This is a genomic window from Streptomyces sp. NPDC001502, assembly GCF_042894785.1.
In the GTDB taxonomy this organism is placed as follows: domain Bacteria; phylum Actinomycetota; class Actinomycetes; order Streptomycetales; family Streptomycetaceae; genus Streptomyces; species Streptomyces kutzneri.
In genome coordinates, this window is the sequence record NZ_JBIAVW010000012.1 from 54,824 (window position 1) to 111,058 (window position 56,235).

Here is a 56,235-nt window from a genome sequence, read left to right on the forward strand (position 1 = left end):
GACGGCGCCGGCCGCCACCGTGATCGATCCCCACCTGGTCCGCTCGGTCAGCGAGAGCATCCCGGCCGCCGGTACCGCGGCGAACGCCCCCACCAGGTACGCCACGAAGATCACCGTGCCCTCGTCGGGCTTCTCGCCCTGGGCCAGCTTGACCACGCCGATCACCAGCTGCGCCAGGACCAGCACGGTCACGACGGCCATACCGATGAAGTGCCAGTCCTTGGTCGGCTGGTCCCGCCATGCGGCGTGGCCGCACCAGGCGGCGAGGGCGAGTGCGGCCACGCCGATGGCGACCGTCAGGGCGTCGAGCATGCAGCGAGGGTATTACGGGCCGTAAGACCCGATGCGCGCACCCCTGCCTCCCGCAGCCCGGCGCACTGCCCGCGTGTCCGGCGTACCGGCCGTGGTCTTGACCACAGCGGACCGGGTCGCCGCACTCCGGACCGGGCGGTCCGGACAGCCCCGGACGGCCGTGTCGGCGCAGGTCGGAGGCGGGGAACCAGCCTCGGTGCGGAGGGTCGGTGCTGACCGGTGACGTCCGGTATGTGGTCGGAATGCGTCCGCTATCCGGACGTCATTGATCGGTCAGGGGAGACGTCTGCTTTACTTGGGCCCATGACCACGACGAGCAGCCGCACCCTTGCGACCGAGGCGACGATGACGCCCGGTGCTCGTTGTATGTGTCGAATGTGCGCCTTCTGAGGGCCCCTTCCTGAGCCTCGCGCCCCGAAGCGAGACCAGCCGCGCCACCACGTCACCAGCTGATGAACAGCACGGCTCACTCATGCCCCGCGCACGTGTCGACACCATCATTTTCTGACGGTTCGTCCCGTATCGCGTCCCCAGATTGTTTGCCCCGTGCCCGGCAGCCCGTTGCGCCGCGCACTCGACAGCGACGGAAATCCTGTGATCACCACATCGGGCCTCACGAAGGTCTACCAGTCCCGTGGCCGCGAGGTCACCGCCCTGGACGGCGTCGATCTCCACGTCCGCGAGGGCGAGGTCTACGGAGTCATCGGCCAGAGCGGCGCAGGCAAATCCTCCCTGATCCGCTGCGTCAACCTGCTGGAGCGCCCCACCACCGGCACCGTGACCGTCGACGGCGTCGACCTCACCGCCCTCGCCGGCCGCGGCCGGCGTGCGGGCAAGGAGCTCCGCCAGGCCCGCAGCCGCATCGGCATGGTCTTCCAGCACTTCAACCTGCTGTCCTCGCGCACCGTCCAGGCCAACGTCGAGCTGCCCCTGGAGATCCTCGGCATCTCCGGCCGCGAGCGCTCCCGCAAGGCCCTCGAACTCCTCGACCTGGTCGGCCTCGCCGACAAGGCCAAGGCCTACCCGACCCAGCTCTCCGGCGGCCAGAAGCAGCGCGTCGGCATCGCCCGCGCCCTGGCCGGCGACCCCAAGGTGCTCTTGTCCGACGAGGCCACCAGCGCCCTGGACCCCGAGACCACCCGCTCCGTCCTCGGGCTGCTGCGCGACCTCAACCAGCAGCTCGGCCTCACCGTCCTGCTCATCACGCACGAGATGGACGTGGTCAAGACCGTCTGCGACTCGGCCGCCCTGATGAAGAACGGCCGGATCATCGAGTCCGGCACCGTCGCCGAACTCCTCGCCACCCCCGGCTCCGAGCTCGCCGGCGAACTCTTCCCGGTCACCGGTACCGCCACCGGCCCCGACCGCACGGTCGTCGACGTCACCTTCCACGGCGAAGCCGCCGTCCGGCCGGTCATCTCGCAGCTCTCGCGCACGTACAACATCGACATCTCGATCCTCGGCGCCGCGATGGACACCGTCGCGGGCCGGCAGATCGGCCGCATGCGCATCGAACTGCCCGGCGGTTACGAGGACAACGTCGTGCCGGTCGGCTTCCTGCGCGAGCAGGGCCTGCAGGTCGACGTCATCGACGGGATCGACGACGAACTGGCCGAGCTGGTCAAGGATGGTGCCAAGTGACCTGGTCCGAAATGCAGCCCCTGCTCACCCAGGGCACCTACGACACCCTCTACATGGTGCTGTGGTCCACCCTGGTGACCGTGCTGGGCGGCCTGCCCATCGGCATCCTGCTGGTCCTCACCGACAAGGGCGGCCTCCTGCAGAACCAGCCGCTCAACAAGGTCCTCGGCGTGATCGTGAACATAGGCCGCTCGCTGCCGTTCATCATCCTGCTGATCTTCCTGATCCCGGTCACCACCGCGGTCGTCGGCACCTTCATCGGCCCCACCGCCATGATCGTCCCGCTGGCCATCGGCGCCGTCCCCTTCTTCGCCCGGCTCGTCGAGACCGCCGTCCGCGAGGTGGACCACGGCCTGATCGAGGCCGTCGAGTCCATGGGCGGCGGCATCCCCACCCTGGTCGGCAAGGTGCTGCTCCCGCAGGCCCTGCCCTCCCTGGTCGCCGGTGTCACCACCACCGTCATCACCCTCGTCGGCTACTCGGCCATGGCCGGCGCCGTCGGCGGCGAAGGACTGGGATCCAAGGCCATCACCTACGGCTTCCAGCGCTTCGAGACCGGCTTCATGATCGCCACCGTCGTGGTCCTGATCGCCCTCGTCACGGTGATCCAGCTGCTCGGCGACGGCGCGGTCCGCCTCCTCGCCCGCCGCGGCCGGAGCGCCTGAGAAGACTTTCCCCCCCCAACAGAGCCCGCACTTGTCGTGCTTGGGCCACCACCAGCAAGTCATCGGTACTTGTTCAGCAAGAAAGGCACTCTTCGTGCGTAAGAACATCAAGCTCACCGCCCTCGCCGCCACGGCCACCGCGCTCGCCCTCGGCCTCACCGCCTGCGGCAGCTCCTCGGACCCGTCCTCGGCGAAGGCCGACGGCGGCAAGGCCGACGAGAGCAAGCCCCTGGTCATAGCGGCCTCCCCGAGCCCGCACGCCGACGTCCTGAACTTCGTCAAGGACAAGCTCGCGGCCAAGGAAGGCCTCAAGCTGGAGGTCAAGGAGTTCACGGACTACGTCCTGCCGAACACCGCCACCGAGCAGGGCCAGGTCGACGGCAACTACTTCCAGCACAAGCCGTACCTCGACGACTTCAACAAGAAGAACAGCACGCACGTCGTGCCCGTCGTGAACGTGCACCTGGAGCCCCTCGGTCTCTACTCCAAGAAGATCAAGGCCATCGGTGACATCAAGGCCGGCCAGACCATCGCCGTCCCCAACGACACCACCAACGAGGGCCGCGCGCTCCAGCTGCTCGCCGCGAACAACCTGATCACCCTCAAGGAGGGTGTCGGCACCAGCGCCAAGCTGTCCGACATCACCGACAAGAAGGGCCTGGAGTTCAAGGAGCTGGAGGCCGCCACGGTCCCGCGCGCCCTGAACGACGTGGACGCCGCGATCATCAACGGCAACTACGCCCTCGAAGCCAAGCTGTCGCCCGCCAAGGACGCGCTGATCCTGGAGAAGGCCGAGGGCAACCCCTACGCCAACTTCCTCGCGGTCAAGGACGGCAACCAGAACGACCCGCGGATCCAGAAGCTGGCCAAGCTCCTGAACTCCGACGAGGTCAAGAAGTTCATCGAGGAGAAGTACCAGGGCTCGGTCATCCCGGCCTTCGGCGCCCCGGCCGCCTCCTGAACCGGTACCTCGTGATCCGGTTCCTCCCGGACCGGTCATGAATCTCGGCCCCGCACGCACCTGACGGCGCGCGGGGCCGAGCTCTGCCCGCTTCCGGGCAACCCGGCCCTGCACATCGCCCGGTCGATGCTGCATGCTGTGGCCTACGAACCGCACGCACGGTCCCGCACGAACGGTCCCGCACCGCGGTCGCATCGCAACACGGTCGCACCACGGTCTCAGGCATGGAGCTGCGCATGACTACCACCTTCCCGGACGTCACCATCAGCACGGACCGGCTGGTGCTGCGCCCCTTCGAGGAAGAGGACGTCACCGCGCTCGCCGAGATGATGAACGACGAGCACGTGATCGCCTGGACCAGCGCGCCCCACCCCTACACCCACACCGAAGCGCACGCCTGGGCCACCCGGCACTCCCACGCCGAACGCACCGAGGGCCGCGGCATCGTCCTCGCCGTCACCGAGTTCCTCACCCAGCGCCTCGTCGGCATCGTGCACCTGCAGAACACCAACTGGCGCACCCGCGCCACCGAGGTCGGCTACGTCACCGCCCCCTGGGCCCGCGGCGAGGGCTACGCCAGCGAATCCGTCCTGGCCGTCGCCCAATGGCTCTTCCGCTCCCAGGAGTTCGAGCGCCTCGAACTGCGCACCGCCGCCGACAACACCGCCTCGCAGCAGGTGGCCCAGAAGATCGGCTGCATCAGCGAGGGCGTCCTGCGCAACGCGTGGATAGTGCGTACGCAGACGGCGGACGGCGGCTGGGCCGACACCCGCACCGACCTCATCGTCTGGAGCCTGGTCCCCGAAGACCTCGACGAGGGCGACGGCTACGACGGATACGACAGCTACGACAGCTACGACGGATACGCCCGCAGCACCGCGTTCCCGCAGCGGGCCGACGCGAACGGCCACCGCGTCGGCGCCGACTGGAACTGAACCGATGACCGGGTAGTCTCACCGTGCCCGCCCCGACGAAACCCCACCTCCCCCAGCTGCCGCGGGGAGGTGCCCCCTGCCAGACCAGGAGACTGACGACGATGGCCGACCGGGTCACGGTGATCGGCTGGGACGGTTCGCCCCTGACCGCGGGCGCCCGGTCCGCGCTCTCCGCCGCCACCCTCGTGGCCGGCGCCGCGCACCACCTCGCCCTCCCCGAAGTGCCGCCCACCGCGGAGCGCATCCGCCTGGGCAGTGTCGGCCTCGCCGCACGCCGCATCGCCGGCCACCGCGGCACCGCGGTGGTCTTCGCCGACGGGGACCCCGGCTTCTTCGGCGCCGTACGCACCCTGCGCGCCCCGGAGCACGGCCTGGAGGTCGAGGTCGTCCCGGCCGTCTCCTCCGTGGCCGCCGCCTTCGCCCGCGCCGGCATGCCCTGGGACGACGCCCAGGTCGTCGTGGCCCACCCCCGCACCCTGCGCCGCGCGGTCAACGTCTGCCGCGCCCACGCCAAGGTCGCCGTCCTCACCTCACCCGGCGCCGGCCCCGCGGAACTCGCCCTGCTCCTCGAAGGAGTTCACCGCACCTTCGTCGTCTGCGAGGAACTCGGCACGGACCGGGAGCAGGTGAGCGTCCTCACCTCCGACAAGGCCGCCGACCACAGCTGGCGCGACCCGAACGTCGTCATCGTCATCGGGGGCGGGGGACCGGCCCCCGCGGACGCCGGCTGGCTCCTCGGCCAGAGCGCCGCCCGGTCCGCCGACCGGGGCTGGGCCAGGCCGCAGGCCGACGCGGGCGAAGGCGAATCCGCCCAGCTCCGCGCGGCCCAACTCGCCCGGCTCGGCCCGCGTACCGGCGACCTCCTCTGGGACATCGGCGCCGGATCCGGCGCCGTGGCCGTGGACGCGGCCGCCCTCGGCGCCGCCGTCATCGCGGTCGACGCCGACGCGGCCGCCTGCGACCGCATAACCGCCGCCGCCCGTGAGCGGGGAGTGCAGCTCCAGGCCGTCGCCGGGCGCGCGCCGCACGTACTGGAGAACCTGCCCGAGCCCGATGTCGTCCGCGTCGGCGGTGGCGGCGCCGCCGTCGTCGCGGCCGTCGCCGAACGCCGTCCCGAACGGATCGTCAGCCACGCCTCCACCCGCGACGAGGCGGAGGCGATCGGCAGGGCACTGACCGAACACGGTTACGCCGTCGAGTGCGCGCTGCTCCAGTCCGTCGGCCTGGACACCCGGACCTGGGCCGAACAGGACCGTTCCGTGGTGTTCCTCCTGGCAGCCGAACGCCCCGCCACGCGCTGAGCCGAGGGCCGGGGTAGGCTGGCCGATCGTCGTACTGCCTCGGACGATTCGGGCATCGCGGCACCGCCTGGACGCGCGACGTGGCGCAGTCCACAGAGGACCGTGACGGTTATGGCCGCCACGGTGGCCGACGGGCGCGACAATGCTTACTGGTTGTCGTGCAGGCGTATGCGAGACGAGTTCGTCTCACCGCAACCCCGCAGGCAAAACCGCTCGGCGGCCTCGTGGGCGACCGGGCGATCGAAGAGGCAACACCGATGGGCGAGGGGTAAGCATGACTGACACCGGCCAGGTCCCGGGCGAGGGTCTCCCGGACAACGCGGGCTTGGTGGATCAGCAGAGCGTCCCCGCTCCGGTCCAGATCCCGGCACCGATTCCCGCGGGCTACGCCTTCCAGGACCTCATGGACAACCCGGCCGAGCCGGAGGACGAGGAACTGCTGCTGATGCCGAGCGGCCAGGGTGCGTGGAGCGACCCGCAGGTCGTCCCGCAGGCCCCCGTCTTCCCCGCCGCGCCCCAGCTCGGCGAGCCGCCCCTGTACACGGACCAGTCCTACGCCGCCGCGCCCTCCTACCCCGAGGCCCCGGCCGCGTACACCGAGTTCCCCCCGCCCGTGTTCCCCGACGGCGGCTACAGCGCGGGCGCGCACGAGACGGGCGGCCGTGACTCCGGCGCGCTCGACCTCGGCGGGCTCGTCGTCCCGCCCCCGGCGGCCCCCGCCGCCCCGGTGGCCCCCGCGGCCCCCGTCCGGCGCCCCCTGCACATGGGCCCGCCCATGCCCGAGGCCAACGGCGGAGTCGTACGGTCCCTCGCCGACCGCGGCCCGGCCGCGGCGCCCGCCCAGGCCGTCCCGATGGCCGCCGTGAGCACCCCGTCGGCGCCGCTCCCGCTGCGCCAGGCAGGACCCCCGACCACGGGACCCGAGTACCTGGACATCCCGCGCGCCGAGACCGCCCCGGCCCCCGCGGCCCAGCTGGGCGAGATCCCGCCGCAGGCCGGTGCCCCGTGGACGCCGGAGCCGGTGGCGGAGCCCGCCCAGGCCCCCGCCGAGGCCGCAGCCCGGCCCGTGGAGCCGGAGCCCGTCCCGACCCCCGCGGAGCCGGTGGTCCAGCCCGAGCCGGTGGTCCAGGCCGAGCCGCTGCAGCCGGAGCCGGAGCCTGTCGCGGTCGAACCGCAGCCGGAGCCGGTCACGGTCCAGCCGATGTCCGTGGAGCCCGAGCCCCAGCCCGAGCCCCAGCCCGAGCCCCAGCCCGAGCCTCAGCCCGAGCCGGTGGCGGCCGTCGTGGCCGAGCCGGTCCAGCCGGAGCCCGTTGCCGAGGTACGGCCGGAGCCCGAGCCCCAGCCGCAGCCCGCACCCGAGCCGATCGCGGTCGAGCCGGTGGCGGCCGTGGAGCCGCAGCCCGAGCCGGTCGTCCCCGTCGAGCCGGTGGCGGCCGCGGCGCCCGAGCCGGTCGCCGAGGCGCAGCCGGAGCCCGGGCCCGAGCCGATCGCGGTCGAGCCGATCGCGCCCGAGCCGGTGGTGGCCGTGGAGCCGCAGCCCGAGCCCGAGCCGATTGCGGTCGAGCCGATCGTGGTCGAGCCGGTGGCCCAGGCCGAGCCGGTGGCCGTGGAGCCCCAGCCCGAAGAGCCGGCCCCCGCCGAGCCCGCCGCCCAGGGCGAGCCCGCGGTGGACCTTCCGGCCGAGCCCGCCGCAGGCGAGGCGGCCCCCGGCTACGCCGACGCCGAGCGCGAGGCCGTCCTGCGCGTCATGCGCGAGCGCCGCGACATCCGCAACGGCTTCCGCACCGACCCCATCCCGCACGAGGTGCTGCTCCGCGTCCTGGAAGCCGCGCACCACGCGCCCAGCGTGGGCCACTCCCAGCCGTGGGACTTCGTCGTCATCCGGTCGGCCGAGACCCGCCGGGCGATGCACGAGCTCGCCCAGCGCCAGCGCGAGGCCTACGCGAAGTCTCTGCCCAAGGGCCGGGCGAAGCAGTTCAAGGCACTCAAGATCGAGGCCATCCTCGACACCCCGGTGAACATCGTCGTCACCGCCGACCCCACCCGCGGCGGCCGCCACACCCTCGGCCGCCACACCCAGCCGCAGATGGCCCCGTACTCCGCGGCCCTCGCCGTCGAGAACCTCTGGCTCGCCGCGCGCGCCGAGGGCCTCGGTGTCGGCTGGGTCAGCTTCTTCGACGAGCGCGAGATGGTCCGCGAGCTCGGCCTGCCCGAGCACCTCGAAGTCGTCGCCTACCTCTGCGTCGGCTACGTCGACGAGTTCCCCGAGGAGCCCGAGCTGGCCCAGGCCGGCTGGTCGCAGCGCCGCCCGCTCTCCTGGGTCGTCCACGAGGAGACCTACGGCCGCCGCGCGCTGCCCGGCGAGGAGCCGCACGACCTGCTCTCGGAGACGGTCGCCAGCATCCGCCCGCTCGACGCGAAGGCCCTGGGCGAGGCCTGGGAGCGCCAGAAGCGCATGACCAAGCCCGCCGGGGCCCTGGGCATGCTGGAGATCATCTCCGCCCAGCTGTCCGGCCTCTCCCGGGTCTGCCCGCCGCCGATCCCGGAGCCGGCCGCGGTCGCGATCTTCGCCGGTGACCACGGCGTGCACGCCCAGGGCGTCACCCCGTGGCCGCAGGAGGTCACCACCCAGATGGTGGCCAACTTCCTGGGCGGCGGAGCGGTCTGCAACGCCTTCGCCAACCAGGTCGGCGCCGAGGTCTGCGTGATCGACGTCGGCGTCGCGGGCGACCTCCCGGCCACCCCGGGCCTGCTCCCGCGCAAGGTCCGCCCCGGCACCGCCGACCTCTCCACCGGCCCGGCGATGACCCGCGAGGAAGCCGTCGCGGCCATCGAGGTCGGCATCGAGACGGCCCGCGACCTGGTGGCGGCCGGCAACAAGGCCCTCCTCACCGGCGAGATGGGCATCGCGAACACCACAGTGTCCGCGGCCCTGATCTCGGTCTTCACCGGGGTGGACCCGGCCGAGGTCACCGGCCGCGGCACGGGCATCAACGACGAGACGCACGCCCGCAAGGTCGAGGTCGTCCGCCGTGCCCTGGAGCTCCACCAGCCCGACCCGGCGGACCCGATCGGCGTCCTCGCGGCCATCGGCGGCCTGGAGCACGCGGCCATCGTCGGTCTCCTCCTCGGCGGCGCGTCGCTGCGCACCCCCGTGATCCTGGACGGCGTCAGCGCCGGAGCCGCCGCCCTGGTGGCCCGCGCGATCGCCCCCGAGTCCCTGTCGGCCTGCATCGCGGGCCACCGCAGCGCCGAGCCGGGCCACGTCGCGGCGCTCAACAAGCTGGGCCTGCGCCCGCTGGTCGACCTGGACCTCCGCCTCGGCGAGGGCACCGGCGCCCTGCTCGCCCTCCCCCTGGTCCAGAGTGCGGCCCGCGCGATGCACGAGGTCGCCACGTTCGACTCGGCGGGCGTCACGGAGAAGTAACCCGTGCTCGGGTCCGCCGGGGGGCAGGGACACTCCGGGATGTCCCCGCAGGCCGAGCGAACCCACCGCCGGTCGGCAGGCCGGTCCGGCTCGGGGTTCGCGAGCCGAGGAGACGTCCCGGAGGGGCACCGCCCCACCGCGAAGCCCAACCCCAGCCCCGCCAGGGGGCGCCTCCCAGCGGTAGCTGGGGGAGTTTGAGGCGCAGGGCCCGGGGCGGGGCCCCGATCCTTGACCGGCACCCTCACACGGCAGTGGCCGGCCCCGGCACATCCCGCCCGCCGGCGTTCGAGACGCGGGGCCCGGGGCGGGTCGGGGCGGGCCCGGGGCAGAGCCCGCGGCCCGGGGGCGCAGCCCCGTCCGCGCCTCGGGACGGCCCGCGCCGTATGGTGGACCCGCACCAAGAATCCGCACGTCAGCACACCGCCGCTCCAGAGCCGCAGCGGCAAGACAGAACGACTGCCGCACCAGGAGCCGCACCGCCATGGCCGACACCCCCGCCTACCCCGTAGGACTCCGCCTCGCCGGCCGCCGCGTCGTCGTCATCGGCGGCGGACAGGTCGCGCAGCGTCGCCTTCCCGCGCTCATCGCGGCCGGCGCCGATGTCCTGCTCATCTCGCCCTCCGCCACCCCCTCCGTGGACGCCATGGCCGAGACCGGTGAGATCCGCTGGGAGCGCCGCCGCTACCAGGACGGTGACCTCGCCGACGCCTGGTACGCGCTGATCGCCACCCAGAACCGCGAGGACAACGAGCGCGCCTCCGCCGAGGCCGAGCGCGAGCGCGTCTGGTGCGTCCGAGCCGACGACGCCTCCGCCGCCACCGCCTGGACCCCGGCGACCGGCCGCATCGAGGGCGTCACCGTCGCGGTGCTGACCGGCAACGATCCCCGCCGCTCCGCGGCCGTCCGCGACGCCGTCGTGGAGGGCCTGCGCGACGGCACCCTCACCGCTCCCGCCCACCGGCACAAGGCCACCCCCGGCGTGGCCCTCGTCGGCGGCGGCCCGGGCGACCCGGACCTGATCACCGTGCGCGGCCGCCGCCTCCTCGCCGAGGCCGACGTGGTCATCGCCGACCGGCTCGGCCCCCGTGACCTGCTCGACGAGCTTCCGCCGCACGTCGAGGTCATCGACGCCGCGAAGATCCCGTACGGCCGGTTCATGGCCCAGGAGGCCATCAACAACGCCCTGATCGAGCACGCCAAGGCGGGCAAGGCCGTGGTCCGGCTCAAGGGCGGGGACCCGTACGTCTTCGGCCGCGGCATGGAGGAGCTCCAGGCCCTCGCCGAGGCCGGCATCCCGTGCACCGTCGTCCCCGGCATCTCCAGCTCCATCTCGGTGCCCGGCGCCGTCGGCATCCCGGTCACCCACCGCGGTGTGGCGCACGAGTTCACCGTGGTCAGCGGCCACGTCGGCCCCGACGACCCGCGCTCGCTCGTGGACTGGGCGTCCCTCGCCAAGCTCACCGGCACCCTGGTGATCCTGATGGGCGTCGACAAGATCGGCCTGATCGCCGAGGCACTGGTGCGCCACGGCCGCTCCGCGGACACCCCCGTCGCGGTGATCCAGGAGGGCACCACCGCCACCCAGCGCCGGGTGGACGCCACCCTGGCCACGGTCGGCGAGACCGTGCGCGCCGAAGAGGTCCGGCCGCCGGCCGTCATCGTCATCGGCGAGGTCGTCCGCGTGAACGGCCCGGGCGACCGCACCCTCCCCACCACCAGCGCCTGACAGGCCGTTGGCACCGCACCCAGGACAAGGCAGTATCACCCTGTGGCTGATCTCATCACCGTGACCGACCCCGACGACCCGCGCCTGCGCGACTACACGGGCCTGACCGACGTCGAACTCCGGCGCCGGCGCGAGCCCGCGGAGGGCCTTTTCATCGCCGAGGGCGAGAAGGTCATCAGACGCGCCAAGGACGCCGGGTACGAGATGCGCTCGATGCTGCTCTCCGCCAAGTGGGTCGACGTCATGCGCGACGTCATCGACGAACTCCCGGCACCGGTCTACGCCGTGAGCCCCGAGCTCGCCGAGCGCGTCACCGGCTACCACGTGCACCGCGGGGCCCTGGCCTCCATGCAGCGCAAGCCGCTGCCCACGGCCGAGGAGCTGCTCTCCACGACCCGCCGGGTGGTCGTCATGGAAGCAGTCAACGACCACACCAACATCGGGGCCATCTTCCGCAGCGCCGCCGCCCTCGGCATGGACGCGGTGCTGCTGTCGCCCGACTGCGCGGACCCGCTCTACCGCCGCTCGGTGAAGGTCTCCATGGGAGCGGTGTTCTCCGTCCCCTACGCCCGCCTGGAGGCCTGGCCGAAGAGCCTGGACTCGGTGCGCGAGGCGGGCTTCAAGCTGCTCGCCCTCACCCCGCACGAGAAGGCCACGCCGATCGACGTGGCCGCGCCGCAGTCCCTGGAACGGGTCGCGCTGATGCTGGGCGCCGAGGGCGACGGCCTGTCCACGCCCGCGCTGGTCGCCGCCGACGAGTGGGTGCGGATCCCCATGGCGCACGGCGTGGACTCGCTGAACGTGGGCGCCGCGGCCGCGGTCGCCTTCTACGCGGTGGCCCAGGGCCGCGCCGCCCAGTAGGCCGTCCGACCGGGAGCTACAGCTTCTGGGCCGCCGCGATGCCCAGCGCGACGATCAGCGTCACCACGACGAACACGATCAGCCGCTGCCGCATCAGCTTCGGATCCGGCCGTGAGGGTCGCCGTCCCGTCCCCGTCGTCCTGGGGGCCGGACGGCCGCCCGTACGCCCCGAGGTCGGCCGGGAGGACGGGCCGCCGGGGTGCTGCGGGTGACGGGAGGACGAGGGCCGCGCATGCGGACCGCTCGGGGAGCCGCCCTGGGCCCGGGGCGTGGTGCCGCCGTCCGTACGACGCTCCGTACGCCGGCCGGGGTACTCCTCGGCCCCGCCGATCCGCTCCGCCTCGGGCAGCCGCCCGGTGGGCCGCTCGACCCGGGCCCGCTGGGCCGGCGGGCGCCCGTCCGAGAGCCCCTGCGCCTCGCGGGCCGCGATCTCCTTGAGCCGCATCGACAGCTGGAGCGTGCTGGGCCGCTCCTCGGGATCCTTGGCGAGGCAAGCCCGCACCAGGGGCGCCAGCGCGTCCGGCACGCCCTGCAGGTGCGGCTCCTCGTGCACCACCCGGTACAGCATGACCTCGGAACTGCCGTGCCCGAAGGGCGAGTCGGCGGTGGCCGCGTAAGCCAGGGTGGCGCCGAGGGCGAAAACGTCCGTGGCCGGGGTGACGGCGGCGCCGCGCACCTGCTCGGGTGCGAGGAACCCGGGGGAGCCGACGGCCGTACCCACATGGGTGAGGGTGCTCGCCCCGGTGGCCCAGGCGATGCCGAAGTCGATGATCCGGGGGCCCTTGGGCGACAGCAGGATGTTCGAGGGCTTGAGGTCGCGGTGCACGACCCCCGCCTCGTGGACGGCGACCAGGCCCTCGGAGAGCGCGGCGCCCACGGCGGCGATCTGCGCGGCCGTCAGGGGACCTTCCTCGGCCACCTTGTCGTGCAGCGAGGGGCCGGGCACGTACTGGGTCGCGAACCAGGGGCGCTCGGCCTCCAGGTCCGCCGCCACCAGGCGCGCCGTGCACCCGCCCCGGATCCGCCGGGCGGCGGACACCTCACGGGCGAACCGCGAGCGGAACTCCTGGTCCTCGGCCAGATCCGGCCGGATGACCTTGAGCGCGACACGCTGCCCGCGCCGGTCCGATCCCAGGTAGACCACGCCCATGCCGCCGGCGCCGAGCCGCCGGTGCAGTCTGAACGAGCCGACGACACGCGGGTCCTCGCGCCGGAGCCGCATCATCGCCATGTCCACCCCGCTGACCGGTCGTCCTGTTGACGTGCCACAGCTTACGGACCATCCGGCATGCGTGCTCAGAGGCCGCGCCCTCGCCGGGGGATTCGATTGTCAGTGCGCCACAGCACACTTGAGGGGGCGTCGGCACTGTGGTCCGCGAGCGCCCCCGAGGTGGTCCGCCCGGCCAAGCGCCCCTTGCACCAAGGGGATTGGAGCCCAGGGGCAGCTCCGGACCCGCTCCGGTGCGCCCGTACGCGGCTCGCGGCCGAGTCGATCTTGCCGACGGCCGGCGGGCGGACACGCGGCAACAGGGAGTGACGCAAGTGAGCGAAGTCACTACCCTCCGGTCATCCCCTCCGGGAAGTCCCCCATAACGGGGGAGCCGTCTCCACCCAGGGGAGTACACGGGGGAGGCACCGTCATCCTCCTGGAGGCCCGGCAATGGGTACGAGGGCATGAGGCCAGGAGCCGCCCGCCCGCCTAGTGTTGAAGACAAGCGGCGGGTGGCGCACTCGTCCCCCGAGGTCACGAGCCCGCCGCTGCCAGACGACAGGGAGAGGACCATGGCGGACATCGCACGGCAGGGACGCAAGGCATTCGCGTTCAACGGCCACGAGTCCGGTACCCGCCACCCCCTGGTGGCCGCGGCCATGGTGCTCCCCCTGGCCGCCCTGCTGCTCTTCCTCTTCGGAGGCTTCGATCAGCTGGCGGCACAGGCGTCGTCCGTGGGCGTGATGCTGGGGCGCTGAGCGGCGCCCCAGGTCCGGGAGAGCGGCCCGGACCGGGACATCGGCCTGCCGAACCCCGTGGGGACGGGGGAGCGGCGGACGGACGGCAGGTGAAGGGTGCTGCCCGTACGACTGGGGAGTCGGACGGGCAGCACCCTTTTTCATGCACCGCTTCCCGCTTCCCGCTTCCCGCTTCCCGCTTCCCGCACCCCGGCACCCCGGGCCCGGCACCCCGGCCTTTCGCGCGCCCGGCCCACTCGTGCGGGGGAACGCAAAAGCCCCGACCGTGGAAACGGCCGGGGCTTTCAGGTGGTGCGCGATACTGGGATTGAACCAGTGACCTCTTCCGTGTCAGGGAAGCGCTCTCCCGCTGAGCTAATCGCGCGGGCTCCGCGGCTCGAAGGCCGCAGGTGGAACAAGATGGTGCAGGTGCTGCGTGCGCGATACTGGGATTGAACCAGTGACCTCTTCCGTGTCAGGGAAGCGCTCTCCCGCTGAGCTAATCGCGCGGGGATCCTTGCGGATCAGTGGACGATACTGGGATTGAACCAGTGACCTCTTCCGTGTCAGGGAAGCGCTCTCCCGCTGAGCTAATCGTCCTTGGAGGTGGAGACGGGATTTGAACCCGTGTAGACGGCTTTGCAGGCCGTTGCCTCGCCTCTCGGCCACTCCACCATGGAGCTGCAGGGGTTCTCGGGAAGATCCCCCACTTCGAGCGGACGACGAGACTCGAACTCGCGACATCCACCTTGGCAAGGTGGTGCTCTACCAACTGAGCTACGTCCGCAGGTCACCGTGTTCGCTCCGGGGTTTTCCCCTTCGCTCCCTGGCGACGTGTTGAACTCTAGCGGATTACCGGGCCAGCTCAAAAACGCGTTTCCGCAGCGTGCTGCCGCTCGATCACCACAGGTCACCCTGCCGTCACCGCACCGGCGCCGTGCCGTCACCGGTCATAGACTCGCAGCCGTGCACGACCTGCCTCCCATGGCCCGCTTCGGCGGCCTTCTCGCGACCGACCTCCGTGACGTCACCAGCGATCCCGCCGCCCTCGACTCCACCGGCTTCTGGGCGGTGTCCGCCGACTTCGAAGGGCGGCTCGTCTGCGCGCGCTTCGGCGACGTACGCCGCGAGCCGGTTCCTGCGCCCGTTCCGGGTGCCTGGCGCGGCCCCGACGCCGACCGGTGGACCTCCTCCCTCGACCGCGCCGCCTACGTGGCCGGCGTACGGCGCGTCCGTGAGTACATCGCCGCCGGTGAGGTCTACCAGGCCAACCTCTGCCGGGTGATGTCCGCGCCGCTGCCCCACCCCGACCGCGCCGATGTCGACGCGCTCACCGCGCTCCTCGCGCGCGGCAACCCCGCACCCTTCGCAGGAACGATTCGCCTGGCCGCCCACGGCGTCGAGATCGCCACCGCCTCCCCCGAGCTGTTCCTGCGCCGCTCCGGCCGGCACATCGAGTCCGGCCCCATCAAGGGGACCGGCCGCACCGTCCACGACCTGCTCCCCAAGGACCACGCCGAGAACGTGATGATCGTCGACCTCGTACGCAACGACCTCGGCCGGGTCTGCGCGACGGGCTCCGTCGCCGTCCCCGAGCTGTGCGCCGTCGAGGAGCATCCCGGCCTGGTCCACCTCGTCTCCGTCGTGAGCGGCGAACTCGCCGACGGCGCAGGCTGGCCCGAGCTGCTCGCCGCCACCTTCCCGCCCGGTTCCGTCACGGGCGCCCCCAAGTCCTCCGCCCTGCGGATCATCGAAGCCCTGGAAACCGCCCCGCGCGGCCCCTACTGCGGAGGCATCGGCTGGGTCGACGCGGACCGGGGCACCGCCGAGCTCGCCGTCGGTATCCGTACCTTTTGGATCGACCGCGAAGCCGCCGGCGGCCCCCGTCTGCTCTTCGGCACCGGAGCGGGCATCACCTGGGGCTCCGATCCCGACCGCGAGTGGGCGGAGACCGAACTCAAGGCCGCCCGGCTCCTGCGGGTGGCCATGGGCCACGAGGTGAGCGGTGGCACGCAGGGGACGAACGACACGATCGGAAGGACCGCACCATGAAAATCTGGCTCGACGGAGCCCTGACCGAGGTGGACAGCGCGAAGGTGTCCGTCCTCGACCACGGTCTGACCGTGGGCGACGGCGTCTTCGAGACGCTGAAGGCGGAGCGCGGCCGCGCCTTCGCGCTCACCCGGCACCTGGAACGGCTCACCCGCTCGGCCCGGGGCCTGGGCCTGCCGGACCCCGACCTCGACGAGGTCCGCCGCGCCTGCGCCGCCGTACTGGAGGCCAATCCGCTCAAGCACGCGCGGCTGCGCATCACCTACACCGGCGGAGTCTCCCCGCTCGGCTCCGACCGCGGGGACGCCGGCACCACCCTGATCGCCGCCGTCGCGGACTCCCCCCGCCGCCCGGACACCACCGCCGTCGTCACGGTGCCCTGGGTGCGCAACGAGCGGTCCGCCGTGGCCGGGCTCAAGACCACCTCGTACGCCGAGAACGTCGTCGCCCTCGCCGCCGCACACCGCGCCGGCGCCTCCGAGGCGCTCCTCGCCAACACCCTCGGCCGGCTCTGCGAGGGCACCGGCTCCAACGTCTTCGTCGTACTCGACGGAGAACTGCACACCCCGCCGCTCGCCTCCGGCTGCCTGGCCGGTATCACCCGGGCCCTGATCGTCGACTGGGCCGGCGCCAAGGAGACCGACCTGCCCTTCGAGGTGCTGGAGCGGGCCGAGGAGGTCTTCGTGACCTCCTCGCTGCGCGATGCCCAGGCGGTGCTGCGGATCGACGACCGCGAGCTGGGGACCGCCCCCGGACCGGTCACGGCCGAGGTGATGCGGATCTTCGAGGTGAAGGCGGGCGCGGACCTCGACCCGTAGAGCGGCAGGGCCCGGGCGGCTTCCACCGGAGGAGGGCTGTCGCGGCGGCCGCGGGACGGGTAGAACTCAAGGGATGACCACCACCCTGCGGCCGTCCGGGCCGCTCCAGCACACGGCGGACGGCGCGCGTTCGCGCCCGTACGAGATCCGGGTCAACAGCAGGCGGGTCGGCGCGCTGCTGATCGCCTCCGACACCCCGTTCGGGCCGACGGTCGGCGAGATCCGCGACCTGGACGTCGAGCAGGGCGACCGGCGGCGGGGCAGGGCCACCGTGGCCGCGCTCGCCGCCGAGGAAGTGCTGCGCGGCTGGGGCTGCCGCCGGGTCCGCGTCTCGGTCCCGGCGGACTCGGAGGCAGGCCTGTGCATGGCGGAGGCCCTCGGGTACACCGAATACAGCCGGAACATGGCCAAGGACCTGCCGGCCGAGCCGCCCGCCCTCCCCGAGGAGGTGCTCGGCCGCCCCATGACGCAGGCCGAGTACGAGGGCTGGTACGCCGGAGCCGTCGAGGCCTACGCGGCGAACTGGAGCAGCCGCGGCATGTCCGCCGAGGCCGCCCGCGCCAAATCGGTGGCCGACCACGAGAGCCAGCTGCCCCGGGGCCTGGCCACCCCGGGAGCCGTCTTCCTCGTCCTGGAGGCGGCCGGGGTGCCCGTAGGCCACGTATGGCTCGCACCGCGCGGGGCGGGCTCGTACATCTACGACATCGAGGTCCGGGCCGAGCACCGGGGACACGGGCACGGCCGCCACCTGATGGCGCTCGCCGAGCGCGCCGCCCTCGCCGCCGGTCACCGCCTGCTGGCGCTCCAGGTCTTCACCGACAACACCCCGGCCCTGAGGCTGTACGTCTCCCTCGGCTACCGGCCCACCGACTTCAACTACGCCAAGGACCTGATCTAGGCCGAGTCTCCGGCGTCCGCCAGAAGGCGGTCGGCGATCTCCTCGATACGGGCGCGCAGGCCGTCCTGGCTCTTGCCGCCGTCGAGGCGCTGCCCGTCGATCACGTACGTCGGGGTGCCGGTCACGCCGATCGCCTTGCCCTCGGCCTGGTCGGCGTCGACGATCAGGATGTGCCGCCCGTCGATCAGGGCGGTGTCGAACTCCTCGACGTCGAGCCCCAGTTCACGTGCCACGTCCAGCAGGACCGGCTCGCCGCGCTCGGCCAGTTCCGCGGTGCGCGCCAGCACGGCCTCCGCGTAGGGCCAGCCCTGGCCCTGCTCGACGGCCTCCTCGGCGGCCTGCGCCGCGGCGAAGGCGTGCTTGTGCTTCTCCAGGGGGAAGTGGCGCAGCCGGATGTCCAGCCGGTCGCCGTAGCGGGCCCGCAGGGCGCGTACGTCGTCCAGGGCGCGGTGGCAGTCCGGGCACTGCAGTTCGCACCAGACGTCGAGGATCACGGAATCGGTCATACGGAGAGTCTCCCAGTCCCCGCCCGCCCCACCGACCGGGACCTGCACCCGGCGACCTGGACCCAGGGAGGAGGCGCGACCCGGAGATGTCCCGGAGATCCGTCCGCGCAGGGCCCGGAACCTGGCCGCCGCGGCGGAGGCCGGTGCAGGATGGATAGGGACAGATCGCCGAGCCGCCGAGAGTCCGGAGGACCGCATGCTTGCCGAGACCATTTGCTCCGCGGTGTCAGTGGCGGGCCTGGGCATCGCCGCGGTCACCGCCTACCGCAAGCGCTTCCTGGCCGCCACGCGGATCACCGCGTACGCGCTCGTGCCGGTCGCCCTGGTGATGACGGGGTTCGTGGAGTGGGTGTCCGGGATGGTCTTCAACCCGACCGTCTGGGCCGGCTTCGGACTGCTGGGGCTGTCCTGGCTGCTCTTCATGACCACCCGCGCGATCGAGCGCCGCGGCCTGGCCGCGTCCGGGGAGCCAGGGGAGCCCGGGAAGTCCGGGAAGTCCGGGAAGAAGGTCAAGGGGAGCCCGGCCGCCGGGGCCGTCGCCCCGGCCGCCTCCGCGCCGTCCCTGGGCGCCGCCCGGGCCGGTTCGCAGGCACAGCCCGCCGCTCCCGCGGAGGACTTCTCCGACATCGAGGCCATCCTCAAGAAGCACGGGATCTGAGCACGGGATCCGGCCCGGACCGGGCCTCGTCCACAAGATCGAGCGAACTCCCGCGCGGACGCTGGCGTGTTGAGGGCCGGTCGATGGTGCGCTGCGCCATCATCGGCCCGACATGTTCGACACATCGCACAGTGATCCGCCGGTACCCGCCCCTGTGGTGGAGGAGCCGCGAGGCTGTCTCTTCGCGCTCTCCCAACCACCCCTGATGATCTTCCTAGCGGTGATCGGCATCCTGCTGCTGCTCGCCGCCGTGCACGATCTGTTCCTGCTCTGACGCCTCCGCGTCGGCCTCCTTGCGCCGGGCCCGGTACGCCGCCACGTGCAGCCGGTTCCCGCAGGTCCGGCTGTCGCAGTAGCGCCGGGACCGGTTGCGGGAGAGGTCGACGAAGGCACGTCGGCAGTCCGGGGCCTCGCAGCGGCGCAGCCGCTCCTGTTCGCCGGAGACGACGATGAAGGCCAGCGCCATGCCGCCGTCGGCCGCCAGGTGGTCGCCCACCGACGCGCCCGGCGCGAAGTAGTGCACGTGCCAGTCGTAGCCGTCGTGGTCGGTCAGCTGCGGAGTGGTGCCGGCCGTGGCCACGAGCTCGTTGATCAGTATGGAAGCCGCACGCGGGTTCGGGGAGGCGAAGACCTGGGCGAACTTTCCGCGCACGGTCCGGACGCCGGCCAGGTCGCGGGCGCTGAGCTCGCCGACGTCGCTGATCGAGTACTCCTGGACGAATCCGCGCAGCGCGCCGATGTCCGAGAGCCCGTCGGGCTGGTCGGCCTCGGCCGCTGTGTTCACCAGCGCGACGACGACGTCGAGCGCGCGACGGGTGTCGTGGGGGATCTGCACGGGGTCTCCCTCAGGGGCCGGGCCTGCGACGACGGGGGCCGTCGCCGCTGCCGCCCGACAATAGCGGGTCCCGCAGAGCGCACCGGCGCCGTCCTCGCGGGTGGCTTCCGCGGGAACAGCGCCGGCATTGCCGTATGTGGTTGTCCGCCACGCACCGTCGCCCCGAGTCGGACGGTGTCGAGCGGCTGTAGGCCTGGCTCAGCTTTCGGCCAGGATGTGGGAGAGCTCCTTGTCGAGGTCGAAGTGCCGGTGCTCGGTCCCGGGTGGAACCGCGGCGTCCGTCCGCTTGAGGAACGACTCGAGTGCTCGGGCGGGTGCTTCGAGCAGTGCTTCTCCCTCCGGTGAGCTCAGGGCGATGCAGACGACGCCCTGACCGTGGCTGCGGGACGGCCAGACGCGGACGTCGCCGGTACCGGTGGGCCGGTGGAGGCCCTCCGCGAGGAGGTCGCGGGCGAATACCCATTCGACCGTTTCCTCGGCGCCGGTGTGGAAGGTGGCGTGCACGGCGTAGGGGTCGGCCGTGTCATACCGCAGGCCCGCGGGAACAGGCAGTGAGGACTCGCTCGACACAACGAGGCGCAGGTGCAGCTCGCAGCTGACCGTGGTGTTCATAAGCGCCAGGGCCTTTCGCTCAGTGTGCGCTCGGGGATTCGCACGTCGGCGAAATCGACATGCCACCTACGGTGCCGTTGTAAACCCCTCTGACCGTTTTGCGGACCTCTGGGTCCCTCGGACGGCGGATCCAAACCCGCATTCCTGTGTGCATCGACCTCCGGTAGATTCGGCTCCATGAATACGGGGAGTGACCGCGGAACCCAAGGGTCCGCCGCTGACGAAGCCACCACGGAAGCCGCCACCGAACCGGCCGCGGACGCCACCGCGGAAGCCGCCGCGGCGGCGCCGCACGTATCGAAGGCCCCGGCCTTCATCAAGTCGAACAAGAGCCTGCACCTGAGCTGGCAGGTCGGCGTCTTCATCGTCGGCCTCGCGGTGATCGCAGCCGGCGTCGCGATGCTCGTGCTGCCCGGCCCCGGCTGGGTCGCGATCTTCGCGGGTCTGGCGATCTGGGCCACCGAGTTCGCCTGGGCCCACCTCGTGCTGCGCTGGACCAAGCGGAAGGTCACCGAGGCCGCGCAGAAGGCGCTCGACCCCAAGGTCCGCCGCCGCAACATCATCCTGACCAGCGTCGGCCTCGTCATCGCGGGCGCGCTGATCGGTTTCTACCTGTGGAAGTACGGGCTCGTCCTGCCCTGGAACCTCAAGGACCAGTGATGGTCAAGGAGCACCGCTGACATGCGGTAATGTTTGCGGTGCGTCCGGGCGATTAGCTCAGTGGGAGAGCACTTCGTTCACACCGAAGGGGTCACTGGTTCGAACCCAGTATCGCCCACCCGGACCTGAGGCCCGGAGACTTTCACAGTCTCCGGGCCTCAGGCGTTTCACCGGAGCCGGCCGATCGCGGCCCGCAGCCGGCGGGCGTCACGCAGCCGCCGCTCGTACGTCGCCCCCACCGCCAGCAGCAGCAGGCCCGCCAGGGCCGGCGGCACCCAGCGCGGGAGCGCACCCGCCACCTGCACCACGTACGGGGCCAGCTCGTGCACCGCCACCGCCGCCAGCACGGCCCCGCCGAGCAGGAGCGGAGCCTGGAGCCGCCCCCGGGCGCCCAGCAGGGTCACCACCAGCGCGGCCGCCCCCAGCAGCAGCGGGCGCAACCAGCCCGGGTCCCCCCAGGCCGCCAGCAGGCTCGGCAGCAGCGTCGCGGCCAGGCCCGGGCCGTACGCCGTCCAGGACGAGGCCTGCGGGTCCCGGCGCCGCCGCAGCAGACCCACCACGAGGGCGGGCACCGTCACCGGCAGCGTGTAGGCCTCCGGCGCGCTCACCCCGGCCTCCGCCAGCCGCACCCAGGTCGCCGCCGCGAACAGCGCCCCCGCCGCCCAGCCCAGCACCCGCCGGTCCGGCCGCACCGCGGCGCCCGCGCAGACCACCCCGGCCAGTGCCAGGACCAGCGCCAGGGTTCCGGCCCGCCCGGCCGACAGGCCCACCGCCAGAACGCCCGCCACGGCCGCCGCGATCTCGACGGGCAGCCGGACCCCGCCCAGCCGCGGCCCGAGCGCCGCCGCCAGCGCCGGGACCGCCAGCACCGGCAGCGCCCACCAGACCACCGCCAGGTCCGACACCGCTCCCGCCGCCACCAGCACGCCCGTGGCGTACCCGACGGCGCCCACGGCCGCCCCCGACCGGAGCGGGCGCGAAGCCGCCCCGTACGCCGCTGCCGCCGCGCAGCCCGCGCCCAGCAGCCCCCAGACCGCGAACGTCGCCGTCCGGCCGTCCAGCGCGCCCAGGGACACGTTCGCGGCGCCCGTCAGCGCGCACACGGCGGCCGCGATCCGGGCCCCGCGCGCCGGGGAGCGCAGGGCGAGGACGCCCGCCGCGCCCGTCACCGCGAGCTGGGCCGCGAACACCGCCGCCACCGGGAACCCGAGCAGCACCGGAGCCGCGAACAGCCCCGCCCAGGCCAGGACCACCGCCACCACCGCCGGCTCCGGCCGGGACAGCGCCCGCGCGAGCCACCAGGCCGCCCCGGCCGCGATCAGCAGGGTCGCCGCGGCCACGGCCCCCGCCCCGTACGGATCCCCGTCCGGGGTCGTCGCCGCCCACACCTCACCCAGCACCCGGAACCGGGCGACCAGGGCCGTGACCGCCACGGCACCCGCCGACAGCGCCGCCAGGGACGCCACCGCCGCCCCGGCCCGGGCCGCCCCGCGCCGGACCGCCGCCGGCAGCGCGGGGACCCGTACCGCCGCCAGCAGCGGCAGCGCCAGCAGCAGGTGCACCAGCACCGTCCACGCCGGGTCCAGCTCCGGCCGGGCCACCCCGCCGAGGCCGGCCACCGCCGCCAGGGCGCCCACCAGCGCCGCGGCCGAGGCGCGCGGCTCCCGCCAGGCCGCCGCCACGCCCAGGGCCGCGCCCGCCAGCAGCAGCGCCGCCGGGGCCAGAGCCTGCGCCGCCGAGCCGGCCGACCACGACTGGGCCAGCCCGATCAGCAGCGCGCCCGCGCCCGTCACGGCCGCCGGGACCGCCGCCGCCCTGACCCGCAGGGCGAGCGCCGAGTCCAGCGCCGCCGTCGCCAGCAGCGCCCAGCCGAGCGCCTGCGGGCCCGGCCGCGCGGCCAGCGCCGCCAGCGGCAGCGCGAACTGCGCCGCCAGCACCGCGGCCGGCAGCGGGCTCCGCAGCTTGCGCAGCCCCGAGCCGTAGCCGGCCCACGCGGCCGCCAGCACGGCTGCCGCCCCCGCCGCGTAACCGGTGCCGTTCGTGTCCGGCATGGCGACCGCGTACAGCGCGTACGCGTCGAGCACCGTCAGCAGCAGGCCGACCGCCGCGACCGACTCCGCCGTCGACCGCAGCCCGCGGCGCAGCAGGAGCACGGGCGCGCCCAGCGCCGCGGCCGTCACCGCGGCGAGCACCGCCGAGCGCCCGGCGATCCCCATGGACCCCCAGCTGACCAGCGTGAACGCGAGCGCGGCGACCGCGAGCAGCACCGCGCCCAGGGCGAGCAGCACGTTCTGTGCGCTCGGGGCGGAGGCCTCCTTCGCGGGCCCGGCGGGCCCGGCTGACGCCGCGGGTCCCCAGCGGACGGGAGCGGGGCCGGACCCGGGCTGGAGCAGCAGACGCAGCAGCCAGTCCCGGCGGCCCAGCAAATACAGCCGCCGGGCATCGAGTTGGGCCAGCTCGCGGTCGATGAGCGCCAGCTCTTCGGCGGGCGGCAGAGGCGTGTTCATATCCGGAGTGTGGCGGCGGTCACGCAGTCAGGACATGGGCGTGCGTACTCAGATGCGCCCTGAGTAGGTACCTGACGTGCGGCCCGGCGGCCGGCTCGGGAGAAGCGGTTTGAACCAGCCCCGGGCCTTCTGTATTGTTCACTCCGTTCCCGGGCGATTAGCTCAGCGGGAGAGCACTTCGTTCACACCGAAGGGGTCACTGGTTCGATCCCAGTATCGCCCACCGGGACAGGCCGGTCCGTCACTGACGGACCGGCCTTCCGCATGTACGCGACCTACGCGGCGGTCGACAGGTCCGGCCGCAGCGGCCAGTGCGGATCCACCGGCTCCGGCGTCCCCTGACGCGCGAACCACGCCTGCAGGCCCCGCGCCTGCGCCGCGTGCCACACCGCCTGCAGCGTGTGCAGCTCGGCCGGCGTCAGCCGCTCCAGCCGGGCCGCGAACCGCCGCCCCACCGCCCTGACCAGTTCCAGCGAGGCCATCGCGTCCGCCGCCGCGTCGTGCGCGCCCTCCAGCTCGATCCCGTAGTGCGCGCACAGGTCCGTCAGCGTCCGGCGGCCCTTGCGGTACCGGTCCAGGTGCTTGTCCAGCACCCGCGGGTCCAGCACCGTCAGCGGCCGGTTGTCCAGGTACCGCGACAGCGAGGACGCCCGGTGCCGGCGCAACTCCCGGTCCAGCAGCGTCAGATCGAACGGCGCGTTCATCACCACCACCGGCCGACCGGCCACCTGCTGCTCCCCGAGCGCCCGGGCTATCTCCTCCACCACCGGCGCGGGCCAGCGCCCGTGACGCTGCAGGTGCTCATCGGTGAGCCCGTGCACTTCCGTAGCGCCCGGGGGCACCGGAATGCCGGGATTGACCAGCCAGCGCGTGGTGCGGACCCGGCCGCCCGCACACTCCTGGACGATGAGCGCGGCGGACACGATCCGGTCCTGCTCGACGTCCACCCCGGTGGTCTCCGTGTCGAATGCGGCCAGCGGGCCCTCGTACCAGCGTGTCATGGCGAACTCCTCGTCCCCGAGCGGCGGGTGGAGCTTCCTGAACACACCACCCCCGCCGCATCGGTGATACCCGGGCTGTTTGCCCCGTACGCCGTTTGCGGGCAGTCGGGTGCGGAGACAACTTCCCTGGGGGACCGTACGCATGACCGGTCGTCACCCAGCACCGCTCGCGGCAGAGCCCGCAAGGCATGGGGGAGCCGGCCATGGCGCTCACACAGCCCGAACCGGGCGGGGTGCTGCACGAGGGGACCGGTCCGCGGACCGGAGCCCTGCGCGGCACGCTCGCCACCACCGCCTGCATGGAGACCCTCCAGGTGGGATACCTGCACGCCGTCGCGGCCGCCGCCGGGTGCTCGCTGTCCCAGCCCTTCCCCGACAACGGCATCGACTGGCACGTCTCCCACGGAGCGCCCGAGCACGTCGTCGACGACGAGGTCACCATCAAGGTGCAGCTCAAGGCGACCTACCAGATACCGCCCCGGCCGGCCGGGGCCACCTTCGCCTTCACCCTCGACAACGAGCACCTGGTGAAGCTGGCCCGGACGCCCGTCGCCGTCCACAAGATCCTCGTCGTGATGCTCGTACCGAGGGAGCGCGAGCAGTGGCTCGCCGCCGGACACGACCGGCTCGACCTGAGGCACTGCTGCTACTGGACCAACCTCGCCGGACACCCCGTGACCGGCCGGCGCCGCACCACCGTACGGATCCCGACCACGCGGATCTTCGACGACCGTGCGCTGTGCGAGATCATGACCCGGGTCGGGTCGGGAGGGACACCCTGATGAACCTGCACTCACCGCACCTCGAACCGCTCCCGTCCCCGCGGTACGCCCCGGGCGGTCCCGATCCCGCGCAGGTCGACCCGCAGGTGCTGGGGGCGCTGCTGCACCGGCACGGATGGCTGCGGCGCGGCGGCGCGGCCGGCCGGTACGGGCGCTGGACCCCGCCCGGCCGCTCGGGCACCAGCCTGCTCGTCCCGGAGAGCCGCGCCTTCCCCGACTGCGCGGACCTGCTGGAGGAGGCGCTCACCGCCCTCGCGCACGGCGGACTGCCCTCGGCGCGCGAGGTGCTCCTCGGGCTGAGCGTGCCCAGCGACGAGATCCGCTGGGAGCGGGAGATCCCGGAGGGGCCCTACGGGTACCAGGGCGAGGCCTCCTGGCCCGTGCAGGAACAGCTGCGCTCGGCCGCCCGCCGGCTCCTGCTCGCGGGGGCCCTCGCCGACCGGGCCCGGGCCGGGTACTACGGGGCCCGCCACCAGGCGCAGGCCGAGCGCACCCTGGACGGGGTGCTGGTGGGCCCCTCCCCGGGCGGGCGCCGGCTGACCGCGTACGTCCCCGTGGACGGCGGCCGGGGACCGGTGACCCGGCTGCACCATGCCTTGCACGCGGCCCGCGAGGCGGTGGACTACCAGCGGGCCACCGGCGGCATGGAGGCCTTCGACGCGGCGGTGGCCGCCGGGGTCAGCCGGGAACTCGCCGAGGCGCTCATCGCCCTGGTCCGGGGCTCGGAGGGCGCCCGGATCGCCCTGGCCTGGGCGCCGGCGGCCGGGGTCCCGGCGGGCTGCGCGGCGCGCCCGGAGCCGGTGGAGTTCTCCCCGGGCGACCTGCCCGTGCTGCGCGAGGCCGCCTCCCGCTACACCCGCGCGGAGCCCGCCGTACCGGTCCGGCTCGCCGGGGCCGTGGTGCGGATGCGGCGCAAGGCCGCCGGCGGCGGAGGGACCGTACGGCTGCGGGTGCTGGCCGGGGCGGAGGTCCCGTACGTCCGGGCGGCCCTCGACGAGGAGGCGTACCGCATCGCGGGCCACGCCCACCTGGTGGGCCTGCCGGTCCGGGTCACCGGCCGACTGCAACGCCGCGGCGGCTTCCGGCGGCTGTCCGACGCGGCGGACGTGACGCCGGTACCGATGGACGAGGTCGAGCGGGACCGGCTGATGAAGTCCCTGGACGCGGCCTTCGACCCCGAGGACGCGCTGCCGTGCGACGACTAGCGGAAGGCGGTGGCGCGGACCGTGTCGCCGCACAGGGCGAACTGGCCGCCGTCGGAGGGGGCCACCTGGAAGCCGGTGTTCGCGACGCCCACCACGAGGGAGGGGGCGACGGTCGGATCGGCGCCGGAGGCGCAGTAGCCGTCCGCCTCGCCGAGGACCGGGGTGAAGGTCAGCACCGTCGAGGCGCTCGCGCCCTGGGACAGCAGCACGGGCCGGGCCTGGCCCCGGGGGACGACGCGCAGCGGCTTGTTCTGATCCGGAGAACCCTGGCCCGCGAGAGCGACCGTCGGGAAGCCCCGCAGCTGACAGGCCGGGCCGTTGTTGACCACCGTGAACCGCACGTGCGTGGTGTCGGGCCGATCCGCACCGGTGTCGGAGAGCTGGTCCCCGGTGCACGCGGCGGCCGGCGCCGCCGTGGCGGGAGTGCCGGCGAGCAGTCCGCCCGCCAGCAGGGCCGTCGCGGCGCCCAGGGCAGCCGTCTTCCTGGTCACTCTCATGGGTGTCACCTCATGCCAGGTCGGAAGATCCCCTTCCACCATCGCACGAGGCGTCTCGGGCGGCCCGGCCGAACGAGGCCATGGTCAGCCCCGGCACGGGGGAGAAGTCAGGGCCGCGGGTGAAGCCGGCACGTTCGTAGAGGGTCACCGCGGGGGCGTTCGCCGCGCCCGTGGTGACCTCGACCAGGCGGCCGGGGAACAGCTCGGTCAGGACGTGGCGCAGCAGCAGGGAGGCGACGCCCCGGCGGAACCAGTCCGGGTCCACGCACAGCCGGTCGATGCCGATGCCGCCGTCGGCCCCTTCCTCCCAGGCGAGGAAGCCGGCCGGCTCGCCGTCCTCGGCGACGGCGCCCACCCAGTTCAGAGGCCGGGCCTTCATCTGGGCCAGGCTCTCGCCCAGCGCGGGGATGCCGTCGAAACCGATCAGCTCCGCCTCCACCGCGTAGGCGGCCCGCCCGATCCGGTGCACGGCCGCCGCGGTGGCATCGTCGGTCAGGTCGAGCGTACGTATCTGCGGCATGCGGCCACGCTACCCGCGGCTCGCGCCCACAGGCCCGGAGTTTCGGGTGGGGCGGGGGCACACCGGGGCGTCCCCGCAGGCCGAGCGAACCCACCGCCGGGCAACGGGCCGATGCGGTGAAGGGTTCGCGAGCCGAGGAGACGCTGCGGGGGGACCCCGCCCCACGGGCCCGCCTGCGCCGCCTGCCCGGGCCGGCGCCAGGGCTCGCGGCGGGGCGGTGCCCCTCCGGGACGTCTCCTCGGCTCGCGAACCCCGCGCCGGACCGGCCCGCCGGGCGGCGGTGGGTCCGCTCGGCCTGCGGGGACATCCCGGAGCGTCCCCGCCCCGCAGCCCACCGGCCTGTGCCGGCAGGGCCGGGCTGTGGCCGGGAGGGCCGGGCCGTGGCCGGGAGGCCCCGTCGGGCGGGCCGCCCGGTAACCGTTTAGCGGCGCGGCCACTCCGCTCGGTACGATTCAGGCGCGCGGCGTTCGCCCGCGCACCCCCTGAGTCAGGAGAGACCGGTGTCAGACGTCCGTGTGATCATCCAACGCGATTCCGAGCGGGACGAGCGCGTGGTGGCCACGGGCACTACGGCGGCGGAGCTCTTCGCCGGCGAGCGCACCATCGTCGCCGCGCGCATCGCGGGCGAGCTCAAGGACCTCGCGTACGAGGTGAAGGACGGCGAGACCGTCGAGCCGGTGGAGATCTCCTCCGAGGACGGCCTCAACATCCTGCGCCACTCGACCGCGCACGTCATGGCGCAGGCCGTGCAGGAGCTCTTCCCCGAGGCCAAGCTGGGCATCGGCCCGCCGGTCCAGAACGGCTTCTACTACGACTTCGACGTGGCCCGCCCCTTCACCCCCGATGACCTGAAGGCCATCGAGAAGAAGATGCAGGAGATCCAGAAGCGCGGCCAGAAGTTCTCCCGCCGCGTGGTCACCGACGAGGCGGCCCGCGAGGAGCTCGCCGACGAGCCGTACAAGCTGGAGCTCATCGGCATCAAGGGCTCCGCGTCGACCGACGACGGCGCGAACGTCGAGGTGGGCGGCGGCGAGCTGACCATCTACGACAACCTGGACGCGAAGACCGGCGACCTGTGCTGGAAGGACCTCTGCCGCGGTCCCCACCTGCCCACCACCCGGAACATCCCGGCGTTCAAGCTCATGCGCAACGCGGCCGCCTACTGGCGCGGCAGCGAGAAGAACCCGATGCTCCAGCGCATCTACGGCACCGCGTGGCCGTCGAAGGAAGAGCTGAAGGCCCACCTCGACTTCCTCGCCGAGGCCGAGAAGCGCGACCACCGCAAGCTCGGCAACGAGCTCGACCTCTTCTCCATCCCGGACGAGATCGGCTCCGGCCTCGCCGTCTTCCACCCGCGCGGCGGCATCATCCGCCGGGTGATGGAGGACTACTCGCGCAAGCGGCACGAGGAGGAGGGCTACGAGTTCGTCTACTCCCCGCACGCCACCAAGGGCGCCCTCTTCGAGAAGAGCGGTCACCTGGACTGGTACGCGGAGGGCATGTACCCCCCCATGCAGCTCGACGGTGGTACCGACTACTACCTCAAGCCCATGAACTGCCCGATGCACAACCTGATCTTCGACGCGCGCGGCCGCTCCTACCGCGAACTGCCGCTGCGCCTGTTCGAGTTCGGCACCGTGTACCGGTACGAGAAGTCGGGTGTCGTCCACGGCCTGACCCGCGCCCGCGGCTTCACCCAGGACGACGCGCACATCTACTGCACCCGCGAGCAGATGGCGGAGGAGCTCGACACGACCCTCACCTTCGTGCTCAACCTGCTGCGCGACTACGGTCTGACCGACTTCTACCTGGAGCTGTCCACCAAGGACCCGGAGAAGTTCGTCGGCTCGGACGAGGCCTGGGAGGAGGCGACCGCGGTCCTCGCGCAGGTCGCCGAGAAGCAGGGTCTCCCGCTGGTCCCGGACCCGGGCGGCGCCGCCTTCTACGGTCCGAAGATCTCGGTGCAGTGCAAGGACGCCATCGGCCGCACCTGGCAGATGTCGACCGTGCAGCTCGACTTCAACCTGCCGGAGCGCTTCAACCTGGAGTACACCGCGCCCGACGGCTCCCGTCAGCGGCCGGTCATGATCCACCGCGCGCTGTTCGGCTCGATCGAGCGGTTCTTCGCCGTGCTGCTGGAGCACTACGCCGGCGCCATGCCGCCGTGGCTGGCCCCGGTCCAGGCGGTCGGCATCCCGATCGGCGACGGGCACGTCGAGTACCTGCAGGAGTTCGCCGCGGCGGCGAAGAAGCAGGGTCTGCGGGTCGAGGTGGACGCCTCCTCCGACCGCATGCAGAAGAAGATCCGCAACCACCAGAAGCTCAAGGTCCCGTTCATGATCATCGTCGGTGACGAGGACATGGCCGCGGGCACCGTCTCCTTCCGCTACCGCGACGGTTCGCAGGAGAACGGCATCGCCAAGGACGAGGCGCTGGCCAAGCTGGCCAAGGTCGTCGCGGACCGCGTCCAGGTCTGATCGTCCGATCCGGCACCCGGAGCACCCGCAGGCCCCCGGAAAGTGATCACTTTCCGGGGGCCTTCCTCGTACGCCAGGCCAAGGTCATATGCTTGCCGCCATGACGACTCAGCCGGAGCAGCAGATCGGTGTGGGCACGCAGGACGCGTTCCAGCGACTGTGGACGCCCCACCGGATGGCCTACATCCAGGGGGAGAACAAGCCGACCGGCCCGGAGGCCGGGGACGGCTGTCCCTTCTGCGGGATTCCGGACATGTCCGATCAGGACGGCCTGGTCGTCGCGCGCGGCCGGCACGTGTACGCGGTGCTGAACCTCTACCCGTACAACGGCGGCCACCTGATGGTCGTCCCGTACCGGCACGTCGCCGACTACACCGAGCTGGACGGGCCGGAGACGGCCGAGCTCGCCGACCTCACCAAGCGGGCGATGGTCGCGCTGCGCAAGGCCTCGGGCGCGCACGGATTCAACATCGGCATGAACCAGGGCGCGGCGGCCGGCGCCGGCATCGCCGCGCACCTGCACCAGCACATCGTGCCCCGCTGGGGCGGGGACACGAACTTCATGCCGGTCGTGGGCCACACCAAGGTGCTGCCCCAACTCCTGGCGGACACCCGCCAGATGCTCGCCGACGCCTGGCCCGTGGACTAGGGCGTGTTTTAAAAGTCCCGCCTGGCTCGCGGCGCCTGGCACCGCGCCTCGCCGCGTTGTCGGAACGCCCGCTTACGTCCAGTAGGCGGGCGATCCTCCGCCTTGCGATGCACGGCACCAGACGCCGCGAGCCGCGCCCTTCGGGCGCCCGGCGCTACTTTTAGAACACGCCCTAGGCGTAGCGTCAGGCCCGGTCCGGGCGGTCCCGGCGCCAGGCCCGTACCTCTGCCTCGACGTCGAACTCCGTGAGGCCCAGGGGCGGGCCCGGCGGGGGCATGCGCAGGGCCGCCGCGATCTTCTCGTTGATCTCCGTGAGGACGCCCCGTACCTGGCGTTCCGAGCGGGCCGCCCGGACCTTCTCCACGGCGTCCTCGGCCTCCTTGCGCAGCGCGAGCGCCGGGGGCAGGACGGCGAAGCCCTCGCGGTGCAGCTTGTCCTTGATCCACCACTGCTCGTCGTAGGGCGCGTCCAGCGAGGCCAGCGGCTTGCCGTAGCCGGGCAGGCTCGTGAAGTCGCCCCGTTCGGTGGCCTGTCGGATCTGCCGGTCCACGAAGGACTCGAAGCTGACCCCCGGTGGCTTGCGCTCGGTCATGGTCCCTCCTCGGTCCCTCCTCGGCCGTCCCTCCAGCCTACCTACGCGTCGTAGACGTCCGCCTTGCGCGGGGACGGCTCCTGGATGAGCCCGCTCATGATCGACGAGCGGTTGGTGAAGCGGTCGGTGTCGACGCCGTTCTCCTCCAGCACCTTGAAGGTCGCCGCGTGGATCGCCCGCAGGACCGGAGCCACCGTACGCAGGGCGTCGTCCGCCATGAACCGGTGCCGCCACATCGAGCTCGCCCAGACGTGGCGCAGGCCGAAGGGCTCGGGCAGGACCAGCTTGCCGCCGAAGAACTCCAGGATCGGCGGGTACCAGGTCAGCGGGGCCCGCACGGCGAGGCGCACCACCTCCTGCGCGTCCACCAGCGGCAGCGGGCGCTCCACGGTCTCCCAGAAGCGGATGCTCTTGGGCACCTCCACGGTCGGGGCCGCGGACTTGCTGGTGAACAGCCCGTGTACGGGGCCCAGGGCGTGCGCGGTGACGTCCACGCGCAGCGTCTTGTAGAGCACGGTGACCGTGACCAGCATGTTGATGACCAACTGGCCGTCCCAGAGCGGGTACTGGATGCCCAGGTAGTGCCGGTTGCCGGCGCTGAACTGCTGCTCGTTGCAGATCCGGGTGATCTCGTGCGGCTTGATGAGGAAGGCGTCCACGTTCTCACCGGTGGGGCGGGCCACCTCGGCGGCGCCCTCACCGATCGGGGTGACGATCCAGTGCTGGATCGCGGCCGGCGGGAAGCCGCCGGTGTGCAGGGGCCCCCGCTCCAGCTTGCGGAGCTGGGCGTCGATCCCGCGTATGACGTCCCAGCTGCGGAAGGGGTGGATCTCCATGCCCTCGCTCTTGGGGGTCAGCTCCTCGGCCATCTGCCAGCTGCCCCACCGGGTGCCCATGCCCAGGATCCCCTTGGGGCCCGCGTAGAAGACCTGGTTGCTGCGGTCCTCGGCGGTCAGCTTGGCGAGCTGGTGACGCAGGTCCTCGCGCGCCTTCTCGTCGGGGTTGCCGGGCACGGCCTCGGGGATCTTGGCGCCGACCCCGCCGCCCGACAGCAGCCCGTCCCAGCGGGCGCGCAGGTCCCGGGCGGTGGCCTCGCAGGTGCGGCGGGCGAGCAGCCAGCCCAGGGCCGGGGCGATGATCATGCCGCGCGCGTAGAGGCCGAGGAAGCCGGTCAGCGGCAGCTTGAACATCAGGAGGGCCGCCACGGCGCCGATGCCGACCAGGACCGCGGTGCCGATCCAGGAGCTGTGCCTGCCCTCCTTGGCGCCCAGGGTCTTGCGGAGCTGGAAGAGCCCCAGCCACAGCAACAGGCCGGGCAGGAACAGCACACCGCAGACCAGCATGATCAGCCGGAGCCTGCGGTCGCGCTCCTTGCGGATGTGCGAGGCGGCCAGGCAGTGCTCCACCACCGTCTGCGGATCGGCGCCGAAGGACTGGATGAGGGGCTTGCGGCCCGGACCGAGGGCGCGGGCCTCCACGGCGCGGCAGAAGGCCTCGCCGAGGCTGGGCTCGAAGAGGGAGATCTTCGGCGGTTTCACCGTCGCCGGGTGGTTCTCGCTGTTGGCGGTGAGTATCTTCTCCAGCTTGCTGTCCTTGCCGCCGTCCCGGTACGCGGCGGAGGCGAGGGCGTTGGTCGCCGCCGTCTGACCGCCGCCTCCCTGCAGCGGAACCTGCGCTCCGGGCCTGAAGTCGAATCCGTCGTCCGCCACCGCTGCCCCCATCGCTGTGCGTTCGTGCTCTTTTGATGCGCCGACGAGCCTATCGGCGGATCTCACCCCATGGTCATGGGACAGGGAAATGCCGCCCACCGCAAGCTGGTTGGGTGGGCGGCCGACCCGGTGCTACACCAATCAGCTTCCCTTCCCGGTCTGTTCCCGCACCTTTTCCGCGATCTGCGGCGGCATCGGTTCGTGGCGTGCGTACGCCCGGGCGAAGCGGCCGGTGCCGTGCGAGACGGAGCGCAGCTCGACGGCGTAGCGGCCGATCTCGATCTCCGGGATCTCGGCGCGCACCCGGGTGCGCCCCGGCGCGGCCTGGTCGGTGCCGACGACGCGGCCGCGGCGGCCGGCGAGGTCGCTCATGACCGGGCCCACGTACTCGTCGGGGACGACGACGGCGAGCTCGGCGACCGGTTCGAGGAGGTCGATCCGGGCCTCGGCGGCGGCTTCGCGCAGGGCGAGGGCGCCGGCCGTCTGGAAGGCGGCGTCGGAGGAGTCCACCGAGTGCGCCTTGCCGTCGAGGAGGGTGATGCGCACGTCGACCAGCGGGTAGCCGGCGGCGACCCCGCGGGCGGCCTGGGTGCGTACGCCCTTCTCCACGGACGGGATGAACTGGCGGGGCACGGAGCCGCCGACGACCTTGTCGACGAACTCGATGCCGCTGCCGGGCGGGAGCGGCTCCACCTCGATCTCGCAGATGGCGAACTGGCCGTGGCCGCCGGACTGTTTGACGTGCCGGCCGCGCCCGGCGGCCTTGGCGCCGAAGGTCTCGCGCAGGCTCACCTTGTGCGGGACGGGGTCGACCTGGACGCCGTAGCGGGTGCGCAGCCGCTCCAGGGCGACGTCCTGGTGGGCCTCGCCGAGGCACCACAGGACGACCTGGTGGGTGTGCGGGTTCTGCTCCAGCCGCATGGTCGGGTCCTCGGCGACGAGCCGGGCCAGGCCCTGGGACAGCTTGTCCTCGTCGGCCTTGCTGTGGGCCTCGATGGCGAGGGGGAGCAGGGGGTCGGGCATGGTCCACGGTGCCATCAGGAGCGGGTCGTCCTTGGCGGAGAGGGTGTCGCCGGTCTCCGCGCGGGTGAGTTTGGCCACGCAGGCCAGGTCGCCGGCGATGCACCGGGTGAGGACGCGCTGCTGTTTGCCGAAGGGGGAGGAGAGGGCGCCGACCCGCTCGTCGAGGTCGTGGTCCTCGTGCCCGCGGTCGGCGAGGCCGTGCCCGCTGACGTGGACGGTCTCCTCGGCCTTCAGGGTGCCGGAGAAGACGCGTACGAGGGAGACCCGGCCGACGTAGGGGTCGGAGGAGGTCTTGACGACCTCGGCGACGAGGGAGCCGTCAGGATCGCAGGTGACGTCCGGGCGGGCGGAGCCGTCGGGGCGGGTGACGGGGACGGCGGCGCGCTCCAGCGGGGTGGGGAAGCCGCCGGTGACCAGTTCGAGGAGCTCCACGGTGCCCAGGCCCTGGCGGGCGCCGTCGGTGGCGGGGGCGGCCATCAGGACGGGGTGGAAGGTGCCGCGCGCCACCGCCCGCTCCAGGTCGTCGACGAGGGTCTTGAGGTCGATCTCCTCGCCGCCCAGGTAGCGGTCCATGAGGCTCTCGTCCTCGCTCTCGGCGATGATCCCCTCGATGAGCCGGGCGCGGGCGTCGGTGATGAGGGCGAGCTCGGCCGGGTCCGGGTCGCGCTCCACACGCTCGCCGGAGGCGTACTCGTAGACGCGCCGGGAGAGCAGGCCGAGCAGGCCGGTGACGGGGGCGTGCCCGTCGGGGCCGGGCGGGCCGTGCAGGGGGAGGTAGAGGGGGATGACCGCGTCGGGGTCGTCGGCGCCGAAGATCTCGCCGCAGACGGTGGTCATCTGCGTGTAGTCGGAGCGGGCGGCCTCCAGGTGGGTCACGACGATGGCCCTGGGCATGCCGACGGCCTCGCACTCGTCCCAGACCATGCGGGTGGCGCCGTCGATCCCGTCCGAGGCCGAGACGACGAAAAGGGCCGCGTCCGCGGCGCGCAGACCGGCCCTGAGTTCCCCGACGAAGTCGGCGTATCCGGGGGTGTCCAGGATATTGATCTTGATTCCGCCCCATTCGACGGGGACGAGGGACAGCTGGACGGAGCGCTGCCGGCGGTGCTCGATCTCGTCGTAGTCGGAGACGGTGGCACCGTCCTCGACCCGGCCGGCCCGGTTGACCGCGCCCGCGGTCAGGGCGAGGGCTTCGACCAGCGTCGTCTTGCCGGATCCGCTGTGGCCGACCAGCACGACATTCCGGATGGAAGAGGGGCGGTCGGCCGTCAGTGCCCTGCCGGCGGCTCCGGCTTGGTGTGATGTGGCTCCCATGATGCTCATGCCTCCCGGTGGTGACGGTGAGGAGGGGCGGGTGGTGAGGGGATCGGTGTCCGATCGGTGTCCCGGCCTCCTCCGCGGAGGAGGAATACGGGATTCTTCGAGCTTTGCACTGGTGTCACATCCCGTCCATACGTCGTACCGGGGACGTACCCGGGGCCCACCGGAGGCGGTCCACGGCGTGAAGTACGTCTTACGTGGCACGAACCGGTGGGTGCGCGGCGTCCGCGCGGTGGCGTGCTGGCTACGATGGGCCAGCCGGTGGCCGTGGTGGCCGTGCGGCCCAGCGACCCTCCGGGAAGGCCATGCTGAACAAGTACGCGCGTGCATTCTTCACGCGTGTTCTCACGCCATTCGCCGCTTTTCTGCTCCGGCGGGGGGTGAGCCCGGACGCGGTCACCCTGATCGGCACGGCCGGAGTGGTGGCCGGAGCGCTGTGGTTCTTCCCCCGCGGCGAGTTCTTCTGGGGCACGATCACCATCACCCTCTTCGTCTTCTCCGACCTGGTGGACGGGAACATGGCCCGCCAGGCCGGTGTCTCCAGCAGATGGGGAGCCTTCCTCGACTCCACCCTCGACCGGGTGGCGGACGCGGCGATCTTCGGCGGCCTCGCGCTCTGGTACGCGGGCAACGGGAACGACAACGCGCTGTGCGCGGTGGCGATCTTCTGCCTGGCCAGCGGCCAGGTGGTCTCGTACACCAAGGCGCGCGGCGAGTCGATCGGGCTGCCGGTGGCCGTCAACGGGCTCATCGAGCGGGCCGAGCGACTGGTGATCTCGCTGGTCGCGGCCGGCCTGTCCGGGCTGCAGACCTTCGGTGCGCCGTCCTGGATCGGTGTGCTGCTGCCGATCGCGCTGTGGATCGTGGCGGTGGGCTCGCTCGTCACCCTGATCCAGCGGGTGGTCACCGTACGCCGCGAGTCGGCCGAGGCCGACGCCGCGGCGGCGGCCGCCGAAGGAGGCGCGGCCTGATGGGCGCCCTCCAGGACAAGCTGGTCGACTCGCTGTACGGACTCGGCTGGGCCGGGGTCAAGAAGCTGCCCGAACCGGCCGCCGTGGCCCTGGGCCGGCGCATCGCCGACTTCGCGTGGAAGCGGCGCGGCAAGAGCGTGCTGCGCCTGGAGTCGAACCTGGCCCGGGTGGTGCCCGACGCCGGTCCCGAGCGGCTGCGCGAGCTGTCGCAGGCGGGCATGCGCTCGTACATGCGGTACTGGATGGAGTCCTTCCGGCTGCCGACCATGGACCCCGAGCGCTTCAGCACCGACGTCGAGTTCACGGACGAGCACCTGCTGCGCGAGGCCCTCGACTCCGGGCGCGGAGTGGTCGTGGCCCTGCCGCACCTGGCCAACTGGGACCTCGCCGGGGCCTGGGCCATCGGCCACATGAAGGCGCCGTTCACCACGGTCGCCGAGCGGCTGAAGCCCGAGACCCTCTACGACCGCTTCGTGGCCTACCGGGAGAGCCTGGGCATGGAGGTCCTGCCGCACAGCGGCGGCGCCGCCTTCGGCACCCTCGCCCGGCGGCTGCGCTCCGGCGGCCTGGTCTGCCTGGTCGCGGACCGGGACCTGTCGGCCTCCGGGGTCGAAGTGGACTTCTTCGGCTCCACGGCGCGCATGCCGGCCGGGCCGGCGCTGCTGGCCCAGCAGACCGGTGCGGTGCTGCTCCCGGCGACCCTGCACTACGGCGGCACGCCGAAGTTGTACGGCCGGATCCACCCCGAGGTGAAGGTGCCGAAGACCGGGACCCGCACCGAGAAGACCACCCTCATGACCCAGGCGATGGCGGACGCCTTCGCGTGGGGCATCGCCGAGCACCCGGAGGACTGGCACATGCTGCAGCGGCTGTGGCTGGACGACCTGGAGGAGCGCCCGTAGTGAAGATCGGCATCGTGTGCCCGTACTCGTGGGACGTGCCGGGTGGCGTCCAGTTCCACATCCGGGACCTGGCGGAGCACCTGATCCGCCTCGGCCACGAGGTGTCGGTGCTCGCCCCGGCGGACGACGAGACCCCGCTGCCGCCGTACGTGGTCTCGGCCGGGCGGGCGGTGCCTGTTCCGTACAACGGCTCGGTGGCCCGGCTGAACTTCGGCTTCCTGTCGGCGGCCCGGGTACGGCGCTGGCTCCACGACGGCACCTTCGACGTGATCCACATCCACGAGCCGGCCTCGCCCTCGCTGGGGCTGCTGTCCTGCTGGGCGGCGCAGGGGCCGATCGTGGCGACCTTCCACACCTCGAACCCCCGGTCCCGGGCGATGATCGCGGCGTACCCGATCCTGCAGCCGGCCCTGGAGAAGATCAACGCGCGGATCGCGGTGAGCGAGTACGCGCGGCGCACGCTGGTGGAACACCTGGGCGGCGACGCGGTCGTCATCCCCAACGGCGTCGACGTGGACTTCTTCGCCAAGGCCGAGCCCAACCCCGACTGGTCCGGGCAGACCCTGGGCTTCATCGGCCGGATCGACGAGCCCCGCAAGGGCCTGCCGGTGCTGATGGCGGCCTTCCCGAAGATCGTGGAGGCCTGCCCGGACGTACGGCTGCTCGTGGCGGGCCGCGGCGACGAGGAGGAGGCGGTGGCCTCCCTGCCCGCGGAGCTCCGCGAGCGGGTCGAATTCCTCGGCATGGTCTCGGACGAGGACAAGGCGAGGCTGCTGCGCAGCGTCGACGTGTACGTCGCCCCGAACACCGGCGGCGAGAGCTTCGGCATCATCCTGGTGGAGGCCCTGTCGGCGGGCGCGGCCGTGCTCGCGTCGGACCTGGACGCCTTCGCGCAGGTCCTGGACCAGGGCGGGGCGGGCGACCTTTTCGCGAACGAGAACGCCGACGCGCTGGCGACGGCGGCGATCACGCTGCTGCGGGACCCGGAGCGCCGGGCCGAGCTCAGCGCCCGCGGCTCGGCGCACGTCCGCCGCTTCGACTGGTCCACGGTCGGGGCGGACATCCTGGCCGTCTACGAAACGGTGACGGACGGCGCGGCGGCGGTGGCCGCGGACGAACGCGTCCCGCTCCGCACCCGCCTGGGCTTCTCGAAGGACACCACCTCGTCCTGAGGGTTCATCACCCGGCGGAGACGGTCCGGTCGGGCCGCCCGCCGGGGGCGACGGTCACCTCGTGGACCTCCCCGCCCCCGGTGGTCATGCGGATCCGGTCGGGGGCCGTCCACACGGTCTCGCGCAGTGCGTAGTGGGGCGCGTCGCCGTTGAAGGAGCCGACGGTCCAGCGGCGCTCCAGGAGCCCGCTGCCCTGGTGGACGTACACCGTCCACACCGGGTCGATCCCGGCCAGCCCCTGTTCGATGACCAGTCGTCGGTCGTCCCGGCCGGGGGACGCCAGGTCCCGCGTCCGTGTGTCCCCGCCCGTCAGCATGGCCAACAAGGTGGCGATGCTCAGGACCGGGACGCCGATCACGGCCAACGGAAGGCCGACGGCGAGGCGCGTCGCCGGTTTCCGTGCTCCCAGCAGGACCGCCCCGATCAGGGCGGCCAGCGTCACCCAGCACATCGTGACGAAGTGGCCGCGCACCTTGGCCAGGACGACGAGACCGCCGTCCGAACCGCCCCAGAGGCAAGCGGCCAGGACGCCGGCCACCAAGGCGCCGGCCACCAGGGCGGCGGCCATCGCCAGAAGTGTCAGTGCCGACGTTCTGCGGCGCGATCTCATAGGTCGTGTCCCCCCCAATATCTATGGATCATGAACCCTACGGGTCCGGGGGCGGCCCGGGCCAGGGCCGATGGGGGCCGGGGGCGCGTGGAGCGGTAGGGTCGCGCAGCGTGATCGAAACCCTTGTCTGGATCGCCCTGGCTCTCGGAGTCATCGGGGTCTACCTCAGCTGGACCGCCGGCCGGCTCGACCGGCTGCACTCGCGGATGGACGCCGCGCGGGCCGCGCTCGACGCGCAGCTCGTACGCCGGGCCTCCGTCGTGCTGGAGGTGGCCACCTCCGGGGTGCTCGACCCCGCCTCCTCCCTGGTGCTCTACGAGGCCGCGCACGCCGCCCGGCAGTCCGAGGAGGACCACCGTGAGGTGGCCGAGAGCGAGCTGAGCCAGGCGCTGCGGGCGGTCTTCGCCGATGCCGACCAGGTCGACGTGCTCAAGGCGGCCCCCGGCGGGGCGGAGGCCACGGAGGAGCTGGCGGCGGCCGTCCGCCGGGTACCGATGGCGCGGCGCTTCCTCAACGACTCGGTACGGGCCGCCCGCGCGCTGCGCAGGCACCGCAAGGTCCGCTGGTTCAGACTGGCGGGGCACGCGCCGTTCCCGCTCGCCTTCGAAATGGACGATGAGCCTCCGGTGGATCTTGCGGACCGGCCGACTTAGGGCTTCCAAGGGCTTCCAAGGGCCGCGAGGGACAAATCAAGGAGCCACAGGCTCCACATTGGCCCTTGTAGTGGACTGATCCCCTGGGGTTTGCTCAGCCGAGTAGTACGAGCAGTACCCCGTCTTCCTTTCGAGTGAGGTCAATCCGTGAGCACGCTTCCCACCTCCCCCCAGTCCGCCGAGTCGGCGATCGGCACCTCGCGTGTCAAGCGCGGCATGGCCGAGCAGCTGAAGGGCGGCGTGATCATGGACGTGGTCAACGCCGAGCAGGCGAAGATCGCCGAGGACGCCGGCGCCGTGGCCGTCATGGCCCTGGAGCGGGTCCCGGCCGACATCCGCAAGGACGGCGGCGTCGCGCGCATGTCCGACCCGAACATGATCGAAGAGATCATCGAGGCCGTCTCGATCCCGGTCATGGCCAAGTCCCGCATCGGCCACTTCGTCGAGGCCCAGGTCCTGCAGTCCCTCGGTGTCGACTACATCGACGAGTCCGAGGTCCTGACCCCGGCCGACGAGGTCAACCACTCCGACAAGTGGGCGTTCACCACCCCCTTCGTCTGTGGCGCCACCAACCTCGGCGAGGCCCTGCGCCGCATCGCCGAGGGCGCGGCCATGATCCGCTCGAAGGGCGAGGCCGGCACCGGCAACGTGGTCGAGGCCGTCCGCCACCTGCGCCAGATCAAGAACGAGATCGCCCGCCTGCGCGGCTACGACAACAACGAGCTGTTCGCCGCCGCCAAGGAGCTGCGCGCCCCGTACGAGCTCGTCAAGGAAGTCGCCGAGCTCGGCAAGCTCCCGGTCGTGCTGTTCTCCGCCGGTGGCGTCGCCACCCCGGCCGACGCCGCGCTCATGCGCCAGCTCGGCGCCGAGGGCGTCTTCGTCGGCTCCGGCATCTTCAAGTCGGGCGACCCGGCCAAGCGTGCCGCCGCCATCGTGAAGGCCACCACCTTCTACGACGACCCGAAGATCATCGCGGACGCCTCCCGCAACCTGGGCGAGGCCATGGTCGGCATCAACTGCGACACCCTCCCCGAGTCCGAGCGCTACGCCAACCGCGGCTGGTAATCGGTCATGACGAACACCCCCGTGATCGGTGTCCTGGCACTTCAGGGCGACGTCCGGGAACACCTGATCGCCCTGGCCGCGGCGGACGCCGTGGCCAGGCCGATCCGGCGTCCCGAGGAGCTCGCCGAGGTCGACGCCCTGGTGATCCCCGGCGGCGAGTCCACCACCATGTCGAAGCTCGCCGTGCTGTTCGGCATGCTGGAGCCGCTGCGCGAGCGCGTGGCCGCCGGCATGCCCGTGTACGGCACCTGCGCCGGCATGATCATGCTGGCGGACAAGCTCCTGGACGGCCGTGAGGACCAGGAGACCCTGGGCGGCATCGACATGATCGTCCGCCGCAACGCGTTCGGCCGCCAGAACGAGTCCTTCGAAGCGAAGATCGACTTCGCGGGCATAGCGGGCGGCCCGGTCGAGGGCGTCTTCATCCGCGCGCCCTGGGTCGAGTCCGTCGGCGCCTCCGCCGAGGTGCTCGCCACGTACGACGGCCACACGGTCGCGGTGCGTCAGGGCAACGTCCTGGCTACCTCGTTCCACCCCGAGCTGACCGGAGACGACCGCGTTCACGCGTACTTCGTCGACATGGTGCGCGCGGGGCTGTAACGGCGTCCCGGTAGGATCTGAGGCGAACATTGTTGGTGACGCGAAGGAGACAGGCAGATGTCCGGCCACTCTAAATGGGCTACGACGAAGCACAAGAAGGCCGTGGTTGACGCCAAGCGCGGCAAGCTCTTCGCGAAGCTGATCAAGAACATCGAGGTCGCGGCCCGTATGGGCGGTGCCGACATCGATGGCAACCCGACGCTCTTCGACGCCATCCAGAAGGCCAAGAAGAGCTCGGTCCCGAACAAGAACATCGACTCCGCGGTCAAGCGCGGCGGTGGTCTTGAGGCCGGCGGCGCCGACTACGAGACGATCATGTACGAGGGCTACGGTCCGAACGGTGTCGCGGTGCTCATCGAGTGCCTCACCGACAACCGCAACCGTGCCGCGTCCGACGTGCGTGTCGCCATGACCCGCAACGGCGGTTCGATGGCCGACCCGGGCTCGGTCTCGTACCTGTTCAACCGCAAGGGCGTCGTCCTGCTGCCCAAGGGCGAGCTCTCCGAGGACGACGTCCTGGAGACGGTGCTCGACGCCGGTGCCGAAGAGGTCAACGACCTCGGCGACAGCTTCGAGATCATCAGCGAGGCCACCGACATGGTCGCGGTCCGTACCGCGCTCCAGGCGGCCGGCATCGACTACGACTCGGCCGACTCCAACTTCCTGCCGACCATGCAGGTCGAGCTGGACGAAGAGGGCGCGCGCAAGATCTTCAAGCTGATCGACGCGCTGGAGGACAGCGACGACGTGCAGAACGTCTTCGCCAACTTCGACGTCTCGGACGAGGTCATGGAGAAGGTCGACGCCTGACCGGACGTCAACGGTGGGCCGACGGGGACACCCCGTCGGCCCACCGTCGTTTCCGTCCCCGCCACTGCCGGCCCGCCGCTGCGCCCGGCGGGTCGGTCCGTGCTGTCGGTGCACTGTCACAGGCGGCCGGTAGCCTGCACACCTGCGCGAAGAAGGAGGTGGCGGTGGTGCGAGTACTGGGTGTTGACCCCGGGCTGACGCGGTGCGGTGTCGGCGTCGTCGAGGGCGTGGCCGGACGGCCGCTGACCATGATCGGCGTGGGGGTCGTACGGACGCCCGCGGACGCCGAGTTGGGCCACCGGCTCGTCGCCATCGAGCAGGGCATCGAGGAATGGCTCGACACGCACCGGCCCGAAGTCGTCGCCGTGGAGCGGGTGTTCAGCCAGCACAACGTCAGCACCGTGATGGGCACCGCCCAGGCGAGCGCCGTCGCGATGCTGTGCGCCGCCCGCCGCGGGATACCGGTCGCCCTGCACACCCCCAGCGAGGTCAAGGCCGCCGTCACCGGCAGCGGCCGGGCCGACAAGGCCCAGGTCGGAGCCATGGTCACCCGGCTGCTGAGGCTGGACGCACCACCCAAGCCGGCGGACGCCGCCGACGCCCTCGCCCTCGCCATCTGCCACATCTGGCGGGCCCCCGCCCAGAACCGCCTCCAGCAGGCGGTCGCCCTGCACGCCTCGAAAGGCCGTACCCGATGATCGCCTTCGTCAGCGGCCCGGTCGCCGCACTCGCCCCCACCCTTGCCGTGATCGAGGTCGGGGGAGTGGGCATGGCCGTGCACTGCACGCCCACCACCATCTCCGGCCTGCGGATGGGGGAGCAGGCCCGGCTGGCCACCTCCCTGGTCGTTCGCGAGGACTCGCTGACCCTGTACGGCTTCGCCGACGACGACGAGCGCCAGGTCTTCGAGATCCTGCAGACCGCCAGCGGGGTCGGGCCGAGGCTCGCCCAGGCGATGCTCGGCGTGCACAGCCCCGACGCCCTGCGCCTGGCCGTCTCCACCGGCGACGAGAAGGCGCTGGTGGCGGTGCCGGGCATCGGCAAGAAGGGCGCCCAGAAGCTACTCCTCGAACTGAAGGGCAAGCTGGGGGCTCCACTGGGCAGCAGCGGCCTCGTGGGCGCCCAGCGCGCCGCGGCCTCCGGGCCCGCCCCCTGGACCGAGCAGCTCTCCGCCGCCCTGATCGGCCTCGGCTACGCCTCGCGCGACGCGGAGGACGCGGTCGCGGCCGTCACCCCGCAGGCCGAGGCCGCCATCGCCGCAGGCGGTTCGGCCCCGGTTCCGCAGCTCCTGCGGGCCGCCCTCCAGTCCCTGAACCGGGCCCGCTAGCCGAGCGCCGCCACTTGCAGCCCCGCCGGCGATCGAGGCGCGGGTCCGGGCAGCGCCCGGGAAACGGCGAAAGGGCGGGGTGGGGGAAAGCCCCGTAGGGACCGGCCCGCAGGCGACCGACCACCGTACGAACCGAGAAGGCAGACTGACAGCGTGAACTGGGAAGACGAGAGCGACGACCGGATCGTGGCGGCCGCCGCCGACGGCGAGGACACCGCCGTCGAGGCGGCGCTGCGCCCCAAGGACCTCGGCGAGTTCGTCGGCCAGGAGAAGGTCCGCCAGCAGCTGGACCTCGTCCTCAAGGCGGCCCGCCAGCGCGGAGCCACCGCCGACCACGTCCTGCTCTCCGGTGCGCCCGGCCTCGGCAAGACCACCCTGTCCATGATCATCGCGGCCGAGATGGGCGCGCCCATCCGCATCACCTCCGGCCCCGCCATCCAGCACGCCGGCGACCTCGCCGCGATCCTCTCCTCCCTCCAGGAGGGCGAGGTCCTCTTCCTCGACGAGATCCACCGCATGTCCCGGCCCGCCGAGGAGATGCTCTACATGGCCATGGAGGACTTCCGCGTCGACGTGATCGTCGGCAAGGGACCCGGGGCCACCGCCATCCCGCTGGAGCTGCCGCCGTTCACCCTGGTCGGCGCCACCACCCGGGCCGGACTGCTGCCCCCGCCGCTGCGGGACCGCTTCGGCTTCACCGGGCACATGGAGTTCTACGCCCCCGAGGAGCTGGAACGCGTCATCCACCGCTCCGCCCGCCTCCTCGACGTGGAGATCGACACCGCCGGCGCCGCCGAGATCGCCGGACGCTCCCGCGGCACCCCGCGCATCGCCAACCGCCTGCTGCGCCGCGTCCGCGACTACGCACAGGTCCGGGCGGACGGCGTGATCAACCGCGAGGTGGCCGGTACCGCCCTCCAGGTGTACGAGGTGGACGGGCGCGGCCTCGACCGACTGGATCGCGCCGTTCTCGAAGCCCTGCTCAAGCTGTTCGGCGGCGGACCCGTGGGCCTGTCCACCCTCGCCGTGGCCGTCGGTGAGGAGCGGGAGACCGTGGAGGAGGTCGCGGAGCCGTTCCTGGTCCGCGAGGGGCTGCTCGCGCGCACCCCCCGGGGGCGGGTGGCGACGCCCGCCGCATGGGCTCACCTGGGACTCGTACCGCCGCAGCACGGCGGGAGTGGATCAAGCGGACAACAGGGCTTGTTCGGGGCCTGACGGCGCGGAGGTTCGACCCCTCAGGAACTGCGGTGCCATGCTGGGCGTTGTTCCATCGGTGCGGACTCGCCTAGACTCCGCCGATGCCGACCCTTCGGGTCGGCGTGCCCACCCCCGTAGAAAAGGCCGCCGTCCGCGTGCGGTCGTGCGAAGGATCTCCGTCCCGTGAATCTCGTGACACTCCTCCCGTTCATCGTGCTCATCGGGGCGATGTTCCTGATGACCCGCTCCGCGAAGAAGAAGCAGCAGGCCGCCGCGCAGATGCGCGACCACATGACGCCCGGCACCGGGGTCCGCACCATCGGCGGCATGTACGCCACGGTGAAGGAGATCGGTGACGACACGGTCACTCTCGAGCTGGCTCCCGGCGTCCACGCGATCTTCGCGAAGAACTCCATCGGTGCCGTTCTGGAGGACGCGGAGTACAACCGCATCGTCCACGGCATCGGCGACGACGAGGCGACCGACACGCCGGTCGTCCCGGACGACGCCTCCTCGCTGACCGAGGCGCCGAAGGCGGACCTCACCAAGGACGAGGACGAGGCTCCCAAGCTCGACCTGGGCAAGAAGGACGAGGACGCGCCCAAGGGCGACGACGAGCCCAAGGACGGCAAGTCCGACGGCGAGGCCGGCGCGAAGTAACGCTCGGCGGGGGACCGTGGAGGCGCCCGACCGGCGACCGGCACGGTCCCCGTCTGTGACACTTCTGCGGGGGGCAGGGGTCCCCACCACACATTTCGTGGCCGTCCCCGCGCTGACCCGGCGCGGGACGGTTGGACAGGGAGAAACGACAAGGTGGCAGCACCGAAGAAGGGCCGGCGGCCCACGGGGGCTCAGGGGAGGCCGGGGCGCGCCCTGGCGATCATCCTGATCGCGATGGTGGCGCTCACCGCGGGGATGTTCCTCTCCAAGCAGACGACTCCCAGGCTGGGCATCGACCTCGCCGGCGGCACGAGCATCACGCTCAAGGCCAAGAGCGAGCCCGGCAAAGAGAGCGCCATCAACGAGACCAACATGAACACGGCGGTCGGCATCATCGACCGCCGCGTCAACGGTCTCGGCGTGTCCGAGGCAGAGGTCCAGACCCAGGGCCGCGACCACATCATCGTGAACATCCCCAAGGGGACGAACGAGCAGCAGGCGCGCGAGCAGGTCGGTACCACCGCCCAGCTGTACTTCCGCCCGGTCATCGCCTTCGCGGACGGCTCCCCGGCCGCTCCCGAGGGCACCGCGAGCCCGAGCCCCTCCGCGAGCGGCTCCGGGGCTCCCAAGGCCGGAGACGGCAAGACCAGCCCCTCCGCCACCCCGTCGTCCAGCGCCACTTCCCAGGGCCGCGCGCTCAGTGAGGCCCTCAAGGCCCCGGCCGCGCCCACTCCCTCGCCCTCGGCGAGCGAGTCGAAGAAGGCAGACGACACCAAGGCTCCGTCGCCGTCCGCCTCCGCCTCCACGCCGGCGACCGGCGACGAGGCCGCCGCCGCGGCCCTCCAGGCCAAGTTCGCGGCGCTGGACTGCAACAACGAGGCGCAGCGCGCCGCCGCCGGCCAGGGCGCCAAGCCCGAGGAGCCGATGATCGCCTGCGGTCAGCGCGGCGACGCCTGGGGCAAGTGGGTGCTCGGCCCGGCCCAGGTCAACGGCCAGGACGTGAAGGAAGCCAAGGGAGTCATCGACCCCCAGCGCGGCCAGTGGATCGTCACCATGCAGTTCACCGACAAGGGCGCCGACAAGTTCGCCAAGATCACCGGTGAGCTGGCCACCAAGCAGATGCCGCAGAACCAGTTCGCGATCGTGCTCGACGGCCGGGTCATCTCCGACCCGTCCGTGAGCCAGGCGCTGACCGGTGGCAACGCCGAGATCTCGGGCGGCTTCACCCAGCAGTCCGCGCAGGACCTGGGCAACATGCTCTCGTACGGCGCCCTGCCGCTCTCCTTCAGCGAGGACAGCGTCACCACCGTCACCGCCGCGCTCGGCGGCGAGCAGCTGAAGGCCGGCCTGATCGCCGGCGCCATCGGCCTGCTCCTCGTGGTGATCTACCTGCTGGTGTACTACCGGGGCCTGGCCTTCATCGCCATCGTCAGCCTCCTGGTCTCCGCGATCCTGACCTACACGATCATGTCGCTGCTCGGAAAGGGCATCGGCTTCGCGCTGAACCTGCCGGCCGTCTGCGGCGCGATCGTGGCGATCGGCATCACGGCGGACTCGTTCATCGTGTACTTCGAGCGCATCCGGGACGAGATCCGCGAGGGCCGCACCCTGCGTCCGGCCGTCGAGCGCGCCTGGCCGCGTGCCCGTCGCACGATCCTGGTCTCCGACTTCGTGTCGTTCCTGGCCGCGGCCGTGCTGTTCATCGTCACGGTGGGCAAGGTCCAGGGCTTCGCCTTCACACTGGGTCTTACGACCCTGCTCGACGTGGTCGTGGTGTTCCTCTTCACCAAGCCCGTCATGACACTGGTGGCGCGTACGAAGTTCTTCGCCAGCGGTCATCCGTGGTCCGGGCTGGACCCGAAGCGGCTGGGCGCCAAGCCTCCGCTGCGCCGGTCCCGCCGTACCGGTTCCGCACCCGCCCCCGTAGACGCAAAGGAGGCGTGAGAGATGTCGAAGCTGGGAGATCTCGGCGCCAGGCTGTACCGCGGTGAGGTCGGCTACGACTTCGTCGGCAAGCGCTTTCTCTGGTACGGCGTTTCCATCCTGATCACCATCACGGCGATCGTCGCCCTGGCCGTCCAGGGCCTCAACATGGGCATCGAGTTCAAGGGCGGTGCCGTCTTCACCACCCCGAAGTCGACCGTCTCCGTGGCCAAGGCGACGGAAGCCGCGGAGAAGGCCTCGGGCCACGACGCGATCGTCCAGGAGCTCGGCACCGGCGGCCTGCGGATCCAGATCTCCGGTCTGGACACCGCCGCCGCGACCGATGTCAAGAAGGTCCTCGCCGCCGACCTCAAGGTCAGCGAGGCCGACGTCAACGCCGACCTGGTCGGCCCCAGCTGGGGCGAGCAGATCGCGAACAAGGCCTGGACCGGCCTCGGCGTCTTCATGGTCCTCGTGGTGATCTACCTGGCCATCGCCTTCGAGTGGCGGATGGCGGTCGCGGCGCTGATCGCGCTGATCCACGACCTCACCATCACCGTCGGCGTGTACGCGCTCGTCGGCTTCGAGGTCACGCCGGGCACGGTCATCGGTCTGCTGACGATCCTCGGTTACTCCCTCTACGACACCGTCGTCGTCTTCGACGGTCTCAAGGAGGGCTCGAAGGACATCACCAAGCAGACCCGCTGGACGTACAGCGAGGTCGCCAACCGCAGCATCAACGGCACCCTGGTCCGCTCGATCAACACCACGGTCGTGGCGCTCCTCCCGGTCGGCGCGCTGCTGTTCATCGGCGGCGGCTTCCTGGGCGCCGGCATGCTGAACGACATCTCGCTGTCGCTGTTCGTCGGCCTCGCGGCCGGTGCGTACTCCTCGATCTTCATCGCGACCCCGCTGGTCGTCGACCTCAAGGAGCGCGAGCCGGCGATGAAGGCGCTCAAGAAGCGGGTGCTCGCCAAGCGGGCGGCCGCGGTGGCCAAGGGCGAGTCCCCGGACGAGGCCTACGAGGCCGAGGACGAGCCGCAGGTCGTGGCGCAGGGCCGGCCGGGGCGGCGGCGTTGACCGCGCCGCTGTCCGAGGACACGCGGGACCTGCTCCTCAGCCGGATCAAGGACGTGCCGGACTACCCGAAGCCGGGCGTGATGTTCAAGGACATCACCCCGCTGCTGGCGGACCCCAAGGCGTTCGCCGCGCTGACGGACGCGCTGGTGGAGCTGGCCGGACGGTACGGCGCGACGAAGATCGTCGGTCTGGAGGCGCGCGGGTTCATCCTCGCGGCTCCGGTCGCGGTGCAGGCCGGGATCGGCTTCGTGCCGGTGCGCAAGGCCGGAAAGCTGCCGGGTGCGACGCTCGCGCAGTCGTACGAGCTGGAGTACGGCACCGCGGAGATCGAGGTCCACGCCGAGGACCTGTCGGCCGGTGACCGGGTCATGGTCATCGACGACGTGCTGGCCACCGGCGGTACCGCCGAGGCCTCGCTCTCGCTGATCCGGCGGGCCGGCGCGGAGGTCGCTGGCGTGGCGGTCCTGATGGAGCTGTCGTTCCTCCCGGGCCGGGCCAAGCTGGCGCCCGCCCTGGGCGAGGCTCCGCTGGACGCGCTGATCGTGGTCTGAATCTCTTCGCTTGCCGAGCGGCGGGTATCCGGGACATCCCGGGTGCCCGCCGCTTTCGTTTCCGGGTGCGGACCGGTCGCCGGGGGCCGGAACCCCAGCAGCGGAGCCGCACACGGGACGGGCTCGCGGAACGAGGGGGCCGAACCCTCGCTACCATGGGTTGTCCGGACCGGACACGGGCACCGGATCCGCTGAGGAGCGCTCTTGCCAGACGAGGTCCAGCCAATCTCCGCCGCGCAGCCCGACCCGCAGGCCGAGCAGACCACGGCGGCCCCCGCCACGCCCCCGCCGGCCCCGCCGGTGCCGCCGGTCAAGCCCGCGTCGGCGAAGTCCGCCGGGTCGTCCAACCGGGTGCGTGCCCGTCTCGCCCGGCTCGGCGTGCAGCGCTCGAACCCGTACAACCCGGTTCTGGAGCCGCTGCTCCGTATAGTCCGCAGCAACGACCCGAAGATCGAGACGTCGACGCTGCGCCAGCTGGAGCAGGCCTACCAGGTGGCCGAGCGCTGGCACCGCGGCCAGAAGCGCAAGAGCGGCGACCCGTACATCACCCACCCGCTCGCGGTGACCACCATCCTCGCCGAGCTCGGCATGGACCCGGCCACCCTCATGGCCGGTCTGCTGCACGACACCGTCGAGGACACCGAGTACGGCCTCGAAGACCTGCGCCGCGACTTCGGCGACGCCGTGGCCCTGCTCGTCGACGGCGTCACCAAGCTGGACCGGGTGAAGTTCGGCGAGGCCGCCCAGGCGGAGACCGTCCGCAAGATGGTCGTGGCGATGGCCAAGGACCCGCGCGTCCTGGTCATCAAGCTCGCCGACCGGCTGCACAACATGCGCACCATGCGCTACCTCAAGCGGGAGAAGCAGGAGAAGAAGGCCCGCGAGACCCTTGAGATCTATGCCCCGCTGGCTCACCGGCTGGGCATGAACACGATCAAGTGGGAGCTCGAAGACCTCTCCTTCGCGATCCTCTACCCCAAGATGTACGACGAGATCGTGCGCCTGGTCGCCGAGCGCGCGCCCAAGCGGGACGAGTACCTCGCCGTCGTCACCGACGAGGTGCAGGTCGACCTCAGGGCCGCCCGCATCAAGGCGACCGTGACGGGCCGCCCGAAGCACTACTACAGCGTCTACCAGAAGATGATCGTCCGAGGCCGTGACTTCGCGGAGATCTACGACCTGGTGGGCATCCGTGTCCTCGTCGACACCGTCCGGGACTGCTACGCGGCCCTGGGCACCGTGCACGCGCGATGGAACCCGGTCCCCGGCCGGTTCAAGGACTACATCGCGATGCCCAAGTTCAACATGTACCAGTCGCTCCACACGACGGTCATCGGACCCAGCGGCAAGCCCGTCGAGCTGCAGATCCGCACCTTCGACATGCACCGCCGCGCCGAGTACGGCATCGCCGCGCACTGGAAGTACAAGCAGCAGACCGTCGCCGGCACCTCCAAGGTCCGCACCGACGTCCCGCAGGCCGCCAAGGGCAGCGCCGGCCAGGACACGGTCAACGACATGGCCTGGCTGCGCCAGCTGCTGGACTGGCAGAAGGAGACCGAGGACCCGGGCGAGTTCCTCGACTCGCTGCGCTTCGACCTCTCCCGCAACGAGGTCTTCGTCTTCACCCCCAAGGGCGACGTCATCGCGCTGCCCGCCGGAGCCACCCCCGTGGACTTCGCGTACGCCGTCCACACCGAGGTCGGCCACCGGACGATAGGGGCCCGGGTCAACGGCCGGCTCGTCCCGCTGGAGTCCACGCTCGACAACGGCGACCTGGTCGAGGTCTTCACCTCCAAGGCCGAGGGCGCGGGTCCGTCCCGCGACTGGCTCGGCTTCGTCAAGTCCCCGCGGGCCCGCAACAAGATCCGCGCCTGGTTCTCCAAGGAGCGCCGCGACGAGGCCATCGAGCACGGCAAGGACGCCATCGCGCGGGCCATGCGCAAGCAGAACCTGCCGATCCAGCGCATCCTGACCGGCGACTCGCTCGTCACCCTCGCGCACGAGATGCGCTACCCCGACATCTCCTCCCTGTACGCGGCGATCGGCGAGGGCCACGTGGCCGCGCAGGGCGTCGTACAGAAGCTGGTGGCGGCCCTCGGCGGCGAGGAGGCGGCCAACGAGGACATCGAGGAATCGATCCCGCCGGCACGCGGCCGCAAGCGGCGCACCAACGCCGACCCGGGTGTCGTCGTCAAGGGCGTCGACGACGTGTGGGTCAAGCTGGCCCGCTGCTGCACCCCGGTGCCGGGCGACCCGATCATCGGGTTCGTCACGCGCGGCAGCGGCGTATCGGTTCACCGCGCGGACTGCGTCAACGTCGACTCGCTCTCCCAGCAGCCCGAGCGGATGCTGGAGGTCGAGTGGGCGCCCACCCAGTCCTCGGTCTTCCTGGTCGCCATCCAGGTCGAGGCGCTGGACCGGTCCCGGCTGCTGTCGGACGTCACCCGGGTCCTGTCGGACCAGCACGTCAACATCCTCTCGGCGGCCGTCCAGACCTCCCGCGACCGGGTGGCCACCTCCCGGTTCACCTTCGAGATGGGCGACCCCAAGCACCTGGGGCACGTCCTGAAGGCCGTCCGGGGCGTCGAGGGCGTCTACGACGTCTACCGCGTGACCTCGGCCCGCAGGCCGTAACACGGACGAGGGCCCCGGTACGGAGATCCGTACCGGGGCCCTCGCACATCCGCGGGCGGCCGCGCAGAAGTCAGCCGCCGAACTCCTCCAGGCCCTTCAGCGCCTGGTCCAGCAGGGCCTGGCGGCCCTCCAGCTCGCGCGAGAGCTTGTCGGCCTTGGCGTTGTTGCCCGCCGCGCGCGCCGCGTCGATCTGCTCACGCAGCTTGTCGACGGCCGCCTGGAGCTGGCCCGTCAGACCGGCCGCACGGGCCCGCGCCTCCGGGTTCGTACGGCGCCACTCGCCCTCCTCGGCCTCCTGGATCGCCCGCTCGACCGCGTGCATACGGCCCTCGACCTTCGGCCGGGCGTCCCGCGGCACGTGGCCGATGGCCTCCCAGCGCTCGTTCAGGGAGCGGAACGCGGCACGGGCAGCCTTCAGGTCCGTTACGGGTACGAGCTTCTCGGCCTCGTCGGCCAGCTCCTCCTTGAGCTTCAGGTTCTCGATCTGCTCGGCGTCACGCTCCGCGAAGACCTCGCTACGGGCCGCGAAGAACACGTCCTGCGCACCGCGGAAACGGTTCCACAGGTCGTCCTCGGACTCGCGCTGCGCCCGGCCCGCCGCCTTCCAGTCGGCCATCAGCTCGCGGTAGCGGGCAGCCGTCGGACCCCAGTCGGTCGACTTCGACAGCGACTCGGCCTCCGCGACCAGCTTCTCCTTCACCTTGCGGGCATCCTCGCGCTGCGCGTCCAGCGAGGCGAAGTGCGCCTTGCGGCGCTTGGAGAAGGCGGAACGCGCGTGGGAGAACCGGTGCCACAGCTCGTCGTCCGACTTGCGGTCCAGACGCGGCAGCCCCTTCCAGATGTCCACCAGGGCGCGCAGCCGCTCACCGGCACTGCGCCACTGGTCGCTCTGGGCCAGCTGCTCGGCCTCGACGACCAGCGCGTCCTTGGCCGCACGGGCCTCGTCCGTCTGCTTGGCCTTCGCCACCTTGCGCTCTTCGCGCCGGGACTCCACGGTCGTGACCAGCTTGTCCAGCCGCACCCGCAGGGCGCCCAGGTCACCCACGGCGTGGTGCTCGTCGACCTGCGTGCGCAGGTGGTCGATCGCCGTCTGGGCGTCCTTGGCGGACAGATCAGTGGTCCGCACCCGCTTTTCGAGGAGACCGATCTCGACCACCAGGCCCTCGTACTTGCGCTCGAAATAGGCCAGGGCCTCCTCAGGGGTGCCGGCCTGCCACGATCCGACGACCTGCTCGCCCTCGGAAGTACGCACGTACACGGTGCCCGTCTCGTCGACTCGGCCCCACGGGTCGCTGCTCACAGCGCCTCCTCCACCTGATGCCTTGCGAGGGGTTCACCCCCTGGGCATCGTCCACAGTTTCCTGGGGCGGGCAGCGCCCGCCCTGCACAACGCCAACATAGGCGACCGCCGGGCCGGCTGTCCGCATCCCGCACGACGGAATATCGGCGTACGGGCGGCGGGCCGGCCGGGCCCGGGGTCGCCGCATCACGTCAGTTCTGCGTGACCGCGCCCTTCTCGATCTTGACCTCGGTCTTCGGCGCGCCGTCCTGGCCGCCGTCGACCGTACCGGCCTTCGCGATCTCCTCCAGGACCTTCAGGCCGGCCGCGTCGATCTTGCCGAACGGCGTGTACGTCGGCGTCAGCGGGCTGTCCTTGTAGACCAGGAAGAACTGGCTGCCGCCCGAGCCGGGCTGGCCCGTGTTGGCCATCGCCACCGTGCCGGCCGGGTAGACGACCTGACCCTGCCCGTTGGCCTTGCCCAGCGAGTCCAGGTTCTCGTCCGGGATGTTGTAGCCCGGGCCGCCGCGGCCGGTGCCCTCCGGGTCGCCGCACTGGAGCACGAAGATCCCGCCGGCCGTCAGCCGGTGGCACTTGGTGTTGTCGAAGTAGCCCTTGTCGGCGAGCGACTTGAAGGAGTTCACGGTCTGCGGGGTCTTCGCCGCGTCCATCGTGAAGTTGATGTCACCCGCGCTGGTCTTCAGCGCGAAGGTGTACTTCGCCTTCTGGTCGATCGCCATCTCCGGCGAGGGGGACTGCTTGGGCGCGGGCTCGCTCGCCGAGGCCGACGGGCTCGCGGACGGGTCCGCGGCCTGGTCCTTCTTGTCCTTGTCGAAGACACCGCCCACGATCAGACCCACCAGCGTCGCGATCACCACGGCCACGGCCGCGCCGATCACGGCCGCGCGCTGCCGCGACTTCTTCCGGGCCTCGGCCCGGCGCTTCTGCTGGCGCTCGTACTTCTCCTTGGCGAGCTGTCGCCGTCGCTGATCGCTCGTGACCACCGGGTCGTCTCCTTGTACGTGTCTGGTACTGCTGTCCGGGCTGGGATAGGCCGTACCGTATATGGGTTCGCTGTGTAATGAGCGGCGCCGGTAGGCTCTGAGCAGCAGGATTCCTGTCTGCAGCCTCCCGCCGGACGACGATTGAGGACGAACGTGCTGATTGCCGGGTTCCCCGCAGGCGCTTGGGGCACCAACTGCTACGTGGTCGCCCCCGCCGCCGGTGAGGAGTGCGTCATCATCGACCCGGGCCATCAGGCCGCCCAGGGTGTCGAGGAGACGCTGAAGAAGCATCGGCTCAAGCCCGTCGCGGTCGTGCTGACCCATGGCCACATCGATCATGTGGCCTCGGTGGTCCCGGTGTGCGGAGCACACGACGTACCGGCCTGGATCCATCCCGAGGACCGCTACATGATGAGCGACCCGGAGAAGGCCCTCGGCCGCTCCATCGGGATGCCGCTCATGGGCGAGCTGACCGTGGGGGAGCCGGACGACGTCCGCGAGCTGGCCGACGGCGCCACCCTGAAATTGGCCGGAATGGAATTCTCCGTGGCGCACGCGCCGGGGCATACCAAGGGGTCGGTGACCTTCCGGATGCCCGAGCTGGCCGACATCCCGCCGGTCTTCTTCTCGGGCGACCTGCTCTTCGCCGGCTCCATCGGACGCACCGACCTGCCCGGCGGCTCCCACGCCGAGATTCTCGCATCGCTGGGCCGCGTGTGCCTGCCGCTCGACGACTCGACCGTGGTGCTGTCCGGCCACGGTCCCCAGACCACCATCGGCCGCGAGCGCGCGACCAACCCGTACCTTCGGGAAGTCGCCGCCGGGCTCGGAGACGGCACCGCCGCTCCACGACGAGGAATGTGACGAAAGCTTCGTGGCTACTTTCCAGGCCCCCAAGGGCACGTACGACCTGATCCCGCCGGTATCCGTGAAGTACCTGGCGGTGCGCGAGGCCATCGCGGCGCCCCTGCGCAACTCCGGCTACGGCTACATCGAGACCCCCGGCTTCGAGGACGTGGGCCTCTTCGCCCGCGGCGTCGGCGAGTCCACCGACATCGTCTCCAAGGAGATGTACGCCTTCGAGACCAAGGGCGGTGACCAGCTCGCCCTGCGCCCCGAGGGCACGGCCTCCGTGCTGCGCGCGGCGCTGGAGGCCAGCCTGCACAAGAAGGGCAACCTGCCGGTCAAGCTCTGGTACTCGGGCTCCTACTACCGCTACGAGAAGCCGCAGGCGGGCCGCTACCGCCACTTCTCCCAGGTCGGCGCCGAGGCGATCGGCGCCGAGGACCCGGCCCTGGACGCCGAGCTGATCATCCTGGCCGACCAGGCGTACCGCTCGCTGGGCCTGCGCAACTTCCGGATCCTGCTGAACTCGCTGGGCGACAAGGAGTGCCGTCCGGTGTACCGGGAGGCGCTGCAGTCCTTCCTGGGCGGTCTCGACCTCGACGAGGAGACCGTGCGCCGGGCCGGGATCAACCCGCTGCGCGTCCTCGACGACAAGCGCGCCGAGGTGCAGAAGCAGCTCGTCGGCGCCCCGGTGCTGCGGGACTACCTGTGTGACGCGTGCAAGGCGTACCACGAGCAGGTGCGCGCCCTGGTGACGGCGGCCGGCGTCGCCTTCGAGGACGACGAGAAGCTGGTGCGCGGGCTGGACTACTACACCCGCACCACCTTCGAGTTCGTCCACGGCGGCCTCGGCTCGCAGTCCGCGGTGGGCGGCGGCGGCCGCTACGACGGCCTGTCCGAGATGATCGGCGGACCGGCGCTGCCGTCGGTGGGCTGGGCCCTCGGTGTGGACCGTACGGTCCTCGCCCTGGAGGCGGAGGGCGTCGAGCTCGACATCCCGGCGTCGACCTCGGTGTTCGCGGTGGCGCTGGGCGAGGCCAAGGCGACCGTGTTCGGCCTCGTGACGCAGCTGCGCAAGGCGGGCGTCGCGGCGGACATGTCCTACGGAGGCAAGGGCCTCAAGGGTGCGATGAAGGACGCGAACCGCAGCGGTGCCCGCTTCGCGGTCGTGGTGGGCGAGCGGGACCTCGCCGAGGGCGTCGTCCAGCTGAAGGACATGGAGTCCGGCGAGCAGACGGCCGTGCCCGTCGACGAGCTGGTCGACACCGTCCGGGCCCGCCTCGCCTGACGGCAGCGGTACGGGAGCACACAGGACGGGGCCGGGGATCTTTCTCCGGCCCCGTCCGTTCACAGGCTCGTACGGCACAATGGCCCGTGCTTGATCACCTGGCAGATGTGGAGCGGGCGGTATGACGACACGAAGCGCGGACGCGGACACCGCCCGGGGCAGGACCGTCGGGGGAAGCCGGGCCCTGGCCCTGCTGCTGGTGATCACCGGAGCGGCGGGCCTGCTCGCCGCGTGGGTGATCACGATCGACAAGTTCAAGCTGCTGGAGGACCCGGCCTTCAAGCCCGCCTGCAGCCTCAACCCGATCGTCTCCTGCGGCAACATCATGACGAGCGACCAGGCGTCGGCGTTCGGCTTCCCGAACCCGATGCTCGGACTCGTCGCCTACGGGATCGTGATCTGCGTCGGCATGAGCATGCTGGCCGGGGCCTCGTTCCGCCCCTGGTACTGGCTGACCTTCAACGCCGGCACCCTCTTCGGCGTCGCCTTCTGCACCTGGCTCATGTACCAGTCGCTGTACAACATCAACTCGCTCTGCCTGTGGTGCTGCCTGGCCTGGGTCGCCA

Annotated in this window: 51 protein-coding genes and 7 tRNA genes (2 of these 58 only partly in view); 38 read left to right on the forward strand and 20 right to left on the reverse strand. The window is 72.0% G+C overall.

What is annotated here, in order from left to right; all coding sequences use genetic code 11:
- Positions 1-312, reverse strand: partial view of a hypothetical protein gene (locus ACFY0D_RS22115; RefSeq protein WP_390799812.1) — the 5' portion only. It extends 57 nt beyond the left edge of the window; 312 of the gene's 369 nt are visible here — the first part of the coding sequence; it begins with the start codon at positions 310-312; the stop codon falls past the left edge of the window.
- A gap of 594 nt (positions 313-906) precedes the next feature.
- On the opposite strand from ACFY0D_RS22115, the gene ACFY0D_RS22120 reads away from it, so the two are divergent.
- The 8 genes from ACFY0D_RS22120 to ACFY0D_RS22155 all read left to right on the forward strand — a co-directional run bounded on the left by ACFY0D_RS22120 (position 907) and on the right by ACFY0D_RS22155 (position 11,829).
- Complete coding sequence (locus ACFY0D_RS22120) at positions 907-1,953, forward strand: methionine ABC transporter ATP-binding protein (RefSeq protein WP_390799813.1); 1,047 nt, start codon at positions 907-909, stop codon at positions 1,951-1,953.
- The gene (locus ACFY0D_RS22125) at positions 1,950-2,618 is read left to right on the forward strand and encodes a methionine ABC transporter permease (protein WP_390799814.1); all 669 of its coding nucleotides are present in this window, start codon (positions 1,950-1,952) and stop codon (positions 2,616-2,618) included. The genes ACFY0D_RS22120 and ACFY0D_RS22125 overlap by 4 nt, the downstream gene beginning before the upstream one ends.
- 94 nt (positions 2,619-2,712) lie before the next feature.
- Positions 2,713-3,579, forward strand: coding sequence for a MetQ/NlpA family ABC transporter substrate-binding protein (locus tag ACFY0D_RS22130; protein ID WP_301372302.1), 867 nt, complete (start codon positions 2,713-2,715; stop codon positions 3,577-3,579).
- A 236-nt stretch (positions 3,580-3,815) separates the two neighbouring features.
- Positions 3,816-4,514 carry a GNAT family N-acetyltransferase gene (locus ACFY0D_RS22135; protein WP_390799815.1) on the forward strand — a complete coding sequence of 233 codons (699 nt, stop codon included), beginning with the start codon at positions 3,816-3,818 and terminating at the stop codon, positions 4,512-4,514.
- Positions 4,515-4,615: 101 nt separating this feature from the next.
- Entirely contained in the window at positions 4,616-5,815 is a 1,200-nt protein-coding gene (gene cbiE / locus ACFY0D_RS22140; protein WP_390799816.1) for a precorrin-6y C5,15-methyltransferase (decarboxylating) subunit CbiE, read from the forward strand.
- Between the two features lie 274 nt (positions 5,816-6,089).
- Positions 6,090-9,242 carry a nicotinate-nucleotide--dimethylbenzimidazole phosphoribosyltransferase gene (gene cobT / locus ACFY0D_RS22145; RefSeq protein ID WP_390799817.1) on the forward strand — a complete coding sequence of 1,051 codons (3,153 nt, stop codon included), beginning with the start codon at positions 6,090-6,092 and terminating at the stop codon, positions 9,240-9,242.
- Between the two features lie 481 nt (positions 9,243-9,723).
- The gene (gene cobA, locus ACFY0D_RS22150; RefSeq protein WP_373043739.1) at positions 9,724-10,968 is read left to right on the forward strand and encodes a uroporphyrinogen-III C-methyltransferase; all 1,245 of its coding nucleotides are present in this window, start codon (positions 9,724-9,726) and stop codon (positions 10,966-10,968) included.
- Positions 10,969-11,010: 42 nt separating this feature from the next.
- Positions 11,011-11,829 (forward strand): RNA methyltransferase, encoded by an 819-nt coding sequence (locus ACFY0D_RS22155; RefSeq protein ID WP_351159171.1) that lies wholly within the window; start codon positions 11,011-11,013, stop codon positions 11,827-11,829.
- Positions 11,830-11,845: 16 nt separating this feature from the next.
- Here ACFY0D_RS22155 and ACFY0D_RS22160 read toward each other — a convergent pair whose 3' ends face one another.
- The gene (locus ACFY0D_RS22160; RefSeq protein ID WP_390799818.1) at positions 11,846-13,060 is read right to left on the reverse strand and encodes a serine/threonine-protein kinase; all 1,215 of its coding nucleotides are present in this window, start codon (positions 13,058-13,060) and stop codon (positions 11,846-11,848) included.
- 527 nt (positions 13,061-13,587) lie between these two features.
- Here ACFY0D_RS22160 and ACFY0D_RS22165 point away from each other — a divergent pair.
- Positions 13,588-13,797, forward strand: coding sequence for a hypothetical protein (locus ACFY0D_RS22165; RefSeq protein ID WP_371589784.1), 210 nt, complete (start codon positions 13,588-13,590; stop codon positions 13,795-13,797).
- 289 nt (positions 13,798-14,086) lie between these two features.
- Here ACFY0D_RS22165 and ACFY0D_RS22170 read toward each other — a convergent pair.
- The 5 genes from ACFY0D_RS22170 to ACFY0D_RS22190 form a co-directional block, all read right to left on the reverse strand.
- Positions 14,087-14,161: transfer RNA gene (locus ACFY0D_RS22170), tRNA-Val, on the reverse strand.
- A gap of 52 nt (positions 14,162-14,213) precedes the next feature.
- Positions 14,214-14,285: transfer RNA gene (locus tag ACFY0D_RS22175), tRNA-Val, on the reverse strand.
- A 19-nt stretch (positions 14,286-14,304) separates the two neighbouring features.
- A tRNA-Val gene (locus ACFY0D_RS22180) sits at positions 14,305-14,376 on the reverse strand.
- Between the two features lies 1 nt (position 14,377).
- Positions 14,378-14,451, reverse strand: a tRNA-Cys gene (locus tag ACFY0D_RS22185).
- A gap of 39 nt (positions 14,452-14,490) precedes the next feature.
- Positions 14,491-14,563: transfer RNA gene (locus tag ACFY0D_RS22190), tRNA-Gly, on the reverse strand.
- Between the two features lie 179 nt (positions 14,564-14,742).
- Between ACFY0D_RS22190 and ACFY0D_RS22195 the strand changes: the two genes are divergently transcribed.
- From ACFY0D_RS22195 to ACFY0D_RS22205, 3 genes are all read left to right on the forward strand, one after another.
- On the forward strand, positions 14,743-15,828 hold the full coding sequence (locus tag ACFY0D_RS22195) for a chorismate-binding protein (protein ID WP_390799819.1): 1,086 nt from the start codon (positions 14,743-14,745) through the stop codon (positions 15,826-15,828).
- Positions 15,825-16,646, forward strand: a complete 822-nt coding sequence (locus ACFY0D_RS22200) for an aminotransferase class IV (RefSeq protein ID WP_390799820.1) — start codon at positions 15,825-15,827, stop codon at positions 16,644-16,646. Before ACFY0D_RS22195 ends, ACFY0D_RS22200 begins: the two co-directional genes overlap by 4 nt.
- A gap of 73 nt (positions 16,647-16,719) precedes the next feature.
- Positions 16,720-17,544 (forward strand): GNAT family N-acetyltransferase, encoded by an 825-nt coding sequence (locus ACFY0D_RS22205; RefSeq protein ID WP_390799821.1) that lies wholly within the window; start codon positions 16,720-16,722, stop codon positions 17,542-17,544.
- Here ACFY0D_RS22205 and ACFY0D_RS22210 read toward each other — a convergent pair.
- Complete coding sequence (locus ACFY0D_RS22210; RefSeq protein ID WP_390799822.1) at positions 17,541-18,050, reverse strand: DsbA family protein; 510 nt, start codon at positions 18,048-18,050, stop codon at positions 17,541-17,543. The genes ACFY0D_RS22205 and ACFY0D_RS22210 overlap by 4 nt on opposite strands.
- A gap of 196 nt (positions 18,051-18,246) precedes the next feature.
- Between ACFY0D_RS22210 and ACFY0D_RS22215 the strand changes: the two genes are divergently transcribed.
- Positions 18,247-18,708 carry a hypothetical protein gene (locus ACFY0D_RS22215; protein WP_390799823.1) on the forward strand — a complete coding sequence of 154 codons (462 nt, stop codon included), beginning with the start codon at positions 18,247-18,249 and terminating at the stop codon, positions 18,706-18,708.
- A 214-nt stretch (positions 18,709-18,922) separates the two neighbouring features.
- Here ACFY0D_RS22215 and ACFY0D_RS22220 read toward each other — a convergent pair whose 3' ends face one another.
- On the reverse strand, positions 18,923-19,543 hold the full coding sequence (locus ACFY0D_RS22220) for a CGNR zinc finger domain-containing protein (RefSeq protein WP_390799824.1): 621 nt from the start codon (positions 19,541-19,543) through the stop codon (positions 18,923-18,925).
- 198 nt (positions 19,544-19,741) lie between these two features.
- A complete protein-coding gene (locus ACFY0D_RS22225) occupies positions 19,742-20,155 on the reverse strand; it encodes an SsgA family sporulation/cell division regulator (protein WP_030011909.1) in 414 nt (137 codons plus the stop codon).
- A gap of 177 nt (positions 20,156-20,332) precedes the next feature.
- On the opposite strand from ACFY0D_RS22225, the gene ACFY0D_RS22230 reads away from it, so the two are divergent.
- Positions 20,333-20,815, forward strand: a complete 483-nt coding sequence (locus ACFY0D_RS22230; RefSeq protein WP_390799825.1) for a TIGR02611 family protein — start codon at positions 20,333-20,335, stop codon at positions 20,813-20,815.
- A 46-nt stretch (positions 20,816-20,861) separates the two neighbouring features.
- Positions 20,862-20,933, forward strand: a tRNA-Val gene (locus ACFY0D_RS22235).
- 49 nt (positions 20,934-20,982) lie between these two features.
- Here ACFY0D_RS22235 and ACFY0D_RS22240 read toward each other — a convergent pair.
- Entirely contained in the window at positions 20,983-23,322 is a 2,340-nt protein-coding gene (locus tag ACFY0D_RS22240; protein WP_390799826.1) for an SCO7613 C-terminal domain-containing membrane protein, read from the reverse strand.
- Positions 23,323-23,473: 151 nt separating this feature from the next.
- Between ACFY0D_RS22240 and ACFY0D_RS22245 the strand changes: the two genes are divergently transcribed.
- A tRNA-Val gene (locus ACFY0D_RS22245) sits at positions 23,474-23,545 on the forward strand.
- Positions 23,546-23,597: 52 nt separating this feature from the next.
- Here ACFY0D_RS22245 and ACFY0D_RS22250 read toward each other — a convergent pair.
- Positions 23,598-24,323: a 3'-5' exonuclease gene (locus ACFY0D_RS22250; protein ID WP_150256619.1), complete on the reverse strand. Its 726-nt coding sequence runs from the start codon at positions 24,321-24,323 to the stop codon at positions 23,598-23,600.
- 203 nt (positions 24,324-24,526) lie between these two features.
- On the opposite strand from ACFY0D_RS22250, the gene ACFY0D_RS22255 reads away from it, so the two are divergent.
- The gene (locus tag ACFY0D_RS22255; RefSeq protein ID WP_389116813.1) at positions 24,527-25,105 is read left to right on the forward strand and encodes a DUF4365 domain-containing protein; all 579 of its coding nucleotides are present in this window, start codon (positions 24,527-24,529) and stop codon (positions 25,103-25,105) included.
- Entirely contained in the window at positions 25,105-26,310 is a 1,206-nt protein-coding gene (locus ACFY0D_RS22260; protein ID WP_390799827.1) for a hypothetical protein, read from the forward strand. Before ACFY0D_RS22255 ends, ACFY0D_RS22260 begins: the two co-directional genes overlap by 1 nt.
- Here ACFY0D_RS22260 and ACFY0D_RS22265 read toward each other — a convergent pair.
- The gene (locus ACFY0D_RS22265; RefSeq protein ID WP_390799828.1) at positions 26,307-26,807 is read right to left on the reverse strand and encodes a DUF4232 domain-containing protein; all 501 of its coding nucleotides are present in this window, start codon (positions 26,805-26,807) and stop codon (positions 26,307-26,309) included. The genes ACFY0D_RS22260 and ACFY0D_RS22265 overlap by 4 nt on opposite strands.
- A gap of 10 nt (positions 26,808-26,817) precedes the next feature.
- Complete coding sequence (locus tag ACFY0D_RS22270; RefSeq protein WP_390799829.1) at positions 26,818-27,327, reverse strand: GNAT family N-acetyltransferase; 510 nt, start codon at positions 27,325-27,327, stop codon at positions 26,818-26,820.
- 500 nt (positions 27,328-27,827) lie between these two features.
- On the opposite strand from ACFY0D_RS22270, the gene thrS reads away from it, so the two are divergent.
- The gene (thrS, locus tag ACFY0D_RS22275; protein ID WP_314249596.1) at positions 27,828-29,804 is read left to right on the forward strand and encodes a threonine--tRNA ligase; all 1,977 of its coding nucleotides are present in this window, start codon (positions 27,828-27,830) and stop codon (positions 29,802-29,804) included.
- A gap of 88 nt (positions 29,805-29,892) precedes the next feature.
- Positions 29,893-30,453, forward strand: a complete 561-nt coding sequence (locus tag ACFY0D_RS22280; protein ID WP_030010101.1) for an HIT domain-containing protein — start codon at positions 29,893-29,895, stop codon at positions 30,451-30,453.
- Between the two features lie 184 nt (positions 30,454-30,637).
- Here ACFY0D_RS22280 and ACFY0D_RS22285 read toward each other — a convergent pair whose 3' ends face one another.
- From ACFY0D_RS22285 to ACFY0D_RS22295, 3 genes are all read right to left on the reverse strand, one after another.
- Positions 30,638-31,045: a DUF1992 domain-containing protein gene (locus ACFY0D_RS22285; protein ID WP_390799830.1), complete on the reverse strand. Its 408-nt coding sequence runs from the start codon at positions 31,043-31,045 to the stop codon at positions 30,638-30,640.
- 41 nt (positions 31,046-31,086) lie between these two features.
- Positions 31,087-32,754, reverse strand: coding sequence for a hypothetical protein (locus ACFY0D_RS22290; RefSeq protein WP_390799831.1), 1,668 nt, complete (start codon positions 32,752-32,754; stop codon positions 31,087-31,089).
- Between the two features lie 141 nt (positions 32,755-32,895).
- The gene (locus ACFY0D_RS22295; protein WP_390799908.1) at positions 32,896-35,091 is read right to left on the reverse strand and encodes an elongation factor G-like protein EF-G2; all 2,196 of its coding nucleotides are present in this window, start codon (positions 35,089-35,091) and stop codon (positions 32,896-32,898) included.
- Positions 35,092-35,402: 311 nt separating this feature from the next.
- Here ACFY0D_RS22295 and pgsA point away from each other — a divergent pair, with 311 nt between their 5' ends.
- The 3 genes from pgsA to ACFY0D_RS22310 are packed head-to-tail and all read left to right on the forward strand — an operon-like array spanning position 35,403 to position 38,142.
- The gene (gene pgsA, locus ACFY0D_RS22300) at positions 35,403-36,068 is read left to right on the forward strand and encodes a phosphatidylinositol phosphate synthase (protein ID WP_266389372.1); all 666 of its coding nucleotides are present in this window, start codon (positions 35,403-35,405) and stop codon (positions 36,066-36,068) included.
- Positions 36,068-36,970, forward strand: a complete 903-nt coding sequence (locus ACFY0D_RS22305) for a phosphatidylinositol mannoside acyltransferase (protein WP_390799832.1) — start codon at positions 36,068-36,070, stop codon at positions 36,968-36,970. Before pgsA ends, ACFY0D_RS22305 begins: the two co-directional genes overlap by 1 nt.
- Positions 36,970-38,142 carry a glycosyltransferase family 4 protein gene (locus ACFY0D_RS22310; protein WP_390799833.1) on the forward strand — a complete coding sequence of 391 codons (1,173 nt, stop codon included), beginning with the start codon at positions 36,970-36,972 and terminating at the stop codon, positions 38,140-38,142. Before ACFY0D_RS22305 ends, ACFY0D_RS22310 begins: the two co-directional genes overlap by 1 nt.
- 7 nt (positions 38,143-38,149) lie before the next feature.
- Here the strand turns inward: ACFY0D_RS22310 and ACFY0D_RS22315 are convergent, their stop codons facing one another.
- Positions 38,150-38,710, reverse strand: a complete 561-nt coding sequence (locus tag ACFY0D_RS22315; protein WP_390799834.1) for a hypothetical protein — start codon at positions 38,708-38,710, stop codon at positions 38,150-38,152.
- A gap of 152 nt (positions 38,711-38,862) precedes the next feature.
- On the opposite strand from ACFY0D_RS22315, the gene ACFY0D_RS22320 reads away from it, so the two are divergent.
- From ACFY0D_RS22320 to ACFY0D_RS22375, 12 genes are all read left to right on the forward strand, one after another.
- Positions 38,863-39,405, forward strand: a complete 543-nt coding sequence (locus ACFY0D_RS22320) for a hypothetical protein (protein WP_390799835.1) — start codon at positions 38,863-38,865, stop codon at positions 39,403-39,405.
- Between the two features lie 147 nt (positions 39,406-39,552).
- On the forward strand, positions 39,553-40,470 hold the full coding sequence (pdxS, locus tag ACFY0D_RS22325) for a pyridoxal 5'-phosphate synthase lyase subunit PdxS (protein WP_030010552.1): 918 nt from the start codon (positions 39,553-39,555) through the stop codon (positions 40,468-40,470).
- Positions 40,471-40,476: 6 nt separating this feature from the next.
- Complete coding sequence (gene pdxT, locus ACFY0D_RS22330) at positions 40,477-41,070, forward strand: pyridoxal 5'-phosphate synthase glutaminase subunit PdxT (protein ID WP_351162737.1); 594 nt, start codon at positions 40,477-40,479, stop codon at positions 41,068-41,070.
- A gap of 57 nt (positions 41,071-41,127) precedes the next feature.
- On the forward strand, positions 41,128-41,880 hold the full coding sequence (locus ACFY0D_RS22335; RefSeq protein ID WP_189740212.1) for a YebC/PmpR family DNA-binding transcriptional regulator: 753 nt from the start codon (positions 41,128-41,130) through the stop codon (positions 41,878-41,880).
- A 167-nt stretch (positions 41,881-42,047) separates the two neighbouring features.
- Positions 42,048-42,578 (forward strand): crossover junction endodeoxyribonuclease RuvC, encoded by a 531-nt coding sequence (gene ruvC, locus ACFY0D_RS22340; RefSeq protein ID WP_030723598.1) that lies wholly within the window; start codon positions 42,048-42,050, stop codon positions 42,576-42,578.
- The gene (ruvA, locus tag ACFY0D_RS22345; RefSeq protein WP_390799836.1) at positions 42,575-43,207 is read left to right on the forward strand and encodes a Holliday junction branch migration protein RuvA; all 633 of its coding nucleotides are present in this window, start codon (positions 42,575-42,577) and stop codon (positions 43,205-43,207) included. Before ruvC ends, ruvA begins: the two co-directional genes overlap by 4 nt.
- Before the next feature lie 153 nt (positions 43,208-43,360).
- A complete protein-coding gene (gene ruvB / locus ACFY0D_RS22350) occupies positions 43,361-44,422 on the forward strand; it encodes a Holliday junction branch migration DNA helicase RuvB (RefSeq protein ID WP_030723602.1) in 1,062 nt (353 codons plus the stop codon).
- Between the two features lie 165 nt (positions 44,423-44,587).
- Positions 44,588-45,064 carry a preprotein translocase subunit YajC gene (gene yajC, locus ACFY0D_RS22355; protein WP_390799837.1) on the forward strand — a complete coding sequence of 159 codons (477 nt, stop codon included), beginning with the start codon at positions 44,588-44,590 and terminating at the stop codon, positions 45,062-45,064.
- Between the two features lie 153 nt (positions 45,065-45,217).
- Complete coding sequence (gene secD, locus ACFY0D_RS22360) at positions 45,218-47,008, forward strand: protein translocase subunit SecD (RefSeq protein ID WP_390799838.1); 1,791 nt, start codon at positions 45,218-45,220, stop codon at positions 47,006-47,008.
- Between the two features lie 3 nt (positions 47,009-47,011).
- Positions 47,012-48,067, forward strand: coding sequence for a protein translocase subunit SecF (gene secF / locus ACFY0D_RS22365; protein WP_351162745.1), 1,056 nt, complete (start codon positions 47,012-47,014; stop codon positions 48,065-48,067).
- Entirely contained in the window at positions 48,064-48,618 is a 555-nt protein-coding gene (locus ACFY0D_RS22370) for an adenine phosphoribosyltransferase (RefSeq protein ID WP_390799839.1), read from the forward strand. Before secF ends, ACFY0D_RS22370 begins: the two co-directional genes overlap by 4 nt.
- A 204-nt stretch (positions 48,619-48,822) precedes the next feature.
- Complete coding sequence (locus tag ACFY0D_RS22375) at positions 48,823-51,252, forward strand: RelA/SpoT family protein (RefSeq protein ID WP_390799840.1); 2,430 nt, start codon at positions 48,823-48,825, stop codon at positions 51,250-51,252.
- A 70-nt stretch (positions 51,253-51,322) separates the two neighbouring features.
- Here the strand turns inward: ACFY0D_RS22375 and ACFY0D_RS22380 are convergent, their stop codons facing one another.
- Together ACFY0D_RS22380 and ACFY0D_RS22385 are read right to left on the reverse strand one after the other, a co-directional pair.
- Positions 51,323-52,552: a DUF349 domain-containing protein gene (locus tag ACFY0D_RS22380; protein WP_390799841.1), complete on the reverse strand. Its 1,230-nt coding sequence runs from the start codon at positions 52,550-52,552 to the stop codon at positions 51,323-51,325.
- 191 nt (positions 52,553-52,743) lie between these two features.
- The gene (locus tag ACFY0D_RS22385; protein WP_390799842.1) at positions 52,744-53,535 is read right to left on the reverse strand and encodes a peptidylprolyl isomerase; all 792 of its coding nucleotides are present in this window, start codon (positions 53,533-53,535) and stop codon (positions 52,744-52,746) included.
- 153 nt (positions 53,536-53,688) lie between these two features.
- Between ACFY0D_RS22385 and ACFY0D_RS22390 the strand changes: the two genes are divergently transcribed.
- The 3 genes from ACFY0D_RS22390 to ACFY0D_RS22400 form a co-directional block, all read left to right on the forward strand.
- Complete coding sequence (locus tag ACFY0D_RS22390; protein WP_373043681.1) at positions 53,689-54,399, forward strand: MBL fold metallo-hydrolase; 711 nt, start codon at positions 53,689-53,691, stop codon at positions 54,397-54,399.
- A gap of 10 nt (positions 54,400-54,409) precedes the next feature.
- Positions 54,410-55,669 carry a histidine--tRNA ligase gene (gene hisS, locus ACFY0D_RS22395; RefSeq protein ID WP_390799843.1) on the forward strand — a complete coding sequence of 420 codons (1,260 nt, stop codon included), beginning with the start codon at positions 54,410-54,412 and terminating at the stop codon, positions 55,667-55,669.
- 121 nt (positions 55,670-55,790) lie between these two features.
- Positions 55,791-56,235 carry the 5' portion of a vitamin K epoxide reductase family protein gene (locus ACFY0D_RS22400; protein WP_390799844.1) on the forward strand. Its footprint extends 173 nt past the window's final position, so the window shows 445 of its 618 coding nt (coding positions 1-445); it begins with the start codon at positions 55,791-55,793; its stop codon lies beyond the right edge, outside the window.

Bases quoted from the DNA above. Each gene is read 5' to 3' on its own strand.
- ACFY0D_RS22305 (WP_390799832.1), top strand. From the start codon at position 36,068: ATGGGCGCCCTCCAGGACAAGCTGGTCGACTCGCTGTACGGACTCGGC.
- cobT (WP_390799817.1), top strand. From the start codon at position 6,090: ATGACTGACACCGGCCAGGTCCCGGGCGAGGGTCTCCCGGACAACGCG.
- pdxT (WP_351162737.1), top strand. From the start codon at position 40,477: ATGACGAACACCCCCGTGATCGGTGTCCTGGCACTTCAGGGCGACGTC.
- ACFY0D_RS22205 (WP_390799821.1), top strand. From the start codon at position 16,720: ATGACCACCACCCTGCGGCCGTCCGGGCCGCTCCAGCACACGGCGGAC.
- ACFY0D_RS22215 (WP_390799823.1), top strand. From the start codon at position 18,247: ATGCTTGCCGAGACCATTTGCTCCGCGGTGTCAGTGGCGGGCCTGGGC.
- ACFY0D_RS22160 (WP_390799818.1), bottom strand. From the start codon at position 13,060: ATGGCGATGATGCGGCTCCGGCGCGAGGACCCGCGTGTCGTCGGCTCG.
- ACFY0D_RS22210 (WP_390799822.1), bottom strand. From the start codon at position 18,050: ATGACCGATTCCGTGATCCTCGACGTCTGGTGCGAACTGCAGTGCCCG.
- ACFY0D_RS22270 (WP_390799829.1), bottom strand. From the start codon at position 27,327: ATGCCGCAGATACGTACGCTCGACCTGACCGACGATGCCACCGCGGCG.
- cbiE (WP_390799816.1), top strand. From the start codon at position 4,616: ATGGCCGACCGGGTCACGGTGATCGGCTGGGACGGTTCGCCCCTGACC.
- ACFY0D_RS22285 (WP_390799830.1), bottom strand. From the start codon at position 31,045: ATGACCGAGCGCAAGCCACCGGGGGTCAGCTTCGAGTCCTTCGTGGAC.
- ACFY0D_RS22230 (WP_390799825.1), top strand. From the start codon at position 20,333: ATGAATACGGGGAGTGACCGCGGAACCCAAGGGTCCGCCGCTGACGAA.
- ACFY0D_RS22260 (WP_390799827.1), top strand. From the start codon at position 25,105: ATGAACCTGCACTCACCGCACCTCGAACCGCTCCCGTCCCCGCGGTAC.
- ruvA (WP_390799836.1), top strand. From the start codon at position 42,575: ATGATCGCCTTCGTCAGCGGCCCGGTCGCCGCACTCGCCCCCACCCTT.
- ACFY0D_RS22135 (WP_390799815.1), top strand. From the start codon at position 3,816: ATGACTACCACCTTCCCGGACGTCACCATCAGCACGGACCGGCTGGTG.
- ACFY0D_RS22240 (WP_390799826.1), bottom strand. From the start codon at position 23,322: ATGAACACGCCTCTGCCGCCCGCCGAAGAGCTGGCGCTCATCGACCGC.
- pgsA (WP_266389372.1), top strand. From the start codon at position 35,403: ATGCTGAACAAGTACGCGCGTGCATTCTTCACGCGTGTTCTCACGCCA.
- ACFY0D_RS22295 (WP_390799908.1), bottom strand. From the start codon at position 35,091: ATGGGAGCCACATCACACCAAGCCGGAGCCGCCGGCAGGGCACTGACG.
- ACFY0D_RS22255 (WP_389116813.1), top strand. From the start codon at position 24,527: ATGGCGCTCACACAGCCCGAACCGGGCGGGGTGCTGCACGAGGGGACC.
- ACFY0D_RS22200 (WP_390799820.1), top strand. From the start codon at position 15,825: ATGAAAATCTGGCTCGACGGAGCCCTGACCGAGGTGGACAGCGCGAAG.
- ACFY0D_RS22335 (WP_189740212.1), top strand. From the start codon at position 41,128: ATGTCCGGCCACTCTAAATGGGCTACGACGAAGCACAAGAAGGCCGTG.
- cobA (WP_373043739.1), top strand. From the start codon at position 9,724: ATGGCCGACACCCCCGCCTACCCCGTAGGACTCCGCCTCGCCGGCCGC.
- ACFY0D_RS22265 (WP_390799828.1), bottom strand. From the start codon at position 26,807: ATGAGAGTGACCAGGAAGACGGCTGCCCTGGGCGCCGCGACGGCCCTG.
- ACFY0D_RS22280 (WP_030010101.1), top strand. From the start codon at position 29,893: ATGCTTGCCGCCATGACGACTCAGCCGGAGCAGCAGATCGGTGTGGGC.
- ACFY0D_RS22250 (WP_150256619.1), bottom strand. From the start codon at position 24,323: ATGACACGCTGGTACGAGGGCCCGCTGGCCGCATTCGACACGGAGACC.
- ACFY0D_RS22315 (WP_390799834.1), bottom strand. From the start codon at position 38,710: ATGGCCGCCGCCCTGGTGGCCGGCGCCTTGGTGGCCGGCGTCCTGGCC.
- secF (WP_351162745.1), top strand. From the start codon at position 47,012: ATGTCGAAGCTGGGAGATCTCGGCGCCAGGCTGTACCGCGGTGAGGTC.
- ACFY0D_RS22225 (WP_030011909.1), bottom strand. From the start codon at position 20,155: ATGAACACCACGGTCAGCTGCGAGCTGCACCTGCGCCTCGTTGTGTCG.